This is a genomic window from Brevundimonas sp. (assembly GCF_051858995.1).
Lineage (GTDB): Bacteria > Pseudomonadota > Alphaproteobacteria > Caulobacterales > Caulobacteraceae > Brevundimonas.
Genome location: NZ_JBHYGN010000010.1, coordinates 112,460 through 170,130 on the forward strand (window position 1 = coordinate 112,460; position 57,671 = coordinate 170,130).

The window sequence follows — 57,671 nt, forward strand, 5'->3', positions numbered from 1 at the left end:
GCGATCCTGAAGACCCAGTATCCGGACAATGTCACCCCGGTGATCCAGAGCCAGCCGTCGCCCATCGCGGAACTGCTGTCGGGCTCGGGCACGGTGCTGGCCCAGACGGTGGACGCCCTGAACCGGATCAACCGCGTGCTGTCCGATGACAATGTCCGCAGCTTCTCGGCCAGCCTGAAGAACATCGAGGCGGTGACCGCGGAGCTGGAAGCCCGCAAGGGCATGCTGGAGCAGCTGGAGCAGGCTCTGACCCGCGCCAACGCCGCGGTGGGCGAGTATGAGCAGCTGGCCATCAGCACCCGACGGGTGGTCGAGGGCGACGGCGCCGCCGCCGTGGCCAACGTCAACAAGGCCGCCGAGGAGGCCCGCGAGGCCGTGGCCTCGATCAACCGGTCGGCGACCAGCCTCGAACGACCGCTGGGGGACTTCGCCACCACCGGCCTGCCGCAGTTGCAGCAGTCGATCCAGCAGCTGGACGAGGCGACGCGGTCGCTGCAGTCGCTGATCGACGACGTGCGGGCCAGCCCGCGCGAGTTCATCGGTCGTCCGTCGTCGCGTGAAATGGAGGTCCAGCCGTGATCCGCATCCTGAAGGCCGCCGCCGCTGTCGCCGCCGTCGCCGTGTTGGGCGGCTGCTCCCTGCTGTCCTCGCCGGACCCGGTGCAACTGTACCGGTTCGGCAATCTGCCGTCGGGCGTCAGCGAGCGGGAGAGCCCGGCCTCGACCGTGCAGGTGGCGATGCGGCGGCCCGAGTTCGCCCAGGCTGTTCGCGAGGATCGCATCCTGGGCGTCACTGGCACCGAGGCGGCCTACATCAAGGGCGCGCGCTGGGTCAGCTCGGCCGACATTCTGTTCAGCGACGCGCTGGAGAGCGCCTTTGCGGCGCAGGCCACGCGGGTGCGGCTGGTCGGGCCGCGCGAGCTGACGCGGGCCGGGCAGGCGCTGGACATCGACGTGCGGACCTTCGAGGCGCGCTACAGCTCGCCCGGCTCGGCGCCGGTGGTGACCATCATCGCCCGGGTGCGGCTGCTGAATGCCCAAGAGCGGTCGGTGACCGCCGAGCGGGTCTTCACGGTCGAGCAGCGGGCGAGCGAGAACCGCGTCGGCTCCATCGTCAGCGCCTTCGACGAAGCGACCCGGGACATCCACGGCCAGATCGTCGCCTGGACCGACCAGAACGCCCGCGCGATGCCGACGACGCTGGCGAACTAGAGCCCGTGGCGCAGGGCCGCCAGTCGGCCCTCGACGTCGGCGCGGCGGGCGCGGGAGGCGGCGAGCTCCTTGAGGGCGCGGTCGATGCGGGCCAGCAGGTCGTCGCGGAGGCGTAGCAGGCGCTCGCCGTCGGGGCGAACCTTCTTCGGCTTGCGGCCGGACAGGCCAAGCGCATCCTTCCAGTCGTCGCGCCAAGCGGCGGCGCCCTCGGCGCAGGTCTGCATGGCGTCGGCGAAGCGGGCGTCGGTGGTCTGGGCGCCGCGAACCAGCGGCAGGCTGGCCAGGGCGGCGGCGCGGCAGGCGTCGAGCGCGGCCTTGCGGTCCGCGAGCGGGTGCGGGGCCTCGCCCTCATGGCCGGTCAGGCGGCGGGCGGCGGCGGCGAGGTGGGCGTCCAGATCGACCACGGCGTCGCGGACCTCGGTCCAGACCGTGTCCAGTCCGCCGGTACGACGGGCGACGCCCTCGACCCAGCCGGTCAGGTGGCGAGCCACGTCATCGACGGAGGCGGCGGCGCGGGCGTAGGCGGCGCGGAAGGCCTTGAGGCGGCGCTTGCGGCTGTCGAACAGACCGGCCAGGCCCCGGCGGGGCTCCAGCGCCTCGGGACGGAGGCTCTCGAGCACCGAGCGGGCGTGGGTCAGCTGGGCGTGGGCCTCGGTCAGGTCGCCGGTGCGGGCGAGGGCCAGGGCGCGCTCGATCTTCTCGACAGCAGCGGCGCGGGCGGGCTCGGCGAAGGCGTGGGCCTGATCGCTCTGGTAGGCATCGTGGATCGCCTCAACCTGTGCGGCGTCCGGCGCGGGGGCATTCCCCTGCCAGCGATAAGCCCCGTCAGCCATGTCGATGTTCCCACCCAACAGGCTCTGCGGCCCATTGGGTGGAAGGTTAACTACGCCTTCAGGCTGTCGGCAACGGTGTAGGTCGCCTCGGTCCTGGACGCGACCTCGTCAAGGGTGACGCCGTCGGCCAGTTCGATCAGCTCAAGGCCGGCGCCGTTCGGCTTGACGTCGAAGACGCACAGGTCGGTGATGATGCGGCTGACCACGCCCGTGCCGGTCAGCGGCAGGGTGCAGGACTTCAGCACCTTGGACTGGCCGTGCTTGTTGGCGTGATCCATGACCACGACCACGCGCTTGACGCCGGCGACCAGGTCCATGGCGCCGCCCATGCCCTTCACCAGCTTGCCCGGAATCATCCAGTTGGCGATGTCGCCGTTCTCGGCCACTTCCATGGCCCCGAGGATGGACAGGTTGATGTGGCCGCCGCGGATCATGGCGAAGCTGTCCGAGGAGCTGAAGTAGCTGCTCTCGGGGATGGCGGTGATGGTCTGCTTGCCCGCGTTGATGAGGTCGGGATCGACTTCATCGTCATAGGGGAAGGGGCCCATGCCGAGCATGCCGTTCTCGGACTGCAGCGTCACCTCCATCCCCTCGGGGATGTAGTTGGCGACCAGCGTCGGGATGCCGATGCCGAGGTTCACATAGAAGCCGTCCTGCAGCTCCTTGGCGGCGCGTTCGGCGAGTTGTTCGCGAGTACGAGCCATTATGCGGTCTCCCGGCTACGGACGGTGCGCTGTTCGATGCGCTTCTCGGACACGGTCTGGACGATGCGGTCGACGTAAATGCCCGGGGTGTGGATGTGGTCGGGGTCGAGCGAGCCGGTGGGGACGATCTCCTCGACCTCGACGACGGTGGTCTTGCCCGCCGTGGCCATCATCGGATTGAAGTTGCGGGCCGTCTTGCGGAAGACGAGGTTGCCGCGCTCGTCGGCCTTCCACGCCTTGACGATCGCCAGATCGGCGACGAGGCCGGTTTCCATGACGTAGTCGCGGCCGTTGAAGTTGCGGACTTCCTTGCCCTCGGCGACCAGGGTGCCGACGCCGGTGGCGGTGAAGAAGGCGGGGATGCCCGCGCCGCCGGCGCGGATGCGCTCGGCCAGGGTGCCCTGCGGGTTGAACTCGAGCTGGAGCTCACCGGCCAGATACTGGCGCTCGAACTCCTTGTTCTCGCCGACATAGGACGAGATCATCTTGGCGATCTGCTTGGTTTCCAGCAGCTGGCCCAGGCCGAAGCCGTCGACGCCCGCGTTGTTGGAGATGACGGTGATCCCCTTCACGCCCGAGTCGCGCAGGCCCGCGATCAGCTTCTCGGGAATGCCGCACAGGCCGAAACCGCCGGACATGACGGTCATGCCGTCGAACGTCAGGCCCTCGAGCGCGGACGCTACGTCGGGAAAGATCTTCCGCATCGCTTCCTCATGTTTTCATCGCCTGATGAATATCGGCGACCTTGGGTCGTCCGTAACGCGCGGGACGGGGCGGGGCAAGTGTGGCGGATCGGCCTTCGGGGTGATCGGCGAAAACCGGGTGTGAAGATTGTAATCGGTGTGAGGCGGCGGAGAGGTCGGAGACTGTCAAAATACACCGTCTATACCGTCTATGGCGTCTATCGCGTCTGTGAGGCCTTTCGGGCTGGAATTCAGTGGCGGCGGGGGTTTGGGGCGGATCGGGGTTCTGCGTGGTCGGAATATTATCCGGGTGATGGTCTATCAGTTGGCGTGAGGCTGTAGAGCTCAAGATAGCAGGCGGATGCGTCAATATTGGACGTACGACCCCCACTCCTTTCGTCATCCTCCGGCGACCCTCGCGAAAGCGAGGGGAGACCGGGGGACCCCGCGGCGTCGCGACGGCGGCGAAACCCTGAAGGTCGAAACTCAGGCAACGGTGCTCCCGACAGTTTCGCGCTCACGCGCGCCGCTGGGTCCCCCGGTCTGCGCCGCTGTGCGGCTTGCCGGAGGATGACGAAAGCAAGGAGGGGCAGGCGCATCCGATGCGGGGTGTGGCGCGTATGCAGACCATGAGCATCGCCACCGCCGCCATTCGTCGTCTGCAGGACGCGCCGTTTCCGGATTTCGTCACGCGACGGGCCATCGACAGTCTGGTGACGGACGCGCGCCGGCGGCTGGATCGGGAGGGGCCGCATGATGAAGCGGCGTTCGCGCGGGACATGGCGGCGCGGGCCATCGCCGAACACACCCAGGCGGCCAATGAGCAGCACTATGAACTGCCGCCCGAGTTCTTCCGCATCTGTCTGGGCGGGCGGCTGAAATACTCCTGCTGCCTGTATGGGGCGCCGGACATGACGCTGGATCAGGCCGAGGCGCTGGCGCTGTCGGCGACCTGCGCCAACGCGCAATTGGCGGACGGGCAGGCGGTGCTGGAGCTGGGCTGCGGCTGGGGCTCGCTGAGCCTGTGGATGGCAGAGCACTATCCGAACAGCCGGATCACGGCGGTGTCGAACAGCCATGGCCAGCGCGGCCATATCGAGGCGCAGGCGAAGGCGCGGGGGCTGAGCAATCTGACGGTCATCACCTGTGACATGAACGACTTCCAGACCGACGCCCTGTTCGACCGGATCGTCTCGGTGGAGATGTTCGAGCATATGGCCAACTGGCGCGCCCTGCTGACGCGGGCGAAGGGCTGGCTGAAGGCGGACGGGCGGATGTTCGTGCACATCTTCACCCACCACGATGCGCCCTATCGCTTTGACCACACCGACAGCGGCGACTTCATCGCCCAGCATTTCTTCACCGGCGGTGTTATGCCCAGCCGGGGGCTGATGCGGCAGTTCCCCGACCTGTTCGAGGTGGAGCAGGAATGGACCTGGAACGGGACCAACTACCAGCGGACCGCCGATGACTGGCTGAAGAACATGGACGCCCAGCCGGGACGGGTGATGGAGTTGATGCGCGAGACCTATGGCGCGGACGCCGCGCTGTGGCGGCGGCGCTGGCGGCGGTTCTTCATGGCGACGGCGGGCCTGTTCGGGAACGACGGCGGGAACACCTGGGCGGTCAGCCATTATCGGCTGAGGCCGACGTAGCCCGCTGCTGTCGTCATCCCAAGGCGCTCCACCTCATACCGTCATCCTCGGGTCAAGCCCGAGGATGACGACGATAGGGTAGAGCGTTTGACGGTTTGGGTTGCCGCCGTTGTGGCGTCGCCTGGGTCCCGGGTTCTTCGCCGCGCGAAGCCCCGGGATGACGGAAGAAGGAACGCGTGCGCATCCAACCGCCGCCCCGCGACGTATCTCTCCCCGAAAGGGAGACGCGGCCATGATCAAATATCTGTTCGCCTATCTGGGCGCTGGGCTGACGTTCGCGGCGATCGACGCGGTCTGGCTGACGACCATGACGGATCGGCTGTACAAGCCGGTGCTGGGGCCGATCCTGGCGGCCAAGCCGGACATGAAGGCGGCGGTGGCCTTTTATCTGATCTCCATCGGGGCGACGGTGTTCCTGGCCATCGCCCCGGCGCTGAAGGAGGGGAACTGGACGCGGGCGCTGATCAACGGCGCCGTGCTGGGGTTCGTCTGCTACGCCACCTATGACCTGACCAATCAGGCGACGCTGAACAACTGGTCGATGAAGCTGACGCTGATCGATCTGGCCTGGGGGACGGTGCTGACCGGGACGTGTGCGGTAGCGGGATATTTCGCGGCGCGCTGGGCGGAGGGGAAGTGGGGCTGATTTCGCCCTGACTTTCGGGCCACGCATTAACCTTTTTCTTCGCCTGAGGCGGGCGTTGGATGGCGGGGGACCGCTGATAGGGTAAAAGGCAGGCTGTACGCAGTTCCGGGGGCGGCGAGTGAAGGCGGGCATCAACGCATTGACGGCGACCTTCGTGGTCGGGGTCATCGCCGGTCTGGCGCTGACGCCGGACGGGCGGGAGTGGATGCGCCGTCCGACCCTGCTGCTGGGCGGACAGGCCGCGGCGTCCGCGCCGCCGTCCGCCGAGGCGGAAGCCGCGCCGGTTGTTGCGCCTGTCGCGCCGGTGGCTGCCAACATCGCCGTGACGCCGCTGGGCGAGCGTCTGGCCAAGGGGCAACTGCGGATCGGGGTGTTCGGGGATTCGATGGCGGACGGGCTGTACGCCGGGCTGTATCGCGATCTGCACGACCAGCCGAACGTGAGCGTGAGCAAGTTCTCGCAGGTGTCGACCGGGCTGAGCCGCTACGACTATGTGGACATCCAGGCCAAGACGCGCGGCCAGCTGGACGAGCAGCCGGTGGATGTGGCGGTGGTCCTGTTCGGCACCAATGACGCCCAGGGGATCGAGCTGGACGGGACGGTCCACGCCTTCGGCACCGAGGGCTGGAAGGCCGCCTATGCGAAGCGGGTGACCGATCTGGTGACCCTACTGCGCAGTCGCGACGTGGCGGTCTACTGGGTCGGCCTGCCGCGCATGAAACGCGAGACCTTCGACGGGCGGATGGCCCTGATCAATGGCGTGGTGTCCGAGCGGATGCGGGCGCTGGGCGTGCCCTATATCGAGACGACAGCCCTGACCTCGAACGCCGAGGGCGGCTATGAGGCCTATCTGCCGAACGACGCGGGGCGGCGGACGCTGATGCGGGCGAACGACGGCATCCACATGTCGATGGCCGGCTATCTGCGCATGAGCGCGCCGGTGGCCGAACGGCTAAAGCGCGATGCGGGCCTGACCGCCGAACCCGCGGCCTGATCGTGAGAGCGGCGCGGGGGGCGCTGATCGCCTTTTCGCTGTTGGCCACGCCTGTCGCGGCCCAGACGGCCTATGTGGCGACCCCGCCGCTGGAGCCGGGTCTCGGCGTCTGCCCGGGCGGGCTGTGCCAGCCCGAGGCGCTGGCGGCCGTGTTCGCCGCGCTGGCCGAGACGGAGGCGGGGACGCGGGACCGGCCCGTCCACATCCTGCAGCTTGGCGACAGCCACACGGCGGGCGACCGGATCACGGGCAAGCTGAGGGTCGATCTGCAGCGTCGGTTCGGGCGGGGGGGACGCGGCGTGATGCCGCCGGGCGTGCCCTATGACGGCTATGCGCCCTATCAGGCGACGGTGGCCCAGCGCGGCTGGGTGATGGAGACCGCGCCGTTGCAGCCGCCGGCGGGCGCGCCGACGCCGCGCACGGGGCTGGCGGGCGTACGCGCGATCGGCACGCGCGATGCGGTGATGGGCTTTGAGCTGGAGCCGGGCGGCGAGGCGACGGCGGTCGGGGTCTGCGGACGCTCCGGCGCGGACCGGCGCGGGGTCGTGGTCGAGGCCGGCGGCGTGGGCCGCGAACTGGATCTGGGCGACGGGGCGGACGAGGTCTGTCGCGAGCTGCGCTTCCCCGGGGCGATGCGGTCGGTGCGGCTGACGGCCTTGGGCGAGGGGGCGGTGATCGATTCCGTGCGGCTGGACGGCGCGGCGCGGGGCGTGACGGTGTCCAATCTGGGACGGGTCGGCGCCTCGATGCGCGATCTGGCGGCGCGGGACGAGGCGACGGTGGCGGCGGAACTGGCGGCGGCGTCACCCGATCTGGTGGTGATCGCCTTTGGCACCAATGACGGCTTTGACGACGCGCTGGACGGCGCGGCCTATGAGGCGCTGCTGCGCGGGCAGATCGCGCGGCTGCGACGGCTGGCGCCGGGGGCGGCGCTGATGCTGCTGGGGGCGCCGGATGCGCTGCGTGGCGGGGCGACCGGAGGCTGCAGCGCGGACGGGATGCGGGCGCCGCCACCGAAGCTGGCGGTGGTCCGGGATGTGCAGCGCCGGGTCGCCGCCGATCTGGGCGTTGCGTTCTGGGACTGGCACGGACGAATGGGGGGAGACTGTTCGGCGGATCGTCTGGCGCTGAGGGCCGAGCCCCTGATGCGCGGCGACCGGGTCCATTTCACGAGCGCGGGGGCCGACTGGATCGGCGGCATCCTGTCGGGCGACCTGACGGGCGCCTATGACCGCTGGAAGGCGGAACAGTCTCTTGGGCAGGGGGGCGTGGACTAGTGCTGTTCCCCACGCTCGCCTTCGGCGTCTTCTTCCTGTTCGTCTATTTCACCACCTGGTCGCTGGATCGCGAGAACGGGCGGCGAAAGCTGTTCCTGCTGCTGGCCAGCTGGTTCTTCTACGCCCAGTGGGATTGGCGGTTCGTCGGCCTGCTGATCCTGTCGGCGGTGCTGAATTGGGCCATAGCGGCCCTGATCGCGCGCAAGATGGAGCGGGAGGGCGCCGACGCGAAGCGCGGCTGGCTGGTGGGCTTGGGCGTGGCGGCCAATCTGCTGATCCTCGGCTTCTTCAAATACTACGGCTTCTTCGTCGAACAGGCGGGGGACCTGCTGGCCCAGTTCGGCTGGGAGCGGGACCTGCCGCTGCTGCAGATCGTGCTGCCGGTCGGGATCAGCTTCTTCACCTTCCAGGGCATCAGCTATGTCGTGGACGTGCATCGCGGGAAGACGCCGCCGGCCAAGAGCCTGCTGGATGTCATGCTGTTGATGAGCTTCTTCCCGCATCTGGTGGCCGGGCCCATCGTGCGGGCGTCGGACCTGCTGCCCCAGTTCGAGCGGGCGCCGCGACTGACGCGCGAGATGGCGACGCACGGCCTGCTGCTGATCTGCTGGGGGCTGTTCAAGAAGACGGTGGTCGCCTCCGAGCTGTCGGTGAACCTGGTCGATCCGGTGTTCTTCGATCCGTCGGCGCATTCGGCCGTGGACATCGCGGCGGCGGTCTACGGCTATGCGGTGCAGATCTACTGCGACTTCTCGGCCTATTCGGACATGGCGATCGGGATCGCGGCCCTGCTGGGCTATTCCTTCCCGCGCAATTTCGACCAGCCGTACCGGGCCAGTTCGATGCAGAGCTTCTGGCGGCGGTGGCATATCAGCCTGTCCAGCTGGCTGCGCGACTATCTGTATGTGCCGCTGGGCGGAGGGCGGAAGGGGCTGATCCGGTCGTGCCTGAACGTCTTCATCACCATGGTGCTGGGCGGGCTGTGGCACGGGGCGGCCTGGACCTTCCTGGCCTGGGGCGCGCTGCATGGGGGCGTGCAGGTGGTCGAGCGGCTGGGCCGGTCGGTGTTCGGGGACCGCAAGGTGATGCCGACGGTGCTGGGGGTGCTGATCACCTTCCACATCGTCTGCCTGGGCTGGATCCTGTTCCGGGCCGAGACCTTCGGGCTGGCCATGGAGATGCTGGCGGGGCTGGGACGGATCGGGCCGGTGACCATGTTGACGCCGCTGCTGCTGGTGCTGATCATCGGCGGGCTGGCCATGCACTGGCTGCCGCCGCGCGCGGTGGAGGGCGCGGCCGAGCGGCTGAAGACGGCGCCGTCGATCACGCTCGGTATTCTGGTGGGTATCGCCATCCTGCTGGTCGAGGCCGTGCGGCCCGAGGGCGTGGCGCCCTTCATCTATTTCCAGTTCTGAGGCGTTGGAGCCGCGATGACCGACGACAGGGACAAGACAGGGCAGGGCGGGTTCCGGCTGGACCCCTTCCCGACGCAGGGGGCGGAGTCGCCGTTTCCGCCGCTGTACGAAAGCCTGCCGCCGCGCGATCCGCCCAGCGACTGGATCCAGTCGGCGGATGCGCATGACCTGCCGACGGCGCCCGAGCCGGTGGTGGAGCGGGTCAATCCGCTGGTCTCGCTGGGCCGGTTCGCCTTCCCGCCGGGACCGCCCATCGACGATGAGGGCGTGGCCGCGCGGGATCAGCGCTGGACCACCCAGACGCTGGTGATCGCGGGTCTGTTCCTGCTGGTCTTCAACGCCGTCTCGCCGCTGAACTGGTCGCACCAGCAGGCGCCGGGCTGGGTTTCGGAGACGGTGGAGAAGGTGTCGGAGGCCTGGGTCGGGCAGCTGGCCCTGCTGGGCGCGGACATGCCGCGCCACGGGCTGCGCGAGGCCTGGTTCGGGGGCAAAGACGCGCGGTTCCCGGGGCAGACGCCCGCCCCGGAACGCGGTGATATAAAATAACATCGGCTTGACCAGACTCGCCTGAGCGCCCTAGCGTGCCGCCGCTCGCAAGTCGGCGGGCCATCCGGGGCTTATTCTCATGCGTCATCGTCTGCTCGCCCGGGCTCTGCCCGCCTTTGTCCTGCTGGCCGCCATCGCGGGTCCGGCGCTGGCGCAGGAGCCGCTGGCCTATCAGCAGCCCCCCGCGCCCATCGCGGAGATCCTGGACACCAAGCCGACGCCGAGCGCGAGCCTGAGCCCGGATCACACGACGCTGGCCCTGTATGACCGCTCGAACCTGCCGCCCATCGCCGAGCTGGCCGAGCCGATGCTGCGGCTGGGCGGCTATCGCATCAATCCGCGCAACAACGGTCAGGCCAACAGCCGGGTGACCTGGCTGACGGGCCTCAGCTTCCAGCCGGTGAACGGCGGGGCGGTGCGGACCGTGCAACTGCCCGCCAACGCCCGCTTCCTGTCGCCGAGCTGGTCGCCGGACGGCAAGTCCATCGCCCTGCTGATGGACGCGCCGACCGGGCTGGAGCTGTGGGTGGTGGACGTGGCCTCGGCCCGGGCGCGCAAGCTGACCGAGGCGCGGGTCAACGCCGTGACCGGCAGCGCCTTCGACTGGACCCCGGACAGCGCCGGTCTGGTGGTGCGGCTGACGCCGGCGAACCGGGGTGCCGCGCCGGACGCCAGTCGCCCGCCCGCCGGCCCCATCGTGGCCGAGAGCATGGGCCGGGTCGCCCCGGCGCGGACCTATCAGGACCTGCTGAGTGATCCGGTCGATGAGGCCCTGTTCGACCACTACTTCACCTCGCAACTGACCTATGTGCCGATCAACGGGCGCGGCGCCCGCGATCTGGGCGCGCCTGCGGTCTATCTGGGCGCCAGCACCTCGCCGGACGGGCGCTATGTGCTGACCACGACGGTCAAGAAGCCCTACAGCTATGTGGTCCCGGCGGGCCTGTTCCCGTCCGAGACGCGGGTGCTCGATCTGCAGGGCCGGGTCGTGCATCAGGTCTCGGACCTGCCGCTGCGCGACAACATCCCGACCGCCTTCGACGCCGTGGCGACGGGGCCACGTTCGGTGCAGTGGCGCGCCGACGCGCCGTCGACCCTGGTGTGGACCGAGGCGCAGGACGGCGGCGATCCGCGCAATGAGGCGGAGGTGCGCGACCGCGTCTTCATGCTGGCCGCGCCGTTCAGCGCCCAGCCGACGACCCTGATCGACCTGAAGGAGCGCTACGGCGGCGTGATCTGGGGCGATGCGGACACGGCGCTGGTCAACAGCCGCTGGTTCAACACCCGCCACGAGACCCGCTATGTCGTCGATCCATCGAACCCAGGGACGGACCGTGTGCTGCTGGAGCGGAACTATCAGGCCCGCTACGACGATCCGGGCTCGCCCCTGACCGAGCCGAACGCCCAGGGCTTCAACGTGGCGCAGTTCACCGCCGACGGCCGTCTGCTGATGACCGGCGCGGGCGCGACGCGGGAGGGGGAGTATCCCTTCCTCGCCGCCATGGACCTGAACACCGGTCAGGCGGAGCGGCTGTGGACCTCGGCCAACGGCGAGTTCGAGGCCATTCTCGGCGTGCTGGATGACGGCGCCCGCCGTCTGGTGACCCGTCGCGAGACGAAGGTCGATCCGTCCAACCTGTTCGTGCGCGATCTGGACGCGGGGACGACCACGGCCCTGACCCGCTTCGCCGATCCGGCGCCGCAACTGGCCGGCGTGTCGCGCGAGTTGATCACCTACACCCGCGCTGACGGGGTGCAGCTGTCGGGCACGCTGTATCTGCCCGCCGGCTATGATAAGACCCGTGACGGCCCGCTGCCGCTGGTGATGTGGGCCTATCCGGCCGAGTTCACCGACGCCGCCGTGGCCGGTCAGGTGGTGGACACCGCCAACCGCTTCGTGCGCCCGGGCGGCTCGAGCCACCTGTTCCTGCTGACCCAGGGCTATGCGGTGCTGGACAACCCGTCCTTCCCGATCATCGGCCAGAACGGCGCCGAGCCGAACGACACCTATATCGCCCAACTGACGGCGGACGCTCAGGCGGCGGTCGATGCGGTGGTGGCGCTGGGCGTGGCGGATCGCGACAAGATCGCCATCGGCGGGCACAGCTACGGCGCCTTCATGACGGCGAACCTGCTGGCGCACACCGACCTGTTCCGCACGGGCGTGGCGCGGTCGGGGGCCTATAACCGGACCCTGACGCCGTTCGGCTTCCAGTCCGAGCAGCGCACCTACTGGGAGGCGCCGGAGACCTATAACGCGATGTCGCCCTTCGCCTTCGCCGACAAGGTCAATGAGCCGATCCTGCTGATCCACGGCGAGGCGGACGACAACTCGGGCACCTTCCCGATCCAGTCCGAGCGCTTCTACGCGGCGCTGAAGGGGCAGGGGGCGACGGTGCGCTATGTCGTGCTGCCGCTGGAAGCCCACGGCTATCGCGCGCGGGAGTCGGTCGGCCACACGCTGTGGGAGACCGTCCGCTGGCTGGACCAGTATGTGAAGAACGCGGGGCCGCGGGAGCAGTAACCCTCTCCCGGCGGGAGAGGGCTTGAGCGCCCGCGAGCGTAGCGAGTGGCTGCGCGAAAGGGTGAGGGGTTGCTGTCGAGGGGCGGCTTCGCCGCTTCCGACATCCGACCCTCACCCGACCGCGCAAGGACGACGGCTGCGCCGCCGTGCGCGGTCTCCCTCTCCCATCGGGAGAGGGAGGTCAGCTCTCGATCAGCGGCCCGTTGCCGTCAGCGGTTTTCGCCACGGTGAACGTCTTCAGCACCGAGGCCTGATACGGCTTTTCGAAGATGGTCGAGACGGTGTGGAGCTCGGCCCTGGCCTCGGTCGGGGTGAGGGTCAGCAGGACGAAGCCCTTGGCCGACTGGTCGCACAGCAGGACCTCCTCATTGGCGGCGTTCAGGGCGGCGCCGAGCGGCACCCCCTTCACATGGTCGCCGGGGGAGGGGCTGGAGATGGCGCTGGTGGCGAACTCGACGCCCGCGCGCCGGCCCGAGGCGTCCTTGAGGTCATTGACCCAGAAGGCGTGGCTGTCGCCGGCCAGGACGATGGGCTGGACGCCCGCGTCGGCGAAGGCGCCGTACAGACGCTCGCGACCGGCGGGATAGCCGTCCCAGCTGTCGAGGTTGAAGGGCACGCCCAGCTTGAACAGTTCGATCGACTGGCGGACCTCGGCGCGGACGGCGGCGGGCAGGCGGGCCAGCAGGACGGTGACCTCGAGCGGCGAGGCCATCTTGGTGATGTCCGGACCCTGCACCCGGCCCATGACGACCTGGTTGCCGATGATCTGCCACGGACGACCGGCTTCGCGCGAGGCGGTCAGGGTGGAGCGGATCCAGTCGCGCTGGGCGTCACCCAGCAGGTCGCGGTCGGGGGCGTTCAGCCTGGCGCGGAAGCCGTCGACGTCCGGGCGGGCGTTTCGGCCCGTGCCGACGACCGGCATGTCGGCAGCGAAGCTGAGCGCCTCCGTACGCGCCAGCAGGCGGGTCTCGACCATCAGCAGGCTGGCCAGATCGCCGAACTCGAAGCTGCGGTAGATGGCGTCTTCGGTCAGGCCGCCTTCCGGCTCGCGGATCGGCATCCACTCGAAATAGGCCTTCAGGGCGGCGGCCTTGCGGGTGAGGAAGTCGCCTTCGGTCTCGGACTGATGGTTCTCGGCCCCGCCGGACCAGGTGTCGTTGGCGACCTCGTGATCGTCCCAGACGCAGATGAAGGCGGCGCGGGCGTGGGCGGCCTGCAGGTCCGGGTCGGTCTTGTACTGGGCGTGACGCTGGCGGTAGTCGGCCAGGGTGACGATCTCGTGCGGCGGTTGGGGCGTGCGGTTCAGGCGCGCGCCGGTGGCCATGCCGTAGGAGTCCGGCTCGGCGCCGTATTCATAGATGTAGTCGCCCAGATGGATGACGGCGTCGAGGCGATCCAGCTTCGACACCACCTCCCAGGCGTTGAAATAGCCGCCCGGATAGAGCTGGCAGGAGGCCACGGCCAAGACGGCGTCGGCCGTGGGACCGACCGGGAGGGTGCGGACCCGGCCCTGCGGCGAACGCTCTTCGCCCGAGGTGAAGGCGTAGCGATACTCGAAGCCGGGCTGGAGCCCCGTGACGGGGACCTTCACCGTGAAGTCGCGCGCCGGGCCGGTCTCGACCGTGCCCCCGGCGACGGCGGCCGAGGCGTCGCCGTCGCGCCAGACCGACCAGTCCACCCGGATCGACCGGGCGAACGGATCGGACGGGGTGACGCGTGTCCAGATCACCGCGCCGTCGGCGCGGGGATCGCCGGAGGCGACCCCGTGCTCGAAGCGGACCGATTGAGCCGACTGGGCGGCGGCGGGCAGGCTGACGCCCGCCGCGCCGGCGCCGAACAGGCCCAGAAGGCCACGACGGTGAAGGGACATACGCCTACCTCAGTACTTGACGCCGAAGACGATGCCGACCGTGCGGGGCTCGCCCGCGATGAAGGTCGGCATGCCGAGCGCATCACCCGTATTGCCGGCGTCCTTGATGAACTCTTCATCCAGCAGGTTGTCGGCGAAGGCCTCGACCGACCAGTTGCCGTGGTTCGGCGTGTAGCGCAGGCGCAGGTTCAGCAGGCCATAGCTCTTCTGGACCTCGTCCACGATCAGGTCGGCGACCAGGTTGTCGGCCTGCAGGTCGGTGCGGTCGTTGTCGTCGTCGAAGAAGACTTCCGACTGCCAGCTGTAGGTCGGCTGGATCTGGAAGGCGCCGCCGGCGACCGGGAGAGTCCAGGTCAGGCCGACCGAGGCGCGGTGATCAGGCGACAGGCGCAGGTGGTTGCCGTCGAAGATGCCCGCCTTGAAGCGCGAGTGGTTGAAGCTGTAGGCGCCGAAGACCTCGAGGTTCTCGGCGACCAGCCAGTCGGCCTGGCCCTCGAAGCCGTAGGCCTCGGCCTTGCCGGCGTTGGTGACGACGAACTGGACGCCGTCCTGGATGGTCGTCTGGAAGTTCTCGTAGTTGTAGAGGTAGACCGCGCCGTCCAGACGCAGGGCGTTGTCCAGCAGGGCCGTCTTGGCGCCGATCTCGAAGCTGTCGACGGTCTCGGCGTCGATCTGCTTGAAGGTCACCGGGCCGCCGGGGGCCGAGGGGCCGACCGGGCTGAGCACTTCCGGACGACGGCCGCGGGCGTAGTTGGCGTACAGATTGGCAGCATCCGACAACGCGTAACGGGCGGTCACGCGCCAAGTGACGCCTTCGTCCGTCAGTTCACCGTAGGTGAAGTCGCCGTTGTTGGCGGTCGGCTGGGCGGTCAGGCCGAACAGCGGCAGCAGGGTGGCCGGCAGGTTGACGGCGGCCGGGTTGGCCAGGGCGCCGAGCAGGCCGGGGATCTGGGCCGGGGGCACGGCGCCTTGCTGGATGGCCAGCAGGCCGCCGAGGATCGAGCGGCTCTGGACGCTGGAGGCGTAGCCGGTGGTCTTCTCGTCGCGGGTGTAGCGGATGCCCGCCGACATCTCGAGGCGGTCGGTGAAGGCGTAGGTGGCGTCCGCGAACAGGTCGAAGGACTCGAGTTCCGACGCGTTGATCGGGGTCTCGATGTGCGCCGACTTCAGGTTGGCGGCGATCGGGGCGGCGAGACCGGCGGCGCCCAGCGGGGTCAGCAGCTGGGTGATCACGCCCTGGGCGACGGTCGGATAGGCCGCGGCGGGCAGGGTGGTCTGGCCGACGGCCAGCGGGTTGCCGTCCAGCACGCCCGAGAGCTGGGCCAGGGCCATGCGCTCGTCGAATTGTGTCGGGGTGCGCTGGTAGCCCTCTTCCGAGAAGTAGCCGGCGCCGATGAAGCCGGTCAGGCGACCGCCGCCGTCATAGTTCAGGCGGAACTCCTGGCTGGTCTGCTCGCCATAGGCCTCTTCGGCGGCGGTCAGGATCGGCAGGGAGACGCCGTCGGCGTCGAAGGTCTCGTAGGAGCTGAACTCGCGGTAGGCGGTGGTCGAGGTCAGGGTCAGGCTGTCCGACAGGTCGTAGGAGACGATGCCGGTCACGCCCCAGACGTCGCGGTCCAGGCCGAGGGTCTTGCCGCCGTCGAACAGGGCTGACGGGGTCAGGGCCGCGCCCGACCAGGGCTCACGCGAGCCGAGGACGGCGCCGGTGGTCGGGTCCTGCGGGGTGAAGGCGATGGACTTGAACGAGGTGCCGGCGGCTTCATCGACCTGGTAGTTCGCGATGACGTCGACGCGCAGGCCGTCCATCGGACGGAAGGCGCCCGACAGGCGGAAGGCCTGGGTGTCGAAGCTGTTGTAGTTGTCGCCGCCGAGCAGGTTGTCGACGTAGCCGTCGCGGGTCTTCATGCGGGTGGCGAAGCGGATGGCGGCGGTGTCGCCGACCGGCAGGTTCACCATCAGCTCGCCGATGCGGTAGTCCAGATCACCGATGCCGAAGCGGCCGGCGGCGTCGAACTCGCCCGGCTGGGCGCGGTTCTGGATGACGTTGACCGCGCCGATCAGGGCGCCGCGGCCGTAGAGGGTCGATTGCGGGCCCTTGGCCACTTCGACACGCTCGAGGTCGAACAGTTCGACATAGGAGCCGCGCGACTTGGAGATGGAGACGCCGTCCTGGAAGACCGAGACGCGGGGCTCGGCGGTGGCGGCGCCGGAGTCCGAGGTGATGCCGCGCATCACGAAGCCCGGGTTGTTGGGGGACTGGTTCTGGACGAGGAAGCCGGGGGTGAAGGCCGACAGCTCTTCGAAGTCCTGCACGCCGAGGTTCTCGAGGCGCTCGCCGTTGTAGGCGGTCAGGGCGAAGGGGACCTCGGTGACCCGCTGCTCGCGCAGCTGGGCGGTGACGACGATTTCGTCGAGCTGGGCGGGCTCGGCGTCCTGGGCGGCGGCGCCGCCGGCGAGGACCCAGACGATGCCCAGGGCGCTGGCGCCGAGCAGGGTGGAAGAACGTTGAACACGGTGAATCATGACAGCCCCCGGGGAGTGAGGAGATCGAACTAGCGGGGCTGTATGCCGCCGAAGTTACGATCAGGCGACCGGGTTATGAACCTGAGACGTCGAAGCCGTGACCCTTCCTCCGTGGGCGGCGCATGGAAAAGGGGCCCGGCGCGGGCCGGACCCCTTTCATCAGATCCTGGCATCAGACGCCGGGGCGTCCTCTAGCGTTTCTTGACATCGGATGCGTCGCCGACCCCGCCGTCGGACACATCGCCGACGATGGGGTTCTCGGCCTGGACGCGCGGACGGCTGCTGCGCCAGCTGTCGAAGTCGGTCGAGAATTTCTCGCGTCGCTCGCTGCGCCAGTCGGTGTAGTCGCGGTCGAAGTTGGACAGTTGCTGCTCGCGCCAATGCAGGTAGTCCGGCTCGAAATCGTGCTGGGACCGCGACGACCGGCCGTCCTCATCCCGGCCCTGCCAGATCTGCGCCCCGGGGGCGTAGCCGCGGTCGGGATAGCCGGTGGAATGGCCGTAGTAGTCGGCCCCGTCCCGGCGGCCCTGATCCCAGCCGGAGTCACGGCGGCCATAGTCCTGATCGCGGGACGGGTTCTGGCCGTAGCGGGTGGACGGGCGATAGCTCGCGTCCCGACCGTAGTCGGAGGAGGGCTGGCTGGAATAGGGGCGGCGGTCGTGGGAGCCGTCAGCGGACCAGCCCGACGGACGGTCGCGCTCGCCCTGACGGTAGGCGTCCCGGTCGCCGGAGGCATAGCGCTCATACTGGCCCTGACGCCGCCAGGCGTCGGCGGTGCGGCCGCCGTCGCCCTCGGACCAGCTGGTGTCTTCATCGTAGCGGCGGTCGCGGGCTTCCCAACTCCGATCATCGTCGGGATGGCGGCGGCCGAAGTCATCCTGGGAACGGGGGCGGAAAGGGTTCTGCATGGTCCTGGGCTCCTCTTGAGTGGGAAAGCCGTGAACAGGAGGGGGGACGGGCTGTTCCGCCCGATCACGGGGACCTTACAGCCTTGGCCTTGGAGGCGGCGTCGGGAGCCGTTAGTGGTTCGCTCCGCGTAACGATGGTCTTCAACCATGAAGACCTCGCTTCGTATCGCCGCCGTCGGCACCCTGATCGCCACGGGCGATTGCGCTTCGCCGATCACCGGGTGACGACGATCCAGTCGCGCTGATTTATCAGAGGTCGTCCGTTTTCGGCTGAACCTTTGCCGCAGCGCAACATTCCTGTTGCGCGAGCGTCGCTAGTCGGGTCACGCTGCATATTACCTTGCGGTGGGGGCGGCATGGCCTTTGATGAGATGTCCGGTGGAGCGCCCGATTACGGCGGCGAGGTTCGCGAGAGCTATCGCGGGCTGGCGCGCTGGCTGGCGGACGCCCCCGAGGGGTTGCTGCAGGCACGGTCGCGTCAGGCCGAGCTGTTCTTCCGCCGGATGGGCATCACCTTCGCCGTCTATGGCGACGCGGAATCGGCCGAGCGGCTGATCCCGTTCGACGTGGTGCCGCGGATTATCGGGGCATCGGAGTGGTCGGGACTGGAGAAGGGGCTGGTCCAGCGCGTTTCGGCCATCAACGCCTTCCTTGCCGACGTCTATGGCAAGCAGGAGTGCCTGAAGGCAGGCGTGGTCCCGGCCGAGCTGATCCTGACCAATCCGCAGTATGCGCCCGAAATGCAGGGTCGCCGACCGCCGCGCGACATCTGGGTGCAGATCGCGGGCGTGGATCTGGTGCGGACCGGCGAGGACGGCTTTTACGTGCTGGAGGATAACTGCCGCACGCCATCGGGCGTCTCCTACATGCTGGAGAACCGCGAGATGATGATGCGGTTGTTCCCCGACCTGTTCGCCGACTATCCGGTGCGGCCGGTCGAGACCTATGCGGACATGCTGCTGGCCAGCTTGCGGGCCTGCGCGCCGGAAGGGGCGGGGAGCGATCCGACCATCGTGGTGCTGACCCCCGGCCCGTTCAACTCGGCCTACTATGAGCACAGCTTCCTGGCCGACAAGCTGGGCGTGGAGCTGGTCGAGGGGCGGGACCTCTTCGTCGATGACGGCAAGGTCTACATGCGCACGACCGAGGGGCGGCAGCAGGTGGATGTCATCTACCGCCGCATCGACGACGCCTATCTGGATCCGCTGACCTTCCGCCCGGATTCCACCCTTGGGGTGCCCGGGCTGATGAACGCCTATGAGAACGGGACGGTGACCCTGGCGAATGCGGTCGGCACCGGCGTGGCCGACGACAAGGCGGTCTATACCTACATGCCCGAGATCATCCGCTTCTTCACGGGCGAGGAGCCGATCCTGAACAATGTGCCGACCTGGCGATGTCGCGAGCCCGATGCGCTGAAACATGTGCTGGCCAACCTCGGCGACCTGGTGGTCAAGGAGGTTGGGGGCTCGGGCGGCTATGGGATGCTGGTGGGCCCGGCCTCGACCAAGGCCGAGATCGAGAGCTTCCGGAAGAAGCTGATCAACGACCCGGACGACTTCATCGCCCAGCCGACGCTGGCTCTGTCGACCGCGCCGACGCTGGACAAGGGCGAACTGCAGGGGCGGCACGTCGACCTGCGGCCCTTCGTGCTGTCGAGCCCCGACGGGGTGAAGGTGGCGCCCGGCGGCCTGACCCGCGTGGCGCTGAAGCCGGGTTCGCTGGTGGTGAACTCCAGCCAGGGCGGTGGAACCAAGGACACCTGGGTGCTGGACGTCTGATGCTCTCGAGAACCGCAGACAGCCTGTACTGGACGGGCCGCTATATCGAGCGGGCGGATTTCCTCGCCCGGATTCTGGAAGCCACGATCCGGCTGGCCGCCATTCCGACGCGGGGCGACGGCGACGCCGAGACGGTGTGGGCCAGCGCCCTGGCGTCGGCCGGCGCGCCCAAGGCCCTGGGCCGGGCGCCGACCGAGAAGTCGGTGCGGGAGTATCTGGCCTTCTCGCCCGAGAACCCATCGTCCATCGCCTCGTGCATCACCCGCGCGCGGACCAATGCGCGGTCGGTGCGGACGGCCCTGACGGTCGAGCTGTGGGAGGCGATCAACGGCGCCTGGAACGGTCTGGCCGAGCAGGGTCAGCCGACCCGGCGCGACGACTTCGGCCATTTCCTGGAGTGGGTGAAGACCCAGACCCTGTCATTCGAGGGCGCGGCGTCGCGGACCATGCTGCGCAACGACGGCTACTATTTCCTGCGACTGGGCGCGGCCATCGAACGGGCTGACAACACCGCCCGCCTGCTGGACGTGAAATACCATCTGCTGCTGCCCGAGGGCGAGCGGGTGGGCGGGCAGCTGGATTACTTCCAGTGGACGACCCTGCTTCGCGAGGTCTCGGCCCTGACCGCCTATCGCTGGGTCTATCGGGACAATGTGAAGCCGTGGCTGGTGGCCGACCTTCTGGTGCTGAACCGGCAGATGCCGCGCTCGTTGGCCAGCTGCCAGGCCTCGATCGTGCGCTATCTGGAGAAGCTGGCCAGCGACTATGGGCGGCGCGGACCGGCGCAGCGGATCGCGGCCGACCGGATGCGGGCGTTTGATAACTCGCGCATCGAGACCATCTTCCAGGCGGGCCTGCATGAGTACATCCAGAGCTTCCTGAACGAGAACGGCCGGCTGGGGCAGGCCATCACCGAACAGTACCTGAGCTGATGCGTATCCGGATCGACCACGCCACGACCTATACCTATGACCGGGCGGCCCGCTTCATCATCCAGAGCCTGCGCCTGACACCACGCTCGAGCGAGGCCCAGACGGTGCGCCATTGGCAGGTGGAGACCGACGTCGACGCCCGCCTGCGCCGGTCCGAGGACGCCTTCGGTAACATCGTCCACGCCCTGTACACCGAGCAGCCGACGAACAGCCTGACCATCCGGGTGACGGGCGAGGTGGTGACGACCGACACCGCCGGGGTAATCCCGCCGGGTCAGGAACGACTGTCGCCGCTGGTCTTCTTGCGCGACACCGAGCTGACCAAGCGGGACAAGCTGATCTCGGTCTTCGCGTCCGAATTTCTGGCCCATCCGCCGCTGGACCGGATGCACCGGCTGATGGCGGGCATCCACGGCTCGGTGGCCTTCGAGGTCGGGGTGACGACGCCGACCCACACCGCCAGCGAGGTGCTGGCTCTGGGCCGGGGGGTCTGTCAGGACCACGCCCACGTCTTCATCGCCTGCGCGCGGCATATGGGCGTGCCCGCCCGCTATGTCTCGGGCCATCTGGCGCGCCGAGACCGGGCCGATCAGGAAGCCGCCCACGCCTGGGCCGAGGCCTGGATCGAGGGGCTGGGCTGGGTGGGCTTCGATCCGGCGAACGGCATCTGCCCGACAGAGCGGTATGTCCGCGTCGCGACCGGGCTGGACTATCGCGGCGCGGCCCCCGTGCGGGGCGCGAGCTACGGCGGCAGCGGCGAGACGCTAGCGGTCAAGCTGACGGTGCGTGATGCCGACATGCAACAGGGCCAGCAACAGGCGTAGGCGCGGGGTCGAACGTCGCGGGAATCTGTTACGGTCAGCCGGATTATGACGTTCGCGGGATACGACACGTCCAATGACTTATTGCGTAGGCCTGCTGGTCGATGAAGGGTTGGCGATGATCGCCGACACCCGGACCAACGCGGGCGTCGACAACATCTCCTCCTATCGCAAGCTGCACGTCGTCGATCAGCCGGGCGAGCGGGTTCTGGCCGTCGCCACCGCGGGCAATCTGTCGGTGACCCAGACGGCGCTGGCCATGGTGCGCGAGGGCGTGCACCTGAACGTCGGCGAGCCGCCCGAGACGCTGGAGACGGCCCCGAGCCTGTTCCGTTGCGCTCAACTTCTTGGCCATGCGCTGCGCAGCGTGCGCCAGTCCATCGCTCCGACGCTGGAGGCGGACAGCCTGAACACCTCGGCCTCGATGCTGCTGGGCGGCCAGATCGCCGGCGGGCCGATGCAGTTGTTCCTGATCTACAGCCAGGGCAATTTCATCGAGTGCGGGCCGGACACGCCCTTCCTGCAGATCGGCGAGGCCAAATACGGCAAGCCCATCCTGGTCAGCGGGGTGCATGGCGATACGCCTCTGGCCGAGGCGGTGAAGCTGGGTCTGATCTCGTTCTCTACGACCATGCGCAGCAATGTCGGCGTGGGCGCGCCCTTCGACATGCTGACCCTGCGCCGCGACATGATCAGCGGCGACGTGCGCCGGATCGAGGCGGACGATCCCTATTTCACCGATCTGCACGACCGCTGGACCCGGGCGCAGGCGCAGGCGCGCGCGGCCATGCCCGAGCCGCCATGGATGGCCGGGCAGGGGCTGGCGGCTTTCGGCTGAAGGCCCCTCCGCTGACGTGGCGGCGCCTTGCGGGCCGTTGAACGGGCGGCCTAGCGTGTCGCCATGCCCGGTTTCGACATTCCCTCGACCCCCGCCGACTTCGCCTTCTTCCACCCCCTGCGCGTGCGCTGGGCCGAGGTGGACATGCAGGGCGTGGTCTTCAATCCGAACTATCTGGTCTACGCGGACGTCGCGATGACCGAATACATGCGCGCGGTCGGCCTGCCGGGGGTGGACGGGTTGGCCAGCCTGGGCATCGACATGTTCGCGGCGGGGGCGTCGGTGGATTTCCGGGCCTCGGCGCGGTTCGACGAGGAATTGAGGCTGGGCTCGCGGATCGAGCGGTTCGGCCGAACGTCGTTCCAGCCGCGCGTGGCGGTATTCCGGGGTGATGAGCTGATGGCCGACATCGGCCTGACCTATGTCTGCGTGGCGCCTGATGAACCGCGCCGCACCGTGCCCGTGCCGGAGGCTTTCGTGGCGGCCTGCACGGCGATGGACAGCGGGGTTCGCTGAACCCCCGTTGCAGGCGTCCGTCGTCGCGATAGGGTGGGCCATGATCCAGAACCGACTGACTCGCCGCCATGCCCTCGCCCTCTCGGGCGGTCTCGCCGCGCTGGGGCTGAAGGGGCTGCCCGCGAAAGCCCAATCCGGCTGGAAATCCGAGGACTGGGCGGCGCTGGGCGCCGATGTGAAGGCCGAGTTCAAATGGGCCTGGGACCACTATGTCGCCAAGGCCTGGGGCAAGGACGAGATTAATCCGGTCAGCGGCACCGCGCGGTCCTTCTTCATCGAGGGCCATGACCTGGGCCTGTCGCTGGTCGAGGCGCTGGACACCCTCTGGATCATGGAGCTGGACGAGGAGTTCCAGGCGGGCGTGGACTGGGTGAAGTCCAGCCTGTCGTTCGACGTCGACGCCTATTCGCAGGTGTTCGAGACCAATATCCGTCTGGTCGGCGGTCTGGTGTCGGCGCATCTGGCGTGCGGCGATCCGGTGCTGCTGGAGAAGGCGAAGGACCTGGCCGACCGGCTGATGAAGGCGTTCGACGCCTCGCCGCACGGCCTGCCGTATCGTTATGTGAACCTGAAGACCGGGGCAGTGCGCGATCCGGAGACCAATCTGGCCGAGATCGGCACCTATGCGACCGAGTTCGGCGTGCTGGGGCAGCTGACCGGCGACGACCGCTACTATGCGGCGGCCAAGCGGGCGATGAAGCACGCGCTGGATATGCGCTCCGACAAGGGGCTGATGGCCGCCAACATCCACGCCGAGACGGGCCAGTTCATCAGCCGCAACGCCTCGATCGACGTCTATGCGGACAGCTTCTACGAATATCTGTGGGACAGTTGGGAGCTGTTCGGCGACACGGACATGAAGCGCTGGGCCGAGGAATGCATGGGCGCGATGGTCGCCCATCAGGGCAAGCTGTTCGACGGCCGCCTGTGGTTCCCGATGGTGGACTATGAGACCGCCGAGACGACCGGCTACTCACAGACGGTCCTGGGCGCCTATCTGGCCGGGCTGCTGGGGCAGGTCGGTCTGAAGGCGGCGGGCGACGACTTCCTGGCCACCTATACGGAGATGCAGGAGCAGTACGTCATCATCCCGGAATCGACGGATGTGCGGACCCGGACTCCGCGCGGCGTCCGCACCGGCCTGCGCCCCGAGTTCGCCGACGCCTGCCTGAACCTGTGGCTGGGCGACCGGGACGAGCGCTACCGCGTGCTGACGGCGCTGCACTATCAGAACATGAAGACCACCTCGAAGGCGGCCTATGGCTACACCTCGCTGAAGGACATCACGACCCGGCCGATGGAGCAGGGCGACAACTGCCCCGGCTACTGGTGGTCGGAGCAGATGAAATACTACTTCATCATGTTCGCCGAGCCGAAGCGGATTGATCTGGACCGGCTGCAACTGAGCACGGAGGCGTGTGTGCTGAGGGGGTTTGTGAGGTGAACCCGCTCGGAAAATTCCGCTGGAAAAGGAGAGCGCGGTGGATCGGCATTCGATCCGGGAAGATTGAAGCAATTGGACTTTGCTTCATCCTCATTTCTGTCGGCTGGCAGGTGTTCTTTGAAGACAGCACAGCTGCCCAGATTCCTTATGGCCACTACGTGTCGCTGAACGAGCAACTAGTGATGATCTGGATGGCGTTGGGATCTGAGGATGTCCGCGAGGCCGTTGCAGCGGGCAATCAGCATTTCTGGAGCTTCCATGAACCGATTGATCCCTCAGTCTGGCACCTCGACATCATAACTGGCGTGCGGGCCAGTCTCTTTGCATTTGGAACGGTCCTGACCATAGCTGCTAAATGGTTCGCACCGGCTGGGCCCCGCTCCTAGCCCCCATACCCGCTCATCGCATACGGCCGTTCCGCCGCCGTGGTCCCCCACATCAGGTTGGGCTCGGTCCCCATGACGAAGTGCAATTCCCCGCCCGCCTGGATTTCGTCGTGGCCGATCCAGGTGCGGCCCAGAGGGCGGCCGTTGAGGCTGACGGACTGGACGTAGAGGTTCTCGTCGGCGAGGCCCTCGGTGGAGATGGTGAAGGTCTTGCCGTTGGGCAGGTTCAGCACCGCGCGCTCCACGAAGGGGCGGCCGATGACGTACTGGCCCGAGCCCGGCGTGACCGGATAGAAGCCCAGCGCCGTGAACATCAGCCAAGCCGACATCTGGCCGACGTCGTCATTGCCCGCCAGACCGGCGGGGCCGGGGTGGTACTGGGTGTCCATGATCTGTTTCAGCCGGGCCTGGGTCCGCCACGGGGCGCCGGCGAAGACATAGGCGTAGGCCGAGTGGTGGCTGGGCTCGTTGCCGTGGATGTACTGGCCGATCAGGCCGGCGATGTCCTCGGCGTGGGAGTAGTCCAGCCCGGTGTTGTCGTAGTCGAACATGGCGTCCAGCTTGGTCACCGTCGCCGCGTCGCCGCCCATGGCGGTGACGAGGGCGGCCATGTCCTGCGGCACGAACCACGAATACTGCCAGGCGTTGCCCTCGGTGTAGTCCGAGCCGTAGTTGATGGCGGTCGGATCGAACGGGGTGCGGAAATTGCCGTCGGCCAGACGGGCGCGGACGAAGCCGGTCTCGCGGTCGAAGGTGTTGCGCCAATTGCCCGCGCGACGGTCGAAGACGGCCTGCACGTCGGTGCGGCCCAGCCTCTCCGCCATGCGGGCGATGGTCCAGTCGTCATAGGCGTATTCGACGGTCTTGGACGCCGCCTCGGGCTCGCGATCGATCGGCACCCAGCCGAGGTCCATATAGTCGCCCAGCCCGCCGTAGGGGCGGTAGGTGGCGCTGGCCACCATGGCGTTCAGCGCGGCCTCGCCGTCGATGCCGTCAACGCCCTTGAGGTAGGCGTCGGCGATGACCGGGACGGCGTGGTAGCCGATCATGGTCCAGGTCTCCTGACCCGCGAAGGACCAGACCGGCAGGATGTCGTAGGGGCTGACCTGCTGGGCCGCGATCAGAGAGTTGATCATGTCGGCGTTGCGGCGGTCGGGCTGGACCAGGGTCAGCAGCGGGTGCTGGGCGCGGAAGGTGTCCCACAGGCTGAAAGTCGAGTGGACGGTGAAGTCCGACTGATGGACCGCATTGTCCGGCCCGCGCCAGCGCCCGTCCACGTCGCCGTGCACCGAAGGCGCGATCAGCGAATGGTAGAGGGCGGTGTAGAGGCTGGTCCGCATCTCCTCCGGGGCGGTGATGTCGACGGCGCCCAGCGCCTCGGTCCACGCGGCGCGACTCTGGGCGCGGACACCGTCGAAGTCGAAGGTCCCGCCCTCGGACTCCAGATTGCGGATGGCCCCGGCCTCGTCGACCGAGGAGACGGCGACCTTGACCAGCAGCGGTCCGGCGATGGAGCCGAAGTCGAAGGCGGCCTCGAGCTGGCGGCCCTGGACCTGAGCCCGGTCGGTCATGTCTCGGCCCGGCTGGCGGAAGCCGCGGTAGGGGATTTCGCTGTCACGATCCTGCAGTTGGTAGCCGACCAGCGGCTTGGAGAAGCGCATGGCGAAATAGAGCTGGCGACCCGGCGCCCAGCCGCGCGTCTCGCGGAAGCCGGTGACGGTGCCGTCCGGATGTACGCGGATGCGCGACCACAGCACCTTGCCCGGGTAGTCATAGATGGAGGGGCGGAAGTCGAGCAGGATGCGGGCGGGCTGGGAGCGCGGAAAGCTGTAGCGATGCAGGCCGACGCGGACCCCGGCGGTCAGTTCGGCGCGGACGCCGGAGTCGGTCAGGCTGACGGCGTAGTAACCGGGCTCGGCGACCTCGGAGGCCTTGTTGTAGCGCGAGCGATAGCCGGAGTTGGGCGTGGCCGGATCGCCTGCGTCCCAGCGCACCTCGCCCGAGATGGGGGTGATCAGGACATCGCCGAGGTCCGAGTGGCCGGTGCCCGAGAAATGGGTGTGCGAGAAGCCGAGGATGGTCGGGTCGTCGTAGCGATAGCCCGCGGCCCAGTCATAGGACTGGCGGAAGGGGCGGAAGTCGGTGTCCGGGCTGAGCTGGACCATGCCGAAGGGGGCGACGGCGCCGGGGAAAGTGTGGCCCTTGCCCGCCGTGCCGATGAAGGGATCGACGGCGTCATAGGGCGGGGGCGGGGCGGGGGGCGCTTCCTGGGCCGTGGCGCAGCCGCCCAGTGTCAGGGTGGCGAACACCGCCGCCAGCATTGCGTTGTGCCCGATCCGCCGCATGGAAATCCCTCCGCCCGTCTGCAAGAGCCGACCCTAGGCAGGTTGACCGGGGAGGGGAAGGCGTCTGCGGCGGATGCCCACAAGGGGATGAGCGGGCGCCGGGCGCTCGGCCCGACGCCCTTTCAGGCGTCCTAGATCATCCAGTCCCGGACCGTGCCCTCGCCGAAGCCATCGGCATGGCCGTGCAGCGGCGTATGCGCCGGGGCGACCCCGTCCATCACGATGCCCGCGAACAGATCGTCGGCGACGGGCAGGACCTGCGGCAGGTCGGCCCAGACCTTGTCGGCGACGAGATCCGGCAGGACCAAGGCGTTGTCGTCGAGCGGGGGCAGGACGAAGGCGTCGTCGAACAGGGTCTTGTCCGACATCCGGGCCATGACCTCCGGCGTCGCCGCCGGCGGGATCAGCGAGCTCAGCACCAGCACCTCGCCATTGGCGAAGCGGACGGCCTCGATGCCCAGCAGGGTGTCGGTCCCGTCGCGGGCCGCCACCGAGTCCACCACGCGCCAGCCGCCCTCGATCCGGGTGAAGACGTAGTTGGCCCGCACGCCCTGAAGCAGGGCCAGGTCGTTGCCCGCGCCGCCGACCAGGGTGTCGTCCCCGCCGAGGCCGGCCAGGGTGTCGTGGCCCGCGCCGCCGGTGATGGTGTTGTTCTCGGCGTTGCCCGTGCCGCCGAAGTTTCCGGGGCCGACATATGTCAGGTGCTCGATATTGGCCTTGAGGGTGAAGTTGCCCATCGTGGTCAGGACGGTGTCGATGCCCTCGCCGGCCAGCTCGATCAGGGTGTCTGCAGCGTCGACGATATAGAGGTCGTCGCCGCGCCCGCCGTACATCTCGTTGACCCCTCCGCCCGAGCCGCCGATCAGGATGTCGTCGCCGTCGAAGCCGAGCAGGACGTCGTTGCCGATGGCCCCGTCGATGATGTTGTTGTCCGCATTGCCCATCAGGGTGTCGCGCAGGTTCGATCCGGTCAGGTTCTCGAAGCCGGTGAAGGTGTCGGTCCCGCTCAGGCCGTCATTGGTCGCCCGGCCCAAGTCGAGGCGGGCGGTGACCCCCGCCGTCGACAGGATGTAGGTCAGGGTGTCGATCCCGGCCCCGCCGTGCAGGGTGTCGTTGCCGGCCCCGCCCTGCAGGGTGTCATTGCCGTCGCCGCCGGTGATGACGTTGTCCAGCGCATTGCCGTTCAGCATGAAGTCGCCGGTCCCGACGACGGTCCCGTTCTCGACGTTGGCGCCGAGGGTGTAGTTGCGCAGGGCGCGCAGCTGGACGGTGTCGATCCCGTCGCCGACGCCCTCGATGATCGAGTCGGCGACGTCCAGCACATAGGTGTCGTTCCCCGCGCCGCCGTACAGTTCATTGGCCGCGCCCGCGCCGCCGATCAGGATATCGTCGCCGCCGAGGCCCAGCAGGACATCGCGCCCGGTCCCGCCGGTGATGACGTTGCTCACCGCATTGCCGACGCCGGTGAAGCTCCCGGTCCCGGTGTAGGTCAGGTTCTCGATATGGGCGGCCAGGTTGATCTGCGAGACGGCGGTCAGGACGGTGTCGATCCCTTCGCCGGCGTTCTCGAAGATAGAGTCCGAGCGGTTCTCGACGATGTAGGTGTCGTTGCCCGCGCCGCCGTAGAGCTCGTTGGGCACATCGGCGCCGCCATGGATGATGTCGTCGCCACCGCCGCCGAGGATGACGTCCCGGCCCGCGCCGCCGATCAGGATGTTGGCCGCGCCGTCGCCGATCAGCAGGTCGTTGAAGGCCGAGCCCGTCAGGTTCTCGATCGAAGTGAAGGTGTCCGACCCGCCGTCGCCGTCGTTCGACGCCGTCTGCAGATCGATCCGCGCCGTCACGCCTCCGCCCGCGCCCGAGTAGTCGGCCGTGTCGGAGCCCGCGCCGCCGTTCAGGACGTCGTTGCCCGCCGAACCGAACAGTTGATCATCGCCCGTTCCGCCGGTCAGGGTTTCGCCGGCCGCCGTGCCGATCAGGGTCACGCCGGCGCCGAGTGCGCTGACCGCCAGCTCGATGGCGCCGAAGCGCAGGCGCTCGACGTTCGTCAGGTTGTCCACGCCCTCGCTGGAGACCACGGTGACGACGCCGTTGCTGACCGTGATCGAATAGGGGGCGACGCCCGCGGCGAAGACCGCCGTGTCAAAGCCCGCGCCGCCGTCGATGATGTCATTCCCGGCCCCGCCGGTGATCACGTCATCGCCGTCGCCCGCCGCGATGAGGTCCGCCCCGGCCGTGCCGTTCAGGGTGTCGGCGTAAGAGGTGCCGTTGATCTCGTTGGGCAGCGGATTGCCCGCCAGATCGTACAGGCCGTTATCGAAGCGAAGGCGCTCGATATTGGTCAGGGTGTCCGTGCCGTCGGGGCCGACGACCGTGGTGACACCGTTGGTGATGGAAAGGGTGTAGGCGGACCGGGCGCCCGAGAAGACCGCCGTATCGCGGCCCGCCCCGCCGTCGAGGGTGTCGTTGCCAGCCCCGCCTGTCAGGGTGTCGTCGCCATCGCCCGCGAGGATGTGGTCCACGCCGCTGTCGCCGACCAGATTGTCGGCATTGGGGGTGCCGTTGACGATGTTGGGAAGGCGTTCGCCAGCTGTCGTGTACAGGCCATCGGCGAACTGTAGCCGCTCGACCCCGCGCAGGGTGTCGGTCTGGCCGTAGGTTGAGTTGTCGATGATGCTGGTCACGCCCTCGGCGTTGGTGATGATGGTGTAGTTGGCGCGCGGCCCGGCGTAGACGGCGATGTCAAAGCCCGCGCCGCCTTCAAGGATGTCGTTGCCGAAGCCGCCGTTCAGGATGTCGTCGCCATCCCCGCCCAGCAGGATGTCGTTGCCGTTGTCGCCGGTCAGACGGTCCGCGCCGCCGAAGCCCTCCAGCAGGTTGGAGCCGATGACCGTCCCGGTCAGGATGTCGTCGAACTGGCTACCGTACAGGTCCTCGATGTTCTCGAGGGTGTCGAGACCTTGCCCGGTGTCCTGGGCCCCGTAGAGCTGAAGGCTTACGGTGACGCCGCGGGTCGCGGTGCGGTAGTCGGCGACGTCGCCGCCCGGGCGATATTGCCCGCCGCCGAGTTCCGCCGGCGAGGTCTCGCCGCCCTGGCCGCCGTCGAGGCGATCATTGCCTTCGCCGCCGGCGAGGATGTCGCGGCCCGAACCGCCCATCAGGCTGTCATCGCCGGCGTCGCCGTTGAGGACGTCATCGCCGTTATTGCCCTGCATGACGTCATCGCCGCCGGCGCCGTTGAAGACATCGTTCTCGGCCGTGCCGTTGTACAACTGGCCGGGTGTCGCGAGCGGGTTGTAGCCGAAGTTCGCGGCGGTGAAGTCGGTCCGCAGGGTGTCGGCGAAGGTGATCAGGGTGATCCAGTCGTGGACGGTTCCACTGCCGTCGCGGTCGACCATGAGCAGGACGTTGGCGCCGTCCTGCACCAGACGCGTGAAGCCGAGCTGGAAGGGATTGTAGCCGTTCCATCCGACCAGCGAGAAGTTGAGCATGTTCTGAAAGTTGAGGACGTCGCCGCCAGTGCCCGCGGTGAAGTCGGTGACGCGGATCGTCGGTGTCGGATTCTCGAACCGACCGATGTGGATGGTGTCGACCCCGGCGCCGGTGGCGATGGTCAGGTCGCCGTAGAGGAAGCCGTCGAGATAGATGCGGTCATTGCCCGCGCCGCCGTCCAGCAGGGCCGAGAAAGGCCCGTCGCCGTTGATATGAAGTTCGTCCGCGCCGTCGCCGCCGTACAGCCGGACGTGGTCGGAGGAGGCGAAGCGCTGGGCCGAGATGTAGTCGTCGCCCTCGCCCCCGTCATAGAGATCGTTGCCGACACCGTCGCCGCCGCCGATGGTGTCATTGCCGGCACCGCCGTAGATGATGTCATCGCCGTCGCCGCCGCCCAGACTGTCGTTGCCCGCCCCGCCTTCGATCCGATCATTGCCGTTGCGGCCCTGAATGAGGTCATCGCCGTCGGCGCCGGTCATGATGTCGTCGCCGTTGGTCCCGAAGAACCGGTCCGCCGCCGCCGTGCCGGTGAAGGTCTGGCCCGGGACGCCGCCGCCGTTGGGGTCGAGGCCGCCGAAGTTCCACGCGACCAGGGTGTGGGCCTGAACGTTGCGGAAGGTGATGAGGGTGAGGGCGGCCTGCGCCCCCGCCGCGCCGTCCAGATCGATGGACAGGACCGCGTCGGCGCCGACCTGGGTCAGCTTGAGATGGCCGGAGGCGAAGGGGTTGCCGCCATTCCAGCCGGTGAGCATGTCGAAGATCTTGAAGGTCGGGCTGTCCCAGACGATCCGGTCGCCGAGGAAGCCGGCGGTGAAGTCCGTCACGACGATCTGGCCGCCCCAGGTCGGGTTCAGCACCGAGAAGTCGAGAATGTCGGCGCCCGCGCCGGTGGTGATCTCGACGTTGCCGGCGGCGGCCCAAATCAGGAACCTGTCGTTGCCCGCCCCGCCGTCGAGGACGGCGTTGCTGGCGTTGAAGACGTAGTAGTCGATCAGGTCGTCGCCATCGCCGCCCTCGGCCCGCAGGGTGTTGATCGGCGCGTTCTGGCCTCGCCAGAAGTGGAGGGTGTCGTTGCCGCCCATCCCGCGCAGGATGTCGTTGCCGCCGACTTCGTCATTGATGATGTCGGCGTCGCTACCGCCGGTCAGTGTCTCGGACGCACCGGTTCCGTTGATCGTCGGCATATTCGAAGTCCCCACAGGCCGTCAGGCCAGACGCGAGGACGCGAACATCGACGGTCCCCCAACCTGATGTGGAGGTTAAGCTGAGCTTAACGCTCCGGCAAGCGTCTGATTTCTGGCTATTTTGACGTGGAGCGCTGTTCTACAGGCCGCTTTTGTCGGTTCGATCGTTCCAGCACCGGACGATCAGGTCTTCGGCCCCGAGCAGGGTCGAGCCTTCGACGATGACGCGCCGTGTTTCGCCCGCGACCATGTCGAAATGATTGTCGCTGAAGCGCAGGTCGGGGCGAGCCGAGACCAGATGCACGAACAGCAGGCAGACCTCGGCGCGCAGATCGATCTGAAGCCGGGTCGGGCCGAGACGCGTCATGGTCACGACCGGGCGGGCCGGGATCAGTTCGAGGTCGCGGATCGGGGCCGACAGGAGGCGGGCGCGCTCGAACGCGGCGTCGGCGGAGCGGGCGTGCAGGATCAGGTCATTGCCGGTCGGCGCCGCGCCGCGCCACGCGATCTGATGGCCTTCGGCGGGCGTGTTGACGGGAACGGTCCATTGCTCGCGGATGTCGCCGGACAGGCTTTCCTGAGTGACGACGACCTCGCCGGTGACAGGCGTCGCCGTGTCATTGGTGATCCAGAGTTCGACCTGACCCTCCGGCAGGGTCTTGAAGGAGGCCAGTACCGGAGCGAAGGCGCGGCGGACGGCGTGGAACGAGGCCTTCTCCACCCCGTCCCAGTCGATCAGGCTCCAGCTGACGCAGGGCCAGCAGTCGTTGAGCTGCCACAGGAGGGCGCCTGAGCAGTGTGGGCGGCGACGGCGGAAATGCTCGATGCCGAACTTCAGCCCCTCGGCCTGACACCACTGGGTGAAATCGACGTAGTCGCGCAGGGTGGTGGGCAGGCCGGTGACCGGGGTCATCATGGCGTCGGCCTTGCGCGCCTCGTCCTTGATGCGGGCCAGAAAACCCTCGCTCTCGGGCGTCAGATCGGCCGGGTCCATCCAGCGTCTCAGCGTCTCCAGCGCGGGCGCAGCCTGCAGGCCGAACTCACTGACAAAGCGCGACATATCCTCGGCGTAGCGGGGATAGCCGACGCCCTCCGGCGAGGACTGGAAGTCGCCGATCATCGCGTCGTCGGGAATGGGCGGGACGCCATGCCAGACGGTCCAGTCGTGGACGTCGCCGGCCTTCATGCTGTTCGGGTTCGGCCCGCCCCAGGGGCTGCCGCGTCGGTAGGGCGTTTCCGGATCGAGGCGCGACAGGACCTCGGGCAGGACCTCGTCGTAGAGCTTGAGGCCGGACAGGACGCCGTCCTCGCCGGCCATATCGTTGTTGATCCGGTGCATGGCCTGGCTCTCGTTGTTGCCGCACCAGACCGCCAGGCTGGGGTGATGGCGCAAGCGGCGCACCTGCTCCTCGGCCTCGATGCGCACCGAGGCGGCGAAGGCGTCGTCCTCGGGATAATGGGCGCAGGCGAACATGAAATCCTGCCAGACCAGGAGGCCTGCCCGGTCGCACAGTTCGTAGAAGAGGTCCGGCTCATAGACGCCGCCGCCCCAGACCCGGATCATGTTCATATTGGCGCGGACCGACTGGTCGATAAGGCGGGCGTAGGCGGCCTGGTCCACGTCGGCGACGAAGGAGGTGGAGGGGACCCAGCAGGCGCCCTTGGCGAAGAGCGGGCAACCGTTCAGCACGAAGCGGAAGAAGGTGGCGCCGGGCTCGTCCGGATCGGGGCTTTCGTCGATAGCGATGGTGCGCAGGCCGACCGTGCGGATGGTCTGGTCCAGCGTCTGGCCGTCGGCGGACAGGATGACGCTGAGCCTGTGCAGGGGCTGTTCGCCGAGGTCGGCGGTCCACCACAGGCGGGGCTGGTCGAGGCTGACCGGCAGGGTCAGCGAGGCGTCCGCCGGAGCTTCGTGGCGGAAGACGACGGCGCCGTCCGGGTCGGTCAGGGTCGCTTCGACGCGGGCGCCTGCCGGAGCGTCCAGCGCCAGCTCGATCCGGGCCTCGGCGCGGTCGGCGGTGGCGGACAGGGTGGCGAAGCGGACGTCGGCGATGCGGGCGGGCGAGCGCACTTCGAGCCGCGCGGCTTGCCAGACGCCGACGGTGGGCAGGTCGGGGCCCCAGTCCCAGCCCCAGCCGAACTGGGCCTTGCGCATGGCGTTGCGGCGCGAGCGACTGATGCGGTCGGTGAAGGCGCTCCAGATCGGCAAGGGCCGGTGCGGCGCGGCGGTGGCGGGCGGATCGAAGCGGACGGCGACGGTGTGCTGCGCGCCGGGCGTCAGCCGTCCGGTGACGTCGAAGGTCCAGCGGCGGAACATGTTGTCCGCCCGGCCGATCTCGACCCCGTCGAGGAAGACGACGGCGAAGGTGTCCAGCCCGTCGAAGACCAGTTCGGCGCTCTGGCCGGGGGCGAGGGCAGGGGCCTCAAAGGTCGTATGCTGCCACCACTCGCGATCCCGGACCCAGGCGGCGTCCGCCTCGTGGCGGCCCTTGTAGGGATGGGCCAGCCGATCGGCCTCGATCAGGGCCTGATAGACGTCGCCGGGGGCGCGGATCGGGATCCAGTCGTCGGCCTCGGTCGTGGGCTGTCCCTCTCCGGGTGCACAGTCGCGGAGCCGCCAGTGGTCCAGGGCGATCATGGTCAGGCGCTCGCCCGGCCGGCCTCGACCTCGGCGATGAAGGCCTCGGCCTCGGCGTTGGCGCGCTCGCCGGCGCCGATAAAGTAGTTGTGGCCGATGTCCGGGAAGGTGACGAGCCGGGCGCCCGGAATCATCTCCGCCAGCGCCTTGCCCGCCTCGTAGGGGACCAGCAGGTCCTGGGTGCCGTGGAAGACGAGGGTCGGCAGTTTCAGCGCGCGCACCTCGGCGGGATCGACGCTGTAGTGGGAGATGGCCATGGCTTGGGCGATGACGCCCTTGAGCACAAAGGGGTCCTTCTCGAGGACGGCCATGTCGCGGGCGATCCGGTCGTCCGGGGCGGCGTCACCGTAGCCGTTCTTGAACTTGGGCTTGGCCAGCAGCTTGAGCAGCGGCATGGCGTTGTAGAGCAGTTTGATCAGCCAGTCGGGGCGCGGCTTGATGTCCGGCGTCTTGGCCATGGTGCAGCCGAGGATCAGCGAGCGGACCCGTTCCGGGTAGCGCAGGCCGAACTCGAGCGCGATGCCGCCGCCCATGGAGACGCCGTAGACGTGGGCCGTCTGAACGCCCGCCGCGTCGAGCACGGCGAGGGCGTCGGCGGCCATCTCGTCCACGCTGGTGCGGGAAGGGGCGTCGCTCTGGCCGGTGCCGCGATTGTCGAAGGAAATCAGATGGTAGCGGTCGCCCATCGCCTCCTTCAGCGGATACCACATGCCCGAGCTGTAGCGGTGTCCCATGATCAGCAGGATGGGGACGCCCGAGCCGGACTCGTCCCACGCCAGACGCACGCCGCCGCGATCCAGAAAACGCATGACCTTGTTCCCTCGCGCGGCTTGTTTCGCCTCGAGGGCGGCCGCTTCGGCGGACACATTCCGCCGGGTTCGTGTTGAATGCAAGATGTTCATTCGTGACTGAATGAGTGTTGACGGAATTCAAAATCGGTGAAAACCATCGGGGCATGGCGACGTCAGATCGCCGAGGAAACATCACAGGATAGGGAGGGCCGTATGGGCCGTAGTCTCTGGATTTCGACGTCCGTCGCGGCGCTGCTCTGGTGTGGCGTCGCCCAGGCGCAGGAGGCTGCGCCGCAGCCGCAGCAGGAAGAGGCGACCAGCCTCGGCGAGGTGGTCGTCACCGCCGAGCGTCGCACGACCAACCTGCAGGAAACCCCCATCGCCGCCTCGGTCTTCACCGGCGAGCAGCTTCAGAACAAGGGCGTGGTCAATATCGAGACCCTGCAGTTCTCCATGCCGTCGGTGACGGTGCAGAACTCGGGTCAGGGTAACAGCTTCAATGTTCGCGGCATCGGCAAGACCGAGAACAACTCGTCGATCGGCGTGGGCGTGATCACCTATCGCGACGGCGTGGCGGTCTTCCCGGCCTATTTCCAGAACGAGCCCTTCTACGACATCCAGAGCCTTGAGCTGCTGCGCGGTCCGCAAGGCACCTTCGCCGGCCAGAACGCCACCGGCGGCGCGGTCTTCGTCACCCAGCGCAACCCCGACTTCTCGGGCGTGAACGGCTACTTCACCGGACAGGTGGGCAGCTATGACAACGTCCGCCTGCAGGGCGCGGTGAACCTGCCGCTCAGCGACACCTTCGCCATGCGTCTGGCCTTCAATCAGGAAGAGCGCGACAGCTTCTATGAGGTGATCCAGGGCTCGCCGATCGCGGGCAACACGCCCGGCACCTTCGAGAGCGAGAGCTATCGCGCCAGCTTCCTGTGGCAGCCGAGCGATGCGCTGCGCGTGCTCTGGAAGAACGACTACAACCGCGTCGACATGGGTGGCTACCCGACCACCCCGGTGGGCGCGACGGACGGCCTGTTCAATCTGCGCTGGAACGGTCCGGCGCTGGCCCAGGACGAGACCTTCCGCTCGGTGCTGAACATCAGCTACCAGTTCGAGAACGGCATCACCCTGCGGTCGGTGACCGGCTATCAGAACGGCACCACGGCGGTGCGCGCCGACCTCGACGGCACGGCGACCCTGCCGTTCCAGTCGCGGATCAAGGCCGACCAGCGCCTGTGGTCGCAGGAGTTCAACCTGATCTCGCCGGACACCGGCCGGTTCAGCTGGATTCTCGGCGCCTACTATCAGGACGACCTGATCACCTTCCCGCCGGGCCAGTTCAGCACCAGCCAGTATCTGTCGCCGACGGTGCCGCTGCTGATCCACATCACCCTGCAGGGCGAGAACCCCAAGTCGACCGCCGCCGCCTTCGGTCAGGTCAGCTATGATCTGACGGACTCGCTGGAGCTGCAGGTCGGCGCCCGCTACTCGCGCTCGACGGTCGAGAACGACGCCATCAGCGCGATCCCCGAAGCCGCCCTGTCCATTGCCCAGAAGGACAAGGTCGAAGAGGACAAGGTCACCGGCAAGATCGCCCTGAACTGGACCCTGGACGACGACAACTTCCTGTATGGCTTCGTCGCCACCGGCTACAAGGCGGGCGGTCTGAACGGTCCGAACATCCTCGGCGCGCCTCCCGGAGCCTTCGAGGGCGAAGAGGTCACCGACTTCGAGATCGGCTGGAAGTCGACGTTGTTCGGCGGCCGGGTCCGCACCCAGCTGGGCGCCTACTACAATATCTACAAGAACTTCCAGGTGATCGTCGGCGACCCGGTGGTGCCGACCATCTCGACCATCTCGAACGTCGTCGGCGACACCGAGATCTATGGCCTGGAAGCCTCGGCGCAGGGCCGGTTCGGAAACCTGGGCTTCGACTTCGGCGCGTCGCTGGCGCACTCGGAGCTGGGCGACTTCTTCGCCATCGATCCGCGCGGCACGATGGCCGGCGGCTGCAACCCGAACAGCGGCCCGGTCAGCGCCACCTGCATCAACGTGGGCGGCAACGCGCAGACTTATGCGCCGGAGTTCACCCTGAGCGCCGGGGTCGAGTACGACTTCGCCGTGGCGGGCGGCACCCTGACCCCGCGTGTGGACTACAGCCACATATCGGACACCTGGGGCACGATCTTCGCCAATGAGGCGCGGGGCGATCACCTGTCGGCCCGGGACATCGTCAACGCCCAGCTGACCTACGAGAACGGCGGCGGCTGGCGGTTCCAGGCCTACGGCACCAACCTGACCGACGAAGAGTATGTCGGCGCCGTGAAGTCGGGTCAGCGCTACGCCGGTCCGCCGCGCCAGTACGGCATTCGTCTGACCCGCAGCTTCTGATCCGCCTGAACGGGGCGGGTCTTCGGGCCCGCCCCGCCCTTTCTTATTGAGTACCCCCGCGCCGATGACCGTTCAGTCCACCCTCGACCATCCGACCGCCGGGACCACCCAGGCCTCCGCGCGTCCGGCCCTGTCGATGATGGACGGGATGCAGGCCTGGGGACTGACCATCGACAAGTTCCTGGTCCATGCGGCGCGTTGGCATTCCGACGTCGAGGTCGTCTCCTGCGACGTCGACGGCGAGGTCAGTCGCATGGGGTATGGCGAGGTCCTGGAGCGCAGCCAGCGTTTGTCGGGCGCGCTGCGGGGCCTCGGACTTGGACTGGGCGACGTGGTCGCCACCCTGGCCTGGAACACCCGGCCGCATATGGAAATCTGGTACGGCGCCATGGGCGTCGGCATCGTCTGCCATACGCTGAACCCCCGGCTGACGGCGGTGCAGCTGGCCTCCATGCTGGAACAGTCGGGTGCGACCCTGCTGGCCTACGGCGCCGGTCTGGCGGCGCTGGCGGGCGAGATCGCCGCCCTGCGGCCCGGCCTGCGCCTGATCGCTCTGGATGAGCGCCCTGAGCCGGGCAGCGGCGCCCTGGATATCGAGGTCCTGATCAAGGCCGGGGAGGCGGCGGTCTGGGGCGGGTTCGACGAGCAGTCGCCTGCGGGCCTGTGCTTCACCTCGGGTACCACCGGCGCACCGAAGGGCGTGATCTATACCCATCGCTCCAACTATCTGATCACCCTGCGGTCGCTCCTGGCGGACTCGTTGGGGCTGACCCGGCGGGATGTCGTGCTGGTGGCCGTGCCGATGTTCCACGCCAACGCCTGGGGCTTCCCCTTCTCGGCGCCGGCGGTGGGGGCCAAGCTGGTCCTGCCGGGGCGGCTGACCGACGGCGCGCGTCTGGCGCGGCTGATCCGGAAGGAGGGGGTGACCCTGAGCGCCGGGGTGCCGACCGTCTGGCTGGGTCTGGTCGACCACATCGAGGCCAGCGGCGAGGCCGTACCGTCGCTGGAGCGGATCGTGCTGGGCGGCTCCGGTTGTCCGGAAGCCCTGATGAACCGGCTGGAAAGTGCATTGGGCGTCCGCGTCCAGACCAGCTGGGGCATGACCGAGCTGTCGCCGACGGGCACCCTGTCCTCCCCCGGCGAGCCCGCCCGCGCCTCTGGCTGGCCGTCCATCGGCCTGGACCTGCTGCTGACTGACGCCGAGGGCGTGCCGCTGCCGCAGCAGCGGGGGGTGACCGGCCATCTGAAGGTCAAGGGCGCCAGCGTCGTGAACCGCTACCTCGGGGCCTCGGCTCCGGCGCTGGATGCGGACGGATGGTTCGACACCGGCGATCTGGCCAACATCGACGAGACCGGCGCCCTGACCATCGCCGGCCGCTCCAAGGACCTGATCAAGTCGGGCGGGGAGTGGATCAATCCGGGCGAGATCGAGGAGATCGTCGGCGGGATGGAGGGCGTGGCCCTGGCCGCCGTGATCGCGCGGGCGGACGCCAAATGGGGCGAGCGCCCCGTGCTGGTGGTCGAACTACGTAAGGATATCGAGGACGCCGCCTTCCGCGCCGCCCTGAAGGGCCGGGTGCCGGACTGGTGGCTGCCGGATCAGGTCGAGCGGGTTGAGGCCATGCCGCAGGCGGCCACTGGCAAGATCGACAAGATGCGCCTGCGCGCCCTGTACGGGCAGGGCGGATGACGGCTTCCCGTTCGCCCAAGGTGAGCCGATCCTCTGCGGAACTGATTCCGCAGGAGCCCGCCGTGACCGCCACCCCCGCCAAGCCCCGTCGCAAGGCTCCGGCCAAGACGAAGGCTCCCGCCGCGGCGAAGCCCAAGGGCCGCTCCAAGGCCGAGCAGCGCGCCGAGAGCCTGGAGCAGATGCTGGATGCGGCCGAGGAGCTGTTCTCCAAGCACGGCATGTACGGGGTGACGCTGAAGGATGTGGCGCAGAAGATCGGCGTCCACACCTCGCTGATGCACTACTATTTCCGCGACAAGCAGGACCTGTTCGAACAGGTGGTGAAGCGGCGGGCGCCGATCACCATCGGGCGACGGGTCGAGGCGATGAATCGCTATGCCGAGGAGACCGGCGACCATCCGACCGTCGAGGGCGCGCTGCGGGCGTTTCTGGACACCGACCTGAACCTCTACATTGAGGGCGGCGAGGGCTGGCGGAACTACGGCGCGCTGGGCGGTCAGCTGAACAACACTCCGATCTGGGGCGCCGAGCTGATGTGGGCCAACTTCGATCCGGTCGTGCTGCAACTGATCGACCTGCTGAAGAAGGCGATGCCAGACGCGGCCGAGGAAGACATCTTCTGGGGCTATCACTTCGTGACCGGCGCCCTGACCCTGAGCCTCGCCCGTACCGGCCGGATCGACCACCTTTCCGGCGGCCTGTGCCAGTCCGAGGATTTCGAAGCCATCAAGGCGCGCATGGCCAAATTCATGGCCGGGGGCTTCATGGCCATCTGCCAGCAGCGCGCCGCCGAACGAAAGACAGCCGATGCGTAAGTTCGCCGGATTCCCCGTCGCGGGCAGCCCCGAGGAACTGGGCTTCGACACAGACAGGCTGGGCAGGCTCAACCGCTATATGGCGGATATGGTCGATACCGGTCGCGTTGCGGGCGTCTCGACCCTGATCCTGCGTCACGGCAAGGTCGTCGCGCAGCGGACGCATGGCTCGGCCGAACTGGGCGGCGCGACGCCGCTGAGCCCGGACGCCATCTTCCGCATCTATTCAATGACCAAGCCGATCGCGGCGACGGCGATGATGATCCTGTTCGAGGAGGGCCACTGGGTCCTAGACGATCCGGTGACGAAGTTTGTTCCGGAGTTCGCTGATCTGAAGGTGTTCGCCGGTGTCGGTCCGGACGGCGCCATGCTGCTGGAGGACGCCAAGCGCCCGCCGACCCTGCGCGAGGTGATGAGCCATACCGCGGGCTTCGCCTATGGCCTGTTCCCAGACTTCCACCCGCTGGAGAAGGCCTATCTGGAGAACCGGATCGCCCGGCCCGAGAGCGACAAGGCCTTCATTGACAGCCTCGCCGCCCAGCCGCTGATGTTCCAGCCGGGGAACGAGTGGTTCTACTCGGTCGCTTCGGGGCTGCTCGGGGTGATCGTCAGCCGGATCTCGGGCCAGTCGTTCGGCGACTTCATCCAGCAACGCATCTTCGCCCCGCTGGGCATGGTGGACACGGCCTTCCAGACGCGGGCCGACAACCAGCACCGTCTGGTGACCTTCTATCAGGACGATGGGCAGGGCGGGCTGAAGGAGGTCGAACAGGTGCTGGGCGCGCCGATCAATCCCTTCACCGCCCCGCCGGAGTTCGAGGACGGCGGCGGCGGGCTGGTCTCGACGATCAGCGACTACGCCCGCTTCGCCCAGATGATCCTCAACAAGGGCGAACTGGACGGGGTGCGCATCCTGGCGCCGGTGACGGTCGAGCTGATGGCCACCAATGTCATTCCCGATGCGGTGCTGGCCACGACCAATCCGCTGCGACTGCTGCCCTTCAACCCGGCCTTCGGCTTCGGCCTGGGCTTCTCGGTCATGAAGGACCCGCGCCGTCTGGGCTCGACCGAGGGGCGAGGGACTTTGGCCTGGGGCGGCATGGGTGGAACCTGGTTCTGGATCGATCCGGAGAACGATCTGGTCTTCGTCGGTCTGATCCAGCGGTTCGCCGACCCAATCTCGGGCGAGTTCCGCGCCAAGGCCCGGACCTTCACCTACACGGCCCTGACCCGGCCCGAGCTGTGACTTTCACCAACGACAGACGGGCCTGAAGGTCCGCATTCCGAGGAAACGAAGATGACCACTATGGATGCCGCCGGCGACGCCGCCGGTCCCGTCGGTCCTGCGCCCGATCTGTTCCGCAAGACCAAATGGGGCGTGGTCTGGCTGCTGACCCTGACCCTGTTCTCGGCCCTGACCGTCGGCGGCCTGCTGGCTCCGATCCAGGAAGCGGCCAAGCTGGAGCTGGGGCTCAGCGACATGCAACTGGCCCTGATCGTCGGCACGGCCACGGCCATTCCGGTCGCCATCCTGGCCCTGCCCATCGCCTGGTATGTGGACCATGGGGTGCGGGTCCGCCTGCTGGTCATCCTCGCCTCGCTGTGGGCGGTGGGGACCATCGGCACGGCCTTCGTGCAGGACTTCTACGGCCTGTTCGCCGCCCGCTTCGTGGCAGGCGTGGGCGCGGGCACGGCCTTTCCAGTGCTGGTCTCGATCCTCGCCGACGTCTGCCTGCCCGAGAAGCGGGGACGGGTGATGGTGCTGGTGTCCATGGGCGCCTGGGCCGGGGCGGCGGCGGCTTATTTCGTCGGCGCCGGCCTCTTCGGCTATTTCGAGGCCCATCCCCTGTCGATATTCCCCGGTATGCCTGCCTGGCGGGCGTCGCACCTCATCGTCGGCGTCGCGTCGGCGGTTCTGGTCCTGCCCCTGTTCCTGCTGCGCGAGCCCAAACGCTATGAGGTCGAACAGACCAGCGTGGCCATCGGGCCGACCCTGCGCGCCTTCTGGAACCGCAAGAACTTCCTCGGCCCGCTGCTGATCGGCAATTTCGCCGGGGGTCTGGCCGAGGGCGCGGCCGCCCTGTGGATCGGCTCGGTGCTGGTGCGTCAGTACGGCCAGACGCCCGCCCAGACCGGCTGGGTCGGGCTGGTGATCCTGGTGTCCGGCATTGTCGGCTCGCTGATCGGCGGCTTCAGCGCCGATGCGGGGCAGAAGCTGAAGATCCGTGGCGGCATCCTGCTTCCGGCCGTTATCGCCACGGCGATCAGTATTCCGGCCAGCGCCTATCCGATGATGCCGACGCTCATGGGCTTCGGGCTGGTGCTGTTCGTGCTGCTGGTCGGCGGCACCATCGTCAATCTGGTGAACTCGGCGGCCATCGCCGTGCTGATCCCGAACGAGGAGCGCGCGCTGAGCCTCGCGGGGCTGAAACTGGTCGCCACCATCGTCGGCGGCCCGATCACGGCGGCGATCATCGTGGCCATGACCGGCCATATGAAGGGACCGGACGGTCTCGGCATCGTCCTGACCTGGTTGGGCGTGATCACCGGGATCATCTCGCTGATCGGCTACTGGTTCGCGATGACCAATGCGCCGCGACCGGTCTCCGAGACCCTGTCCGACGCCGCCCCGACCGAGGCGGTCTGAGGGATGCGCGCCCCCGGTCTACATGCGGTGGTCAGCATCTCGCGGCTGTCGGCGATGACCGGGGTCACGCCCCGCGCCCTGCGCCACTATGAGGAGATAGGGCTGATCCGGCCACACCGGGCGGCGCACGGGGTGAGGCTGTTCACCCCGGATCAGTGCGAGCAGGCGTCGCTGATCGCCCTGCTGCGGCGGTGCGATGTGCCGCTGGAGGCCATTCGCGAGGTGCTGGGCGAGGCGCCCGCCCGACGCGACGGGAGCATCCGCCGGGCCCTCCAGCGTAAGGCCGACGAACTGCGGGATCGGCTGGCGGGGGTGACCGCCGCGCTGGCGGCGACCGCGCCGGACGCCAATCGCGACGCCGCCTGATGGCTGAGCCTTCTGGCATGGTCGATCATCTGCCGGGGACCGGCGGGCCGACCGAAGACGCCCTGACCTTTGCCCGCGCCTATCTGGCCGAAGGCGAGATGGATCCGGCCCTGACCGCGCGGCTGCGCGATCCGGAACGGCTGGCGGAGCGCGAGCGGCTGGCGGCCATCCAGCGGGCCACGGACTGGGCGGCGATGGGCTACTATCGCGACGACAATGCGCGACTGGCTGGCCAGCCGGTCGATGTGGTCTTCACGGGTGACTCCATCACCGAGATGTGGCGCATCGCTCAGCCGGAGTTGTTCACCGGCGGCGCGGTCAATCGCGGCATCAGCGGTCAGACCAGCGCCCAGATGCTGGTGCGCTTCATGCCGGACGTGATCGCGCTGAAGCCTCGGGTCGTGCACCTGATGTGCGGGGTCAATGACGTGGCCGGGAACACCGGGCCGACGACGCCGCGGGACCTGCTGAACACCATCAACGCCATGATCGATCTGGCGCGGGCGCACGGGATCGGCGTGGTGCTGGGGACCCTGACGCCGGTGACCGGCCTGCCGTGGGCGCCCGCCGTTCATGACCCGCGCGGGCGGGTGATGGCGTTGAACACCGAGGTGCGGGCGCTGGCCGGGCGGCGCGGGCTGATCCTCGCCGACTATTTCGCCGTCCTCGCCGACGAGGCGGGCGCGCTGAAGGCTGAGCTGACCCGGGACGGGGTGCATCCGACCGGGCGCGGTTATGCCGTCCTGCGCCCGGTCGTCGATGCGGCCTTGAAGACCGCCCTTGAGGTCAGCTCGGCTTGAGCAGCAGATGCGGCAGCAGGGACGCTGTGACCCGACGGCCGGCGTCCTCGTCCTGATCGAGCATGTCGCGCAGGGGCGGGCCGATCAGGGCCTCGCCAAAGGCACTGAGCGCGATGAACAGGACGGCGGACGGGATACGGGTGTGGGCCTGGCCGTCCGGGTCGCCCAGCTTGTCCTGAATGGCTTGAACCAAACCATTGACCGCGGCGCGCACCGGCTCGAGGTGGGTCAGGTCGCCCTTCAGCACGATCCAGGCGGCGAGCTTGCCCGCGCCGCCCTGGGCGAAGGCGTCGAACACCGCATTGACCAGTTCCAGCGGCGCGCCCTCGTCGGTGCGCAGGTGCTCGATGGCGGTGTCCAGCGCCTGCTGCAGGTCCGCGACCATGGAGGCCATCAGGGCGGACTGGAGCCCGGCCGCCGAGCCGAAATGGTGGATCAGATTGGTGTGGGTGACGCCAAGATCGTCAGCCACGGCCTTGAGGGTGACCGCGTCCGGCCCCCCGGACAGCAGGCGCGCGCGGGCATGCGCCAGCGCTTCCAGGCGAGCTTCCTCCGGAGTCCGGCGACGACGGCGGGGAGACGGTATTGACATCTATGTAAGTTACATCCATGTAGATAGGAGGATTGGTTAAGCTGAGCGCCCGGAGAGAGCAAGTGACTGCGGAACTATTGGTCGATGGTGGTCTGACCCGTTTGGCTCCACGGACCGTGACGCGGGTGCGTCCGCGGCGTGTTCAGCCGGTGCGCGCCTTCCGCGCCCTGCGTCGGCTGATCGCCAACAAGGAAGACACCACCCAGGTGTTCGAGATCATGAACGCGCTGGCGGGCGGGTCGGTCCGTCAGGGCTATCTGCGCCTGCTGGATCAGGTCGAGGGCGGGCGTCAGGCCTTCCTGATGACCGAACTGGCGGACCGGCTGCATGACACGGCCTGGCTGCAGAGCCTGCCGAAGGGCACCGTCGGTCACGCCTATCTGGAGTTCATCGGCGAGCGGAACCTGTCGGCCTACGGGCTGGCCAGCGAAAGCCAGAAGGTGGCTGACACCGAGATCGAGGCCGCGCACCCCCACGCCTGGTACGCCCGTCGCCTGCGCGACGTCCATGACATCTGGCACATCCTGACCGGCTATCGGACCGATGCGCTGGGCGAGGCCTGCGTGGTGGCCTTCTCGCTGCCGCAGACCCGCAGCCTCGGCTTCGGCCTGATCGCGGCGGGGGTGGCCATCCAGTTCGCCCGCGCCCGCACCGGCTATCCCTGCGCGCGCGCCGTGGTGCAGGCCTGGCAGCGCGGCAAGCGGGCGGCCTGGCTGCCCGGTCTGGACTATGAGGCCCTGTTGGCCGAGCCGCTGGAGAGCGCGCGGGCCCGCCTCGGCCTGACCCCGCCGACCCTCTATGATCAGGTGCCGCTTTCGGTTCGTGACGCCTATCGGGGCGCGGCGTGATCCGGGTCGCCGCGGCGGGTCTGCTGCTGGCCTTGACGGCGACGGCTCCGGCCGCCGCCCAGGAGGCTTCGATCCTGGGGCGCTGGCGCACGCCGTCCGAGGGCGGGGTGGTCGAGATCCAGCGCTGTGGGCAGGCCCTTTGCGGACGTCTGGTCGACGCGGCGCCCCTGCGGCGCAATCCGGACCAGCCCGACGTGCGCAATCGCGATGAGACCCAGCGGGACCGCCCGCTGCGCGGCCTGCTGGTGCTGCGCAACTTCACCGGCGGTCCGAGCGAGTGGCGCGGCGGCCCCCTCTATGATCCGAACAGCGGCCAGACCGCCGATCGGGGCACGCTGACGCTGGTGGACGCCGACCGGCTGGCCGTGCGCGGCTGTATCGCCCGCGTCCTGTGCCGGACCCAGACCTGGCGTCGGGCGCAATAGGCCTTGGCGAAGGATCGGGCGCAGGGACCGGAGACGACGGTCGAGGACGCGGACAGCCTGTGGGCGCGGCGGTTCTGGACGGACAGCTATCGTCCGGGCGTGCCCGTCTGCATCCGGGACGAACTGGCCCGGTGGTCGCGCATCGATGACCTGTTCGAGGCGGACGCCCGGCGCTACGCCGACCGGGTGGGCTTCGTCAGTCTGGGCGCGGGTCTGACCTACGGGCGGGCGCTGAGCGAGGCCAAGGCGCTGGCGGCGCGGTTACAGGCTCTGGGCGTCGGGCCGGGCGACCGGGTGGCGCTGATGATGCCCAACTGCCTGCAATATCCCGTCGCCCTGTTCGGCGTGCTGTTCGCCGGGGCGGTGGTGGTCAATGTGAACCCGCTCTACACCGCCCGCGAGCTGCGCCATCAGCTGGCGGACAGTGGGGCGGTGCTCCTGATCGCCATGGACATGTTCACCGACACCCTCAGGGACGGGCTGGAGGGCACGGAGGTGCGCCGTCTGATCCTGACCGGCATGGGCGACATGATGCCCCGGCCCCGACGCTGGGCGGTCAATGCGCTGGTGGGAAGCCGCGGCTCGAGCAAGCCTGTCGCGGGGCGGGCGGTCGAGCGCTGGACGGCGGCGCTGGCGCGCGGGCGCAAAGGGAAGCTGGCGACCGTCCGGCGCGGACCCGAGGATCTGGCCTTCCTGCAGTATACGGGCGGCACCTCAGGGGTCGCCAAGGGCGCCATGCTGAGCCACGGCAATGTGGTGGCCAATGTGCTGCAGGGGCGGGCGTGGGTGATGCAACAGATCCCGACGGACCAGCCGGTCGGCAATGTCACCCTGCTGCCGCTCTACCATATCTTCTCCCTGACGGCGAACCTGCTGATGTTCGTGGGCATCGGCGGGCGCAACATCCTGATCGCCAATCCGCGCGATACGCGGATGGTGGACTGGGTCCTGAGACGCGAGCGGTTCGCCGGTCTGGCGGGGTTGAACACCCTGTTCGCGGGGCTGCTGAAGACGCCCGGATTCCGCAAGCGCGACTTCTCGGCGTTGAAGCTGACCATCGCCGGCGGCATGGCCACCCATCAGGCCGTCGCCGAGGAATGGGAGGCGGTGACCGGGGCGCCGCTGATCGAGGGCTATGGCCTGACCGAGTGCTCGCCGGTGGTGTGCATCGGCTATGTCGATCTGGAGCGGCCCGAGACCATGGGGTTCGACGGCACGGTCGGGCTACCTACGCCCTCGACCGAGGTGCGGATGCGCCGGGCGGACGGCGGCTGGTGTGGCGTGGGCGAGCCGGGCGAGCTGTGCGTGCGCGGCCCACAGGTGATGCAGGGCTACTGGAACCGGCCCGAGGCGACGGCTGAGGTGCTGTCGCCGGACGGCTGGCTGGCGACCGGCGACGTCGGGATCATGCAGGCGGACGGCCGGGTGCGGCTGGTGGACCGGATCAAGGACATGATCCTGGTCTCGGGCTTCAACGTCTATCCGAGCGAGATCGAGGCGGTGGTCGCGGCCCATCCGCTGGTCGAGGAGGTCGGCGCTTTCGGCGTGCCCGATCCGGTGCAGGGCGAGCGGATCAAGATCGTCGTGGTGTCCCGGTCAGAGGCCCTGACCGAGGCGACGCTGATCGCCCACTGCCGCGAGCACCTGACCGGCTACAAGGTCCCGCGCCTGATCGAGTTCCGCGAGGGGCCGCTGCCCAAGAGCGCGGTCGGCAAGCTGTTGCGGCGCGAGCTGCGGGACTGATCACGCCGCGGCGCGCTGTCGGGTGACGATCATGCCGAAGACGGCGGCCAGCGGGAACATCAGGATGCCGTAGACCGCGGCGGGCAGGGCCATCTCCGGCTGGGCCAGCACGGACTGGGCGACCACGATGGCGAGGGTGGCGTTGTGGATGCCGACCTCGAAGGCGGTCGCCACCGCCTGCGGCTTCTCGATCTTCAGCAGGCGGGGGACGGCGTAGCCGATGCCCAGGCTCAGCAGGCAGAAGGCCGTGGCCACGCCGCCGAGCCGGAGGACGTTGGCGGTCAGCAGGTCGAGGCTGCTGGCCGCGGCGCCGATCACGACGATCGCCAGGATCACGATCGAGGCGATCCGCACGGGCTTGTCCATGGCGCGGGCGAAGCCGGGACGGATCGCCCGCACGGTCATGCCCAGCGCCACCGGGACCAGAACGATCAGGAAGACCTCCAGCGTCTTGCGGAACTGCAGGCCGACGGTCAGGTCGCCGGGCTGGAAGATCTGGATGGCCAGATTGGTGATCACCGGCAGGGTGATCACCGCGATCACCGAATTGATCGCCGTCAGCGAGATGTTGAGCGCCACGTCGCCCCGGAACAGGTGGCTGTAGAGATTGGCGGCGGTGCCGCCGGGCGAGGCGGCCAGCAGCATCATCCCCACCGCCAGCAGGGGCGGCAGGCGGAACAGCAGCACCAGACCGAAACACAGGACGGGCAGGGCCAGCAGCTGACAGGCCAGGGCGATGACGGCGGCGCGGGGGGCCTTGGCGACGCGGCCGAAGTCTCCGGGCGTCAGGTCCAGCCCCAGGCCGAACATGATGACGCCGAGGGCGAAGGGCAGGGCGAGGGCGGCGAATTCCATCGGTGATCCTCAGAGGGTGTCAGCGGCCATGGCCCGCCCGGCGGCGCGCCCGGAGAAGATGCAGCCGCCGAGGAAGGTGCCTTCCAGCGCATTGTACCCATGCAGGCCGCCGCCGCCGAAGCCGGCTGCCTCGCCCGCGGCGTAGAGTCCCTCCAGCACCGTGCCGTCGGCGCGCAGAACCTGGCTGTCGAGATTGGTCTGCAGACCGCCGAGGCTCTTGCGGGTGAGGACGTGCAGCTTGACCCCGATCAGCGGACCGGCGGTCGGGTCGAGCAGGCGGTGCGGCGCGGCGACTCGCGCCAGCTTGTCGCCCAGATAGCGGCGGGCGTTGTGGATGCCCTGGACCTGAACGTCCTTGGCGAACGGATTGTCGAACTGGGCGTCGCGCGCCTCGACCTGGGCGCGGATGAAGGCCGGGTCCAGCAGGGGCCGGTCGGTCAGGGTGTTCATGCGCGCCACCAGCGTCTCAAGGTCGTCGGCGACGACGAAGTCCGCGCCGTTGCGCTTGAAGGCCTCGACCTCGGGCGAGGCGCCCTTGCCCAGCCGGGTCCGCAGCACGCGCAGCTTGTCGCCCGATGTGATGTCGCCGTTCTGCTCTGAGCCGGAGAGGGCGAACTCCTTCTCGATGATCTTCTGGGTCAGGATGAACCAGGAGTGGTCGTGCGCGGCGAGGTCCGGCGTGGTCCGCAGGTGGCGCAGGGTCGAGATGGTGTCGTAGCCCGGCAGGGCGGGGGCGGGCAGACGCCGGCCCAGGGCGTCCAGCCATAGGGACGACGGACCGGGCAGGATGCGGATCGCATGGCTGGGCCAGATCGGATCCCAGTTCCGGACGCCCTCGACGTAGTGCCACATGCGGTCACGGTTCACGAGCCGTCCGCCGATGTCGTGGGCGATGTCCAGCATCCGGCCGTCCACATAGGCGGGGACGCCGGTGATCATGCTCCTGGGCGGTTCGCCGAGGCGAGCGGGCCAGTGGCGGCGGACCTTCTCGTGGTCGCCGCCGATGCCGCCCGTGGCGATCAGAACTGTTGGGGCGCGCAGGATGAAGTCGCTGACGGCCTCGCGGTTCGAGGCCGCGCCGCGCGGGGCGTCGTCGTCGGCCAGCACCGCACCGGTCACGCCGGTGACGCGCCCGCCCTCGACGATCAGCCGGTCCACGCGATGGCGCGGGTGGAGGGTCAGCTTGCCTTTCTTCGCCGCCGCGAGCGCCCGCTGGGCGAAGGGACCGGCCACGCCGGTGCCCGTGCCCCAGGCGACGTGGAAGCGCGGGACCGAGTTGCCATGCCCGTCCGCGCGCCCGTCGCCCCGTTCGGCCCAGCCGACCATGGGGGTGAGCTTGATGCCGTGGCGGCGCAGCCAGTCGCGCTTCTCTCCGGCGGCGAATTCGACATAGGCCCGCCCCCAACGCATGGCCCAGACATCCTCGTCGAGCAGGCCGTTCAGTCGATCCCAGCCCGCGCTGCCCTGCCAGTCGGACCAGGCGAGATCGAGGCTGTCGCGAACGCCCAGCCGACGCTGCTCGGGACTATCGACCAGGAAGAGGCCGCCGAACGACCACCAGGCCTGACCACCCAGATTGCCCGCGTTCTCCTGATCGACCAGCGCCACTTTTCGGCCCGCGCGGATCAGCTCATTGGCCGCGACCAGCCCGGCCAGTCCCGCGCCGATGATGATGGCGTCATAGGTCATGCGTCCCTCCCGTGAGCAATCAGTTCTTCCACAACTGACATAAATGTAAATAAGTGCAACGACGATTTCCCACATACATCGGTGCCAATAAGTATTGACATGTTCGTGAGTAGTGCGAAGTTGCGGACAACCACCGGTGGCCCGCCGAGCCGAGTGGGAAAAACAGGCGGGAGGAAACGTAGATCGCGCGCTGTTGGGGAATGGTGCGCTCGGGAGGGATTTCCATGGCTTCATCGGCCTGTATTCGCGCGCGTCTGGCGATGTCCGTATCCGCGGTCGCCCTGTTTCTCGGGGCGGGCCCCGCTTTCGCCCAGACGGCTGACCCACAGGTCGATCCGACACCTGCCACTCTTGATGAGATCATCGTCACCGCCCAGAAGCGCGAGCAGGCGATCCAGGACGTGCCGATCGCCGTGTCGGCGTTTTCGGCCGAGGTTCTGGACGAGCTGCGCATTGAAGGCGGATCGGAACTGCTGCGCGCCATCCCGAACGTCAGCTTCTCCAAGTCCAACTTCAGCATGTACAATTTCTCGATCCGCGGGATCGGGACCAAGGCGGTCTCCGCCTCGTCGGACCCGGCGGTGGCGGTCAGCTTTAACAACACGCCGCTCATCCGCAACCGACTGTTCGAACAGGAGTATCTGGACGTCGAGCGGGTCGAGGTGCTGCGCGGGCCGCAGGGCACCCTGTACGGCCGCAACGCCACCGCGGGCGTGGTCAACATGATCCCCAACCTGCCGGGCCCTGATTTCGAGGCCATGGCGAAGGCGGAGACCGGCAATTACGGCTCGCTGCGCGGCCAGGCGATGATCAACATTCCCCTGAGCGACACCTTCTGGGTTCGCGCGGCGGGGTCGTTCACCCAGCGCGACGGCTTCGACCACAACACCTTCCTGGACACGGAGGTGAACGGCCGCGACCTCTGGTCGACCCGGGTGTCGGCTGCGTGGGAGCCGAATGACCGCTTCAGCGCCAATCTGGTCTGGGAGCATTTCGAAGAGGACGACAACCGGTCCCGGACCGGAAAGCAGCTGTGTACGCCCGACCCGGGCCCGGCCAGCGTGGGCTCGGCCACCATAACCGATCCCCAGCTGCGCGGCCGCATGAGCCAGGGCTGTCTGCCTGGATCCCTGTATGCGGACGCCGCCTACGGCGCCCCAAACGGTACGGGCATGTCGCAGGTCATCGCGGCGGGCGTCGGCATCGGCTTGGACGCTCCGATGTTCCCGAACAATCTGATCTTCCTCGTCCAGCCCGGCGTGAACCCCTACGAGGGCATTGTCCAGTCGCGCAACATGCGGGAGATCGCCACCAGCTACGATCCGGTCTTCCGGGCCAAGAACGACGTCGTCCAGATCAACCTGAGCTATGAGCTGGACAACGGGATCACCCTGTATTCGCAGACGGCTTATGCGAAGGACGACTACTATTCGACGCAGGACTACAACCGCTTCGTATCCAATCCGCTCTTCCCGACGGTGTCTCAGGTCTACAACCAGATCGGGCAGTTGGTTCCCGTCAACATCACGCCTGGCGGAATCTATAACGATCCGCAACTGGGGGCGTCCGACAGAATGATCTCGGCTGACCTGAGCCAGTCGGACAATCGGCAATGGTATCAGGAATTCAGAGCCCAGTCGGACTTCGATGGCGGCTTCAATTTCTCGATCGGCGCCAACTATCTCGATTTCCAATCAGAAGATAACTACTACGTATTCAACAATCTTTTCAATATTGTTGCGGATTATTACTATAATGTTCCGCCGACTCTTCAGCTTCCGCCCACTCCAGTCGAGTGCACCCCGACCACGACGATTCAGTGTATTTATGTCGACCGAAGCCCGATCGACGATCTGGCAGGCGACGGGCACAACTACTTCCGCAGCAAGAACCGCGTGCAGACCCGGTCCTGGTCGGTGTTCGGCGAAGGGTACTGGGACCTCGGCTCGACGGTCCGGCTGACCGCGGGCCTGCGATACACCAACGACGACAAGACCTCCGAACTGTACCCGAGCCAGCTCTTGCTGGGCGGGGTGCCGTCAACCGGTGAGCCCGGGAATTCGGGCGGCTACTATTCGCGCGGCTATGAGAAGATCGGCGAAATCAACCAATCCTGGGAAGCGCTGACCGGACGCCTGGTGGTGGACTGGAGGCCGACCGACGACATCATGCTGTATGCGTCCTACGCTCGCGGCTACAAGGGGGGCGGCGCGAACCCGCCGCGGGCCGATATCAACCCGTTTATCGTCCAGTATCAGCCACTGGCGGAGACCTTCGAGCCGGAATACGTGAACGCGTTCGAGATCGGCGCGAAGACGACGTCTCTGGACGGCCGGCTGACATTCAACGCCACGGCTTTCTACAGCGACTACAAGGACTATCAGGTTTCGCAGATCGTCGACCGCATTTCGCTCAACGAGAATTTCGACGCCCGTACGATGGGTGTGGAGCTGGAGACGGTGTACCGGCCGACCCCCGACTTCCGCATCGACGCCAACCTTGGATATCTGCGCACCCGCATCGCGGACGGTGAACGGTCCATTGATGTGATGAACCGGACGCAAGGCGACCCGGAATGGATGGTCCTGCGGCCCTGGCTGCAGGTGCCGTCCAACTGCATCGCGCGCGTCGAGCACGTCGAAACGATCATGAATTCGTTCTGGACGCAGATCCTGGGGGGGATCTTCCCGCTGGCCGCCCTGTGTTCGGGCGCCAGGGAGTACGGAACATTCACGCCGAACGTGACCAGTTCGACGCCGTTCTGGCAGCTGTACGGCTTCACCTATGATCCGCTGGTTGACGGCCCCAACGGCGGGCGTGGCTTCGAGGCCGATCTGAGTGGCAACGAACTGCCCAATGCGCCGAGATGGACCGCCAATATCGGCGCCCAGTACACCTTCCATATTACCGACTGGGATTTGACCGTCCGTGGCGACTACTACCGCCAGTCGTCCAGCTATTTCCGGGTCTACAATACGGAGTACGACCGCATCAGAGGTTGGGACAACGCCAACCTGTCGATGACGCTCGAAAACCCGGACCAGAACATCGTCATCCAAGCCTACGTCAAGAACGTGTTCGACGACGCGCCCATCGTCGACGCCTTCACGAACAGCGACGACTCCATGCTGACGACCAATGTCTTCACGCTGGACCCCCGGCTGATCGGATTCAGCATCGCCAAGCGGTTCTAGGCCGGTCGCGCCCGCGTGTTCAGGCGGCCACGAGATATCGTGGCCGCCTGAGACCAATTCTTCATGTATTCATAAAGTAATTAACTATCAATTTCTGGTTGTGTTTCTTGCAACTCTGAATATCTGTGGTAGAACTCTCCCACCCCTCCATTGAGGAGGGATAGAATAGGGAGAATTGAAATGCTGAAGAAGATTTCTGCTGCTGTTCTTTCCGTAGCGCTTCTGGGTGTTGCGGGTCACGCGTCTGCTCAGGTCAACAGCGCTACCGGCACCTTCAGTGTGCGCGGTAACCTTACGATGTCTCAATCCACCACCCGGATCTGCGACGTCACCCTGAACATCACGATGACGGGTCCTGTCGCCACGAGCGGCCAGGTCACGAGCGCGACCTTCGCTCCGGGCCAGACCGGCTGCGGCTTCCCGATCTCGCCGCGGAACATCCCGTGGACGGTCACCTATGTGGGGCCGGGCGCTATCCGCATCACCGGCGTCGGCGCCAATACCCTCTTCGGGTATTGCGACAACGGCGTGATCGACGTGGCCTGGAACAACACGGCGCCCGGCTCCGGCACCGCGACCGTGGCTCCGCCGTTCCCCGGCACCACCTCGATCCCGAGTGTTCCGTACCCGACCGCGACCTGCAACATCACGGGTCCGGTTACGGTCATCTCGGGTGGCCCGGTCTCCGTCACCTGATCGACCCTGACGACCCAGGGGGAGAGGCGACTCTCCCCCTGACTGTCTGAAGGCGGAGTGCCTCACCGATTTCTGGTTCACGGAAGATCGCGGCGGTGTCGCCCCAGGCGAGAGGCTGCGATCTCTTTGCCTAGGCTGTCCGAAGACTGAATTTCGTACCCGTATCTGATGGATGGGAGATGGTCGTCCTGTCGTCGCAGTTGAATGGATCGATGATCGTCCTGTCGTCGGCCTGCCTGTTTCCGAACGCACGGGTGCCGTGGGGCGCCTGGGCGTTTGCACGCCGTGGGGCGAGATAGTTCGCGATGCCCTGGTCGCCGCTGATCGTGGCTGTCTCCAGCCTGCTGGGCGCTCCTCAATCAGACGCGCCCGCCGTCGCGGTCGTGGACCCGCCCTCGCTCGCCCTAACCTCCCAGAGCCTTGACGATCCGGACGCGGTGAAGGTCGACGACGTCTTCGTCATTGGCCGGCGGGGCGCCGCCCGCGTGCCGCCCGAAATCGAATTGGGCGAAGGCGAGATCGACAATCTGGGCGCCTACGACATCGGCGAAGTCATCGCCCGGATCAGTGGAAACCTGGGCCTGGACAGGCCGCCCGTGCTCCTCATCAACGGCCGCGCGGTCGTGAACCCGGGCGACTTCATGGGCTTCCCGCCCGACGCCCTCGTGCGGGTCGAGGTGCTCCCGCAACAGGCCGCGGCGATCTACGGCGAGGAGCCGAGCAGCCGGGTCCTGAATCTGGTCCTGAAGCCGGAGTTCAGAAGCCGTGACGCCTTCCTGAGGGCGGCGAGACCCACGGCGGGGGGAACCTCGTCGCTCGCGGCGGATGGACGGCAGTCTGAGATCCACGGCAACGACACCCGACAGTACGGCGTCCAGGTCTCGAGCGACACGGCCCTGCGGGCCGAGGAGCGGCCGGGCTATATTCGCGACCATCCAGGGAGCGCGGGCCAGACCCTCAGACCGGCGGGAGAGGGCGTCATCGCCAACTTCTCCATGACCAGAAGCCTTGGCGAATGGTCCAGTTCGCTGGGCGCGACCGGACGGGCGTCGACCGACCGCTTCGCCTCGGTGATCGACGGACGGGTCGTCGAGACGCGCAGCCAGACCCAGAGCCTATCCCTGACCGGCGGTCTGTCCGGAGATGTCCTGGGCTGGAGCACGCGGCTGGGCCTGATGGGATATGCATCGAATGTGTCGCAGGAGGGGGCGTCGGACACCCGCTCGCGAATCTTCTCCATGACCGCGGATTTGACAGGGAACCGACCTCTGAGGGACCTTTCGGCCGGTCCCGTCATGGCCACGCTGGGCGCGCGGTACGCCGGTTCGCGGAGCGACAATGACACCGGATCCGTGGATATGCGGCGGACCGCCCAGGCCCTGGACCTGAGGGGAAATCTGGCCCTGCCGTTGTCGCGCCTGACGCAGGACGGCCCTGGCCTGCGGTGGGGCGATCTTTCCATGATGTTGGGGGCGACGCGGACGGGGCTGCTCGACGCCGCTGGCCAGGGAGAAGGGCTGGATATCGGCCTGAACTGGGCCCCCATGCGGAAATTGAGATTCAACGGCCAGTGGTCCAGCTCCACCGGCAGTCCTTCGGCCACCTTGAGGTACAACCCGATCTACTACGGCCCGCCGACGGTCGTGTTCGACTTTCGGAACGGGGAGTCGGTGACGGTGCTGCCGCTCCTGGGCGGCAATCCCGACCTGCAGCCGCAGACCTCCCGGACGCTTTCCCTTTCGGCGTCGGCGGGTCCGTTCACGCTATGGAGCGTGCAGGGGCGGGTCGGTTTCCACAGAGCGAGTTCGATCAACGGCTACGGCGCCCCGCCGGAGCTCACGCCCGCCGTGGAGGCGGCCTTCCCCGAGCGCTTCATCCGGAACGCCAGCGGCCGCCTGATCGGCGTCGACCAGCGGATGATCAACCTGGACTCCGCGACCGTGGAGACCCTGTCGTCCGGCCTGAACCTCAGCATCCCTTCCGGCCAGAACGGGCCGGGATGGCAGGTGTCGGTCAATCACAGCTGGCAACTCAGCAATGTCGTGGTGCTGCGCCCGGGTCTTCCCGAGCTCGACCGTCTGGCTGGGGACGGCGGCGGGACGCCGCGACAGCAGGCCAGTGTCCAGGTCGACGGCCGCCTCGGGAACTGGGGCCTGAACGCCGGCGCGCGCTGGCAGAGCGCGTTCCGCATCCGGCGCGACATCGGCATGGACGGGCCGAACGACATTGAACGGTCCGCCTTCGCGGCGGTCGATCTCAAGATCAGCTATCTTTTCGAACGCACTGCTCCGGCCGCCCAAGACGGAGCCAGCTCCAGCGGGGATGGCGACATCCGGGTGGAGTTGCAGATCGATAACCTGTTCGACGCGCGGCCCGAGGCCACGCGCGGCGATGGTCGACCGGTTCCGGGCTACGGCCGCGACGATCAGGACCCGCTGGGGCGTGTGGTGCGTCTGACCCTGAGCCGACGTTTCTGAGCGCCTTGGACCGCGCCGGGGAGGGGCTTCTTGCAACCCGTTAACTCTATGGATCGCCCCTAAAGGTTGTGATAGCCCTGCCCTGGGCTTCGAATAGCTATGTTCGACAAGGGGGCTGGTGGTGGGGACGGCAGCGGGTTCCGCGAATCTTGATTTCGGCGATCCGTCATCGGGCCGCACAGCCCGACCCCGCAAAGGGTCCTCGATCATGTGTTCTTCTGCTCCGAAGCGGGCTGGAGGCCGTCCGGGAAACCGAGCGGTTTGACGTCGTCGTCATCGGCAGCGGCTTCTGCGCCCTGGCCTTCGTCGATCCTGCGCTGAAGCGGGATCCTCACATCCGGATCCTGGTCCTTGAGCGGGGACCGTTCTTCCTCCCCGAGCATTCCCAGAACCTTCCCCTGCCGTATCAGCACACGCTCGGGGGGCTGAGCGAGACCTTCCCCTGGACCCTGTCCGCGAAGACCGCGCCCCAGCCGCCGGGGCAGATCATCTGCTGGATGCGGCCGAGCGGCCAGCGTGACCCCACCCCCAATGTGCTGTTGCAGGTGCTGGCGAACGAGGCCGACCGCGAGACGTGGGACGTGGTGGACGCCGCGACCCTCCAGATGCTGGAAGCCGTCCTGTTGCCAAAGGGCGCCAACGCAGTTGAATACTTGCATGGGGCGCCCAACGCCGGGGAATGGCGCTCTGATCGGCCGAATGAGGTGGAGCGGCGGGTGCCCGCGCTGGTCCACGAAGGTTCGCCGCTGTGGATCTACCCGGATGAAGCGGCCGGACCGGTGCGGGCCGACTATCGCCCCCAAGGGGTGGAGAACGTCTATGTGACGGGCGCCGCTCTCTGGCCCAAGAGCGGGTTCTGGAACCCGACGCTGACGATGGCGGCCTTGGCGCAGGATCTGGCGGACCAGATCGTCGGCGAGCGGGACTAGGGTTCGATGTCGCTGACGGCTCGGTCCGGCTCGCCGCCGCCGGTACGCATGCGGCCGAGTGGGGGCGGCGCTCGATCCAGTTTCCGAACCCGTTCTACGGCGGGTTCCTGCTCAGTTTGCGCAATCCTGACGGCCCCCCGATCACGGAGGACGACGGCGCCGCGCTGGGGATGACCGATAAAGTCGCGCGTCCGGCTCGCACGGCCGGGACGACGCCGAAGGTCGAGCTGCTAAACCCGTGGACCCCCTGATCCACAGTCATGTCGTCGAGGGCGGATGGCGGCCATCGATCTGACCGATCCAGTCAGGTCGCGGCTTCGACTTTTCGGAGGAATTTCAAAAGGACGATGGTGGGTGATCACAGGTTCGAACTGTGGACCCGCTGATTAAGAGTCAGCTGCTCTACCAACTGAGCTAATCACCCGAACTCATCGTCTTCTCGCTGACAATCGGTTGGGACCGGCGTCGGCGAGGGGCGGGAGATAGAGGCTCGCCGAACGGAACGCAAGCGGCTTTTTCGTGTCCGTTTCGGTTTGTCGCAGGAGCCGCTAGGGTCGCAG

43 protein-coding genes and 1 tRNA gene (1 of these 44 cut by a window edge) are annotated in these 57,671 nt (G+C 67.9%); 30 read left to right on the forward strand and 14 right to left on the reverse strand.

The window, feature by feature from the left end; translation table 11 throughout:
• Positions 1-579, forward strand: partial view of an MlaD family protein gene (locus tag ACTIEF_RS11635; protein WP_439472306.1) — the 3' portion only. It extends 360 nt beyond the left edge of the window; only the last 579 of its 939 coding nucleotides appear in the window; its start codon lies off the left edge, out of view; it ends in the stop codon at positions 577-579.
• The gene (locus ACTIEF_RS11640; RefSeq protein ID WP_439472307.1) at positions 576-1,211 is read left to right on the forward strand and encodes an ABC-type transport auxiliary lipoprotein family protein; all 636 of its coding nucleotides are present in this window, start codon (positions 576-578) and stop codon (positions 1,209-1,211) included. Before ACTIEF_RS11635 ends, ACTIEF_RS11640 begins: the two co-directional genes overlap by 4 nt.
• On the opposite strand, the gene ACTIEF_RS11645 is transcribed toward ACTIEF_RS11640, so the two are convergent.
• From ACTIEF_RS11645 to ACTIEF_RS11655, 3 genes are read right to left on the reverse strand one after another with little or no spacing between them, the layout of a single operon-like run.
• Positions 1,208-2,044 (reverse strand): toxic anion resistance protein, encoded by an 837-nt coding sequence (locus tag ACTIEF_RS11645; protein ID WP_439472308.1) that lies wholly within the window; start codon positions 2,042-2,044, stop codon positions 1,208-1,210. The genes ACTIEF_RS11640 and ACTIEF_RS11645 overlap by 4 nt on opposite strands.
• A gap of 50 nt (positions 2,045-2,094) precedes the next feature.
• Positions 2,095-2,748: a 3-oxoacid CoA-transferase subunit B gene (locus ACTIEF_RS11650; RefSeq protein ID WP_439472309.1), complete on the reverse strand. Its 654-nt coding sequence runs from the start codon at positions 2,746-2,748 to the stop codon at positions 2,095-2,097.
• Positions 2,748-3,452, reverse strand: a complete 705-nt coding sequence (locus ACTIEF_RS11655) for a CoA transferase subunit A (RefSeq protein WP_439472310.1) — start codon at positions 3,450-3,452, stop codon at positions 2,748-2,750. Before ACTIEF_RS11655 ends, ACTIEF_RS11650 begins: the two co-directional genes overlap by 1 nt.
• Positions 3,453-4,060: 608 nt before the next feature.
• Here ACTIEF_RS11655 and ACTIEF_RS11660 point away from each other — a divergent pair.
• The 7 genes from ACTIEF_RS11660 (at position 4,061) to ACTIEF_RS11690 (ending at position 12,488) form a co-directional block, all read left to right on the forward strand.
• Positions 4,061-5,086, forward strand: coding sequence for an SAM-dependent methyltransferase (locus ACTIEF_RS11660; protein WP_439472311.1), 1,026 nt, complete (start codon positions 4,061-4,063; stop codon positions 5,084-5,086).
• 232 nt (positions 5,087-5,318) lie between these two features.
• Entirely contained in the window at positions 5,319-5,732 is a 414-nt protein-coding gene (locus tag ACTIEF_RS11665; protein WP_439472312.1) for a DUF2177 family protein, read from the forward strand.
• Between the two features lie 118 nt (positions 5,733-5,850).
• Positions 5,851-6,726, forward strand: a complete 876-nt coding sequence (locus tag ACTIEF_RS11670; protein WP_439472313.1) for an SGNH/GDSL hydrolase family protein — start codon at positions 5,851-5,853, stop codon at positions 6,724-6,726.
• A gap of 41 nt (positions 6,727-6,767) precedes the next feature.
• Entirely contained in the window at positions 6,768-8,003 is a 1,236-nt protein-coding gene (locus ACTIEF_RS11675; RefSeq protein WP_439472314.1) for a GDSL-type esterase/lipase family protein, read from the forward strand.
• Positions 8,003-9,418 carry an MBOAT family O-acyltransferase gene (locus tag ACTIEF_RS11680; protein ID WP_439472315.1) on the forward strand — a complete coding sequence of 472 codons (1,416 nt, stop codon included), beginning with the start codon at positions 8,003-8,005 and terminating at the stop codon, positions 9,416-9,418. Before ACTIEF_RS11675 ends, ACTIEF_RS11680 begins: the two co-directional genes overlap by 1 nt.
• Before the next feature lie 15 nt (positions 9,419-9,433).
• On the forward strand, positions 9,434-9,964 hold the full coding sequence (locus ACTIEF_RS11685) for a hypothetical protein (RefSeq protein ID WP_439472316.1): 531 nt from the start codon (positions 9,434-9,436) through the stop codon (positions 9,962-9,964).
• A gap of 79 nt (positions 9,965-10,043) precedes the next feature.
• Positions 10,044-12,488: a prolyl oligopeptidase family serine peptidase gene (locus tag ACTIEF_RS11690; RefSeq protein WP_439472317.1), complete on the forward strand. Its 2,445-nt coding sequence runs from the start codon at positions 10,044-10,046 to the stop codon at positions 12,486-12,488.
• Between the two features lie 181 nt (positions 12,489-12,669).
• Here ACTIEF_RS11690 and ACTIEF_RS11695 read toward each other — a convergent pair whose 3' ends face one another.
• The 3 genes from ACTIEF_RS11695 to ACTIEF_RS11705 form a co-directional block, all read right to left on the reverse strand.
• On the reverse strand, positions 12,670-14,358 hold the full coding sequence (locus ACTIEF_RS11695; RefSeq protein WP_439472318.1) for an alkaline phosphatase D family protein: 1,689 nt from the start codon (positions 14,356-14,358) through the stop codon (positions 12,670-12,672).
• Between the two features lie 9 nt (positions 14,359-14,367).
• A complete protein-coding gene (locus ACTIEF_RS11700; protein WP_439472319.1) occupies positions 14,368-16,881 on the reverse strand; it encodes a TonB-dependent receptor in 2,514 nt (837 codons plus the stop codon).
• A gap of 191 nt (positions 16,882-17,072) precedes the next feature.
• Positions 17,073-17,789, reverse strand: coding sequence for a hypothetical protein (locus tag ACTIEF_RS11705; RefSeq protein WP_439472320.1), 717 nt, complete (start codon positions 17,787-17,789; stop codon positions 17,073-17,075).
• 356 nt (positions 17,790-18,145) lie between these two features.
• On the opposite strand from ACTIEF_RS11705, the gene ACTIEF_RS11710 reads away from it, so the two are divergent.
• The 7 genes from ACTIEF_RS11710 to ACTIEF_RS11740 all read left to right on the forward strand — a co-directional run bounded on the left by ACTIEF_RS11710 (position 18,146) and on the right by ACTIEF_RS11740 (position 24,507).
• Positions 18,146-19,570: a circularly permuted type 2 ATP-grasp protein gene (locus tag ACTIEF_RS11710; protein ID WP_439472321.1), complete on the forward strand. Its 1,425-nt coding sequence runs from the start codon at positions 18,146-18,148 to the stop codon at positions 19,568-19,570.
• Complete coding sequence (locus ACTIEF_RS11715; RefSeq protein WP_439472322.1) at positions 19,570-20,502, forward strand: alpha-E domain-containing protein; 933 nt, start codon at positions 19,570-19,572, stop codon at positions 20,500-20,502. The genes ACTIEF_RS11710 and ACTIEF_RS11715 overlap by 1 nt, the downstream gene beginning before the upstream one ends.
• Positions 20,502-21,326 carry a transglutaminase family protein gene (locus tag ACTIEF_RS11720; RefSeq protein ID WP_439472323.1) on the forward strand — a complete coding sequence of 275 codons (825 nt, stop codon included), beginning with the start codon at positions 20,502-20,504 and terminating at the stop codon, positions 21,324-21,326. Before ACTIEF_RS11715 ends, ACTIEF_RS11720 begins: the two co-directional genes overlap by 1 nt.
• A 73-nt stretch (positions 21,327-21,399) precedes the next feature.
• A complete protein-coding gene (locus ACTIEF_RS11725; RefSeq protein WP_439472324.1) occupies positions 21,400-22,161 on the forward strand; it encodes a peptidase in 762 nt (253 codons plus the stop codon).
• Positions 22,162-22,224: 63 nt separating this feature from the next.
• Positions 22,225-22,677 (forward strand): acyl-CoA thioesterase, encoded by a 453-nt coding sequence (locus tag ACTIEF_RS11730; protein ID WP_439472325.1) that lies wholly within the window; start codon positions 22,225-22,227, stop codon positions 22,675-22,677.
• A gap of 40 nt (positions 22,678-22,717) precedes the next feature.
• Entirely contained in the window at positions 22,718-24,121 is a 1,404-nt protein-coding gene (locus ACTIEF_RS11735; protein WP_439472326.1) for a glycoside hydrolase family 47 protein, read from the forward strand.
• A complete protein-coding gene (locus ACTIEF_RS11740) occupies positions 24,118-24,507 on the forward strand; it encodes a hypothetical protein (RefSeq protein ID WP_439472327.1) in 390 nt (129 codons plus the stop codon). The genes ACTIEF_RS11735 and ACTIEF_RS11740 overlap by 4 nt, the downstream gene beginning before the upstream one ends.
• Here the strand turns inward: ACTIEF_RS11740 and ACTIEF_RS11745 are convergent.
• The 4 genes from ACTIEF_RS11745 to ACTIEF_RS11760 form a co-directional block, all read right to left on the reverse strand.
• Complete coding sequence (locus tag ACTIEF_RS11745; protein ID WP_439472328.1) at positions 24,504-26,852, reverse strand: GH92 family glycosyl hydrolase; 2,349 nt, start codon at positions 26,850-26,852, stop codon at positions 24,504-24,506. The two genes, ACTIEF_RS11740 and ACTIEF_RS11745, sit on opposite strands and share 4 nt — an antisense overlap.
• Before the next feature lie 131 nt (positions 26,853-26,983).
• Positions 26,984-31,528, reverse strand: coding sequence for a beta strand repeat-containing protein (locus ACTIEF_RS11750; RefSeq protein ID WP_439472329.1), 4,545 nt, complete (start codon positions 31,526-31,528; stop codon positions 26,984-26,986).
• A 139-nt stretch (positions 31,529-31,667) separates the two neighbouring features.
• Positions 31,668-34,166 carry a glycosyl hydrolase 2 galactose-binding domain-containing protein gene (locus ACTIEF_RS11755; RefSeq protein WP_439472330.1) on the reverse strand — a complete coding sequence of 833 codons (2,499 nt, stop codon included), beginning with the start codon at positions 34,164-34,166 and terminating at the stop codon, positions 31,668-31,670.
• 2 nt (positions 34,167-34,168) lie between these two features.
• On the reverse strand, positions 34,169-34,975 hold the full coding sequence (locus ACTIEF_RS11760) for an alpha/beta fold hydrolase (RefSeq protein WP_439472331.1): 807 nt from the start codon (positions 34,973-34,975) through the stop codon (positions 34,169-34,171).
• A 195-nt stretch (positions 34,976-35,170) separates the two neighbouring features.
• Between ACTIEF_RS11760 and ACTIEF_RS11765 the strand changes: the two genes are divergently transcribed.
• From ACTIEF_RS11765 to ACTIEF_RS11795, 7 genes are all read left to right on the forward strand, one after another.
• Complete coding sequence (locus tag ACTIEF_RS11765) at positions 35,171-37,345, forward strand: TonB-dependent receptor (RefSeq protein WP_439472332.1); 2,175 nt, start codon at positions 35,171-35,173, stop codon at positions 37,343-37,345.
• Between the two features lie 64 nt (positions 37,346-37,409).
• Positions 37,410-39,035: an AMP-binding protein gene (locus ACTIEF_RS11770; protein WP_439472333.1), complete on the forward strand. Its 1,626-nt coding sequence runs from the start codon at positions 37,410-37,412 to the stop codon at positions 39,033-39,035.
• Positions 39,036-39,097: 62 nt separating this feature from the next.
• Positions 39,098-39,850 (forward strand): TetR/AcrR family transcriptional regulator, encoded by a 753-nt coding sequence (locus ACTIEF_RS11775; protein ID WP_439472334.1) that lies wholly within the window; start codon positions 39,098-39,100, stop codon positions 39,848-39,850.
• A complete protein-coding gene (locus ACTIEF_RS11780) occupies positions 39,843-41,096 on the forward strand; it encodes a serine hydrolase domain-containing protein (RefSeq protein ID WP_439472335.1) in 1,254 nt (417 codons plus the stop codon). The genes ACTIEF_RS11775 and ACTIEF_RS11780 overlap by 8 nt, the downstream gene beginning before the upstream one ends.
• A gap of 51 nt (positions 41,097-41,147) precedes the next feature.
• Entirely contained in the window at positions 41,148-42,497 is a 1,350-nt protein-coding gene (locus ACTIEF_RS11785; RefSeq protein ID WP_439472336.1) for an MFS transporter, read from the forward strand.
• Positions 42,498-42,500: 3 nt separating this feature from the next.
• Positions 42,501-42,863, forward strand: a complete 363-nt coding sequence (locus ACTIEF_RS11790; RefSeq protein WP_439472337.1) for a MerR family transcriptional regulator — start codon at positions 42,501-42,503, stop codon at positions 42,861-42,863.
• On the forward strand, positions 42,863-43,663 hold the full coding sequence (locus tag ACTIEF_RS11795) for a GDSL-type esterase/lipase family protein (protein WP_439472338.1): 801 nt from the start codon (positions 42,863-42,865) through the stop codon (positions 43,661-43,663). Before ACTIEF_RS11790 ends, ACTIEF_RS11795 begins: the two co-directional genes overlap by 1 nt.
• Here the strand turns inward: ACTIEF_RS11795 and ACTIEF_RS11800 are convergent.
• Positions 43,650-44,255, reverse strand: coding sequence for a TetR/AcrR family transcriptional regulator (locus tag ACTIEF_RS11800; protein ID WP_439472339.1), 606 nt, complete (start codon positions 44,253-44,255; stop codon positions 43,650-43,652). The two genes, ACTIEF_RS11795 and ACTIEF_RS11800, sit on opposite strands and share 14 nt — an antisense overlap.
• Before the next feature lie 62 nt (positions 44,256-44,317).
• Here ACTIEF_RS11800 and ACTIEF_RS11805 point away from each other — a divergent pair, with 62 nt between their 5' ends.
• From ACTIEF_RS11805 to ACTIEF_RS11815, 3 genes are read left to right on the forward strand one after another with little or no spacing between them, the layout of a single operon-like run.
• Positions 44,318-45,103, forward strand: coding sequence for a Coq4 family protein (locus tag ACTIEF_RS11805; protein ID WP_439472340.1), 786 nt, complete (start codon positions 44,318-44,320; stop codon positions 45,101-45,103).
• Entirely contained in the window at positions 45,100-45,528 is a 429-nt protein-coding gene (locus tag ACTIEF_RS11810) for a DUF2147 domain-containing protein (protein ID WP_439472341.1), read from the forward strand. The genes ACTIEF_RS11805 and ACTIEF_RS11810 overlap by 4 nt, the downstream gene beginning before the upstream one ends.
• A 3-nt stretch (positions 45,529-45,531) precedes the next feature.
• Positions 45,532-47,271 carry an AMP-binding protein gene (locus tag ACTIEF_RS11815; RefSeq protein WP_439472342.1) on the forward strand — a complete coding sequence of 580 codons (1,740 nt, stop codon included), beginning with the start codon at positions 45,532-45,534 and terminating at the stop codon, positions 47,269-47,271.
• On the opposite strand, the gene ACTIEF_RS11820 is transcribed toward ACTIEF_RS11815, so the two are convergent.
• A complete protein-coding gene (locus ACTIEF_RS11820; protein WP_439472343.1) occupies positions 47,272-48,126 on the reverse strand; it encodes a bile acid:sodium symporter family protein in 855 nt (284 codons plus the stop codon).
• Positions 48,127-48,135: 9 nt separating this feature from the next.
• On the reverse strand, positions 48,136-49,815 hold the full coding sequence (locus ACTIEF_RS11825) for an FAD-binding dehydrogenase (protein WP_439472344.1): 1,680 nt from the start codon (positions 49,813-49,815) through the stop codon (positions 48,136-48,138).
• 224 nt (positions 49,816-50,039) lie between these two features.
• On the opposite strand from ACTIEF_RS11825, the gene ACTIEF_RS11830 reads away from it, so the two are divergent.
• The 4 genes from ACTIEF_RS11830 (at position 50,040) to ACTIEF_RS11845 (ending at position 57,111) form a co-directional block, all read left to right on the forward strand.
• Positions 50,040-53,009 (forward strand): TonB-dependent receptor, encoded by a 2,970-nt coding sequence (locus tag ACTIEF_RS11830; RefSeq protein WP_439472345.1) that lies wholly within the window; start codon positions 50,040-50,042, stop codon positions 53,007-53,009.
• A gap of 180 nt (positions 53,010-53,189) precedes the next feature.
• A complete protein-coding gene (locus ACTIEF_RS11835; RefSeq protein WP_439472346.1) occupies positions 53,190-53,705 on the forward strand; it encodes a protein activator of alkane oxidation PraB in 516 nt (171 codons plus the stop codon).
• A gap of 305 nt (positions 53,706-54,010) precedes the next feature.
• Positions 54,011-56,182 carry a TonB-dependent receptor gene (locus ACTIEF_RS11840; RefSeq protein ID WP_439472347.1) on the forward strand — a complete coding sequence of 724 codons (2,172 nt, stop codon included), beginning with the start codon at positions 54,011-54,013 and terminating at the stop codon, positions 56,180-56,182.
• 149 nt (positions 56,183-56,331) lie between these two features.
• On the forward strand, positions 56,332-57,111 hold the full coding sequence (locus ACTIEF_RS11845) for a GMC oxidoreductase (protein ID WP_439472348.1): 780 nt from the start codon (positions 56,332-56,334) through the stop codon (positions 57,109-57,111).
• Positions 57,112-57,459: 348 nt separating this feature from the next.
• On the opposite strand, the gene ACTIEF_RS11850 is transcribed toward ACTIEF_RS11845, so the two are convergent.
• Positions 57,460-57,535 (reverse strand) — tRNA-Lys (locus ACTIEF_RS11850).
• Positions 57,536-57,671 lie beyond the last annotated feature (136 nt).

What these genes read in the sequence shown, in the direction of transcription:
- ACTIEF_RS11645 (WP_439472308.1), bottom strand. Translation starts at nt 2,044, where the DNA reads ATGGCTGACGGGGCTTATCGCTGGCAGGGGAATGCCCCCGCGCCGGAC.
- ACTIEF_RS11650 (WP_439472309.1), bottom strand. Translation starts at nt 2,748, where the DNA reads ATGGCTCGTACTCGCGAACAACTCGCCGAACGCGCCGCCAAGGAGCTG.
- ACTIEF_RS11655 (WP_439472310.1), bottom strand. Translation starts at nt 3,452, where the DNA reads ATGCGGAAGATCTTTCCCGACGTAGCGTCCGCGCTCGAGGGCCTGACG.
- ACTIEF_RS11660 (WP_439472311.1), top strand. Translation starts at nt 4,061, where the DNA reads ATGAGCATCGCCACCGCCGCCATTCGTCGTCTGCAGGACGCGCCGTTT.
- ACTIEF_RS11665 (WP_439472312.1), top strand. Translation starts at nt 5,319, where the DNA reads ATGATCAAATATCTGTTCGCCTATCTGGGCGCTGGGCTGACGTTCGCG.
- ACTIEF_RS11685 (WP_439472316.1), top strand. Translation starts at nt 9,434, where the DNA reads ATGACCGACGACAGGGACAAGACAGGGCAGGGCGGGTTCCGGCTGGAC.
- ACTIEF_RS11690 (WP_439472317.1), top strand. Translation starts at nt 10,044, where the DNA reads ATGCGTCATCGTCTGCTCGCCCGGGCTCTGCCCGCCTTTGTCCTGCTG.
- ACTIEF_RS11695 (WP_439472318.1), bottom strand. Translation starts at nt 14,358, where the DNA reads ATGTCCCTTCACCGTCGTGGCCTTCTGGGCCTGTTCGGCGCCGGCGCG.
- ACTIEF_RS11700 (WP_439472319.1), bottom strand. Translation starts at nt 16,881, where the DNA reads ATGATTCACCGTGTTCAACGTTCTTCCACCCTGCTCGGCGCCAGCGCC.
- ACTIEF_RS11705 (WP_439472320.1), bottom strand. Translation starts at nt 17,789, where the DNA reads ATGCAGAACCCTTTCCGCCCCCGTTCCCAGGATGACTTCGGCCGCCGC.
- ACTIEF_RS11710 (WP_439472321.1), top strand. Translation starts at nt 18,146, where the DNA reads ATGGCCTTTGATGAGATGTCCGGTGGAGCGCCCGATTACGGCGGCGAG.
- ACTIEF_RS11715 (WP_439472322.1), top strand. Translation starts at nt 19,570, where the DNA reads ATGCTCTCGAGAACCGCAGACAGCCTGTACTGGACGGGCCGCTATATC.
- ACTIEF_RS11720 (WP_439472323.1), top strand. Translation starts at nt 20,502, where the DNA reads ATGCGTATCCGGATCGACCACGCCACGACCTATACCTATGACCGGGCG.
- ACTIEF_RS11725 (WP_439472324.1), top strand. Translation starts at nt 21,400, where the DNA reads ATGACTTATTGCGTAGGCCTGCTGGTCGATGAAGGGTTGGCGATGATC.
- ACTIEF_RS11730 (WP_439472325.1), top strand. Translation starts at nt 22,225, where the DNA reads ATGCCCGGTTTCGACATTCCCTCGACCCCCGCCGACTTCGCCTTCTTC.
- ACTIEF_RS11735 (WP_439472326.1), top strand. Translation starts at nt 22,718, where the DNA reads ATGATCCAGAACCGACTGACTCGCCGCCATGCCCTCGCCCTCTCGGGC.
- ACTIEF_RS11745 (WP_439472328.1), bottom strand. Translation starts at nt 26,852, where the DNA reads ATGCGGCGGATCGGGCACAACGCAATGCTGGCGGCGGTGTTCGCCACC.
- ACTIEF_RS11750 (WP_439472329.1), bottom strand. Translation starts at nt 31,528, where the DNA reads ATGCCGACGATCAACGGAACCGGTGCGTCCGAGACACTGACCGGCGGT.
- ACTIEF_RS11755 (WP_439472330.1), bottom strand. Translation starts at nt 34,166, where the DNA reads ATGATCGCCCTGGACCACTGGCGGCTCCGCGACTGTGCACCCGGAGAG.
- ACTIEF_RS11760 (WP_439472331.1), bottom strand. Translation starts at nt 34,975, where the DNA reads ATGCGTTTTCTGGATCGCGGCGGCGTGCGTCTGGCGTGGGACGAGTCC.
- ACTIEF_RS11765 (WP_439472332.1), top strand. Translation starts at nt 35,171, where the DNA reads ATGGGCCGTAGTCTCTGGATTTCGACGTCCGTCGCGGCGCTGCTCTGG.
- ACTIEF_RS11770 (WP_439472333.1), top strand. Translation starts at nt 37,410, where the DNA reads ATGACCGTTCAGTCCACCCTCGACCATCCGACCGCCGGGACCACCCAG.
- ACTIEF_RS11780 (WP_439472335.1), top strand. Translation starts at nt 39,843, where the DNA reads ATGCGTAAGTTCGCCGGATTCCCCGTCGCGGGCAGCCCCGAGGAACTG.
- ACTIEF_RS11785 (WP_439472336.1), top strand. Translation starts at nt 41,148, where the DNA reads ATGACCACTATGGATGCCGCCGGCGACGCCGCCGGTCCCGTCGGTCCT.
- ACTIEF_RS11790 (WP_439472337.1), top strand. Translation starts at nt 42,501, where the DNA reads ATGCGCGCCCCCGGTCTACATGCGGTGGTCAGCATCTCGCGGCTGTCG.
- ACTIEF_RS11795 (WP_439472338.1), top strand. Translation starts at nt 42,863, where the DNA reads ATGGCTGAGCCTTCTGGCATGGTCGATCATCTGCCGGGGACCGGCGGG.
- ACTIEF_RS11800 (WP_439472339.1), bottom strand. Translation starts at nt 44,255, where the DNA reads ATGTCAATACCGTCTCCCCGCCGTCGTCGCCGGACTCCGGAGGAAGCT.
- ACTIEF_RS11820 (WP_439472343.1), bottom strand. Translation starts at nt 48,126, where the DNA reads ATGGAATTCGCCGCCCTCGCCCTGCCCTTCGCCCTCGGCGTCATCATG.
- ACTIEF_RS11825 (WP_439472344.1), bottom strand. Translation starts at nt 49,815, where the DNA reads ATGACCTATGACGCCATCATCATCGGCGCGGGACTGGCCGGGCTGGTC.
- ACTIEF_RS11830 (WP_439472345.1), top strand. Translation starts at nt 50,040, where the DNA reads ATGGCTTCATCGGCCTGTATTCGCGCGCGTCTGGCGATGTCCGTATCC.
- ACTIEF_RS11835 (WP_439472346.1), top strand. Translation starts at nt 53,190, where the DNA reads ATGCTGAAGAAGATTTCTGCTGCTGTTCTTTCCGTAGCGCTTCTGGGT.
- ACTIEF_RS11840 (WP_439472347.1), top strand. Translation starts at nt 54,011, where the DNA reads ATGCCCTGGTCGCCGCTGATCGTGGCTGTCTCCAGCCTGCTGGGCGCT.